The 57,523-nt window shown below is 64.3% G+C and carries 51 protein-coding genes (2 of these 51 only partly in view); 33 read left to right on the top strand and 18 right to left on the bottom strand.

From position 1 onward, the window contains the following. The 3 genes from AC07VY_RS18190 to AC07VY_RS18180 all read left to right on the top strand — a co-directional run. Positions 1-816, top strand: partial view of a GMC family oxidoreductase gene (locus tag AC07VY_RS18190; protein WP_495098676.1) — the 3' portion only. 732 nt of this gene lie to the left of the window's left edge; the window shows 816 of its 1,548 coding nt (coding positions 733-1,548); the start codon falls outside the window, past its left edge; the stop codon is at positions 814-816. 87 nt (positions 817-903) lie between these two features. Then, positions 904-2,253, top strand: coding sequence for an MATE family efflux transporter (locus AC07VY_RS18185; RefSeq protein ID WP_495076891.1), 1,350 nt, complete (start codon positions 904-906; stop codon positions 2,251-2,253). A gap of 116 nt (positions 2,254-2,369) precedes the next feature. After that, a complete protein-coding gene (locus tag AC07VY_RS18180; protein ID WP_495076892.1) occupies positions 2,370-2,960 on the top strand; it encodes a malonic semialdehyde reductase in 591 nt (196 codons plus the stop codon). Positions 2,961-2,969: 9 nt separating this feature from the next. Here the strand turns inward: AC07VY_RS18180 and AC07VY_RS18175 are convergent, their stop codons facing one another. Beyond that, positions 2,970-4,076 carry an ABC transporter substrate-binding protein gene (locus tag AC07VY_RS18175; RefSeq protein ID WP_495076893.1) on the bottom strand — a complete coding sequence of 369 codons (1,107 nt, stop codon included), beginning with the start codon at positions 4,074-4,076 and terminating at the stop codon, positions 2,970-2,972. A gap of 161 nt (positions 4,077-4,237) precedes the next feature. On the opposite strand from AC07VY_RS18175, the gene purT reads away from it, so the two are divergent. From purT to otnI, 11 genes are all read left to right on the top strand, one after another. Beyond that, the gene (purT, locus tag AC07VY_RS18170) at positions 4,238-5,440 is read left to right on the top strand and encodes a formate-dependent phosphoribosylglycinamide formyltransferase (RefSeq protein ID WP_495076894.1); all 1,203 of its coding nucleotides are present in this window, start codon (positions 4,238-4,240) and stop codon (positions 5,438-5,440) included. Further along, a complete protein-coding gene (locus tag AC07VY_RS18165; protein WP_495098675.1) occupies positions 5,437-6,528 on the top strand; it encodes a mechanosensitive ion channel family protein in 1,092 nt (363 codons plus the stop codon). The genes purT and AC07VY_RS18165 overlap by 4 nt, the downstream gene beginning before the upstream one ends. Before the next feature lie 90 nt (positions 6,529-6,618). Next, positions 6,619-7,446, top strand: coding sequence for a FadR/GntR family transcriptional regulator (locus AC07VY_RS18160; protein WP_495098674.1), 828 nt, complete (start codon positions 6,619-6,621; stop codon positions 7,444-7,446). Positions 7,447-8,316: 870 nt separating this feature from the next. Then, on the top strand, positions 8,317-8,481 hold the full coding sequence (locus AC07VY_RS18155) for a hypothetical protein (protein WP_495098673.1): 165 nt from the start codon (positions 8,317-8,319) through the stop codon (positions 8,479-8,481). A gap of 579 nt (positions 8,482-9,060) precedes the next feature. Beyond that, positions 9,061-9,474, top strand: a complete 414-nt coding sequence (locus AC07VY_RS18150) for a hypothetical protein (RefSeq protein ID WP_495098672.1) — start codon at positions 9,061-9,063, stop codon at positions 9,472-9,474. 1,159 nt (positions 9,475-10,633) lie between these two features. Beyond that, a complete protein-coding gene (locus AC07VY_RS18145) occupies positions 10,634-11,938 on the top strand; it encodes an MFS transporter (protein WP_495098671.1) in 1,305 nt (434 codons plus the stop codon). 27 nt (positions 11,939-11,965) lie between these two features. After that, positions 11,966-12,856 (top strand): L-threonate dehydrogenase, encoded by an 891-nt coding sequence (ltnD, locus tag AC07VY_RS18140; RefSeq protein WP_495098670.1) that lies wholly within the window; start codon positions 11,966-11,968, stop codon positions 12,854-12,856. Continuing rightward, positions 12,853-13,875 (top strand): D-erythronate dehydrogenase, encoded by a 1,023-nt coding sequence (gene denD / locus AC07VY_RS18135; RefSeq protein WP_495098669.1) that lies wholly within the window; start codon positions 12,853-12,855, stop codon positions 13,873-13,875. The genes ltnD and denD overlap by 4 nt, the downstream gene beginning before the upstream one ends. Further along, positions 13,872-15,137 (top strand): 3-oxo-tetronate kinase, encoded by a 1,266-nt coding sequence (otnK, locus tag AC07VY_RS18130; RefSeq protein WP_495098668.1) that lies wholly within the window; start codon positions 13,872-13,874, stop codon positions 15,135-15,137. Before denD ends, otnK begins: the two co-directional genes overlap by 4 nt. Beyond that, the gene (locus AC07VY_RS18125) at positions 15,130-15,786 is read left to right on the top strand and encodes a class II aldolase/adducin family protein (RefSeq protein ID WP_495098667.1); all 657 of its coding nucleotides are present in this window, start codon (positions 15,130-15,132) and stop codon (positions 15,784-15,786) included. Before otnK ends, AC07VY_RS18125 begins: the two co-directional genes overlap by 8 nt. A 27-nt stretch (positions 15,787-15,813) precedes the next feature. Next, positions 15,814-16,611 (top strand): 2-oxo-tetronate isomerase, encoded by a 798-nt coding sequence (gene otnI / locus AC07VY_RS18120; RefSeq protein ID WP_495098666.1) that lies wholly within the window; start codon positions 15,814-15,816, stop codon positions 16,609-16,611. An 85-nt stretch (positions 16,612-16,696) separates the two neighbouring features. Here otnI and AC07VY_RS18115 read toward each other — a convergent pair whose 3' ends face one another. After that, entirely contained in the window at positions 16,697-17,248 is a 552-nt protein-coding gene (locus tag AC07VY_RS18115) for a hypothetical protein (protein ID WP_495098665.1), read from the bottom strand. Positions 17,249-17,736: 488 nt separating this feature from the next. Here AC07VY_RS18115 and AC07VY_RS18110 point away from each other — a divergent pair, with 488 nt between their 5' ends. Continuing rightward, on the top strand, positions 17,737-18,339 hold the full coding sequence (locus tag AC07VY_RS18110; protein WP_495098664.1) for a chalcone isomerase family protein: 603 nt from the start codon (positions 17,737-17,739) through the stop codon (positions 18,337-18,339). On the opposite strand, the gene AC07VY_RS18105 is transcribed toward AC07VY_RS18110, so the two are convergent. Then, complete coding sequence (locus AC07VY_RS18105; protein WP_495098663.1) at positions 18,336-19,094, bottom strand: DeoR/GlpR family DNA-binding transcription regulator; 759 nt, start codon at positions 19,092-19,094, stop codon at positions 18,336-18,338. The genes AC07VY_RS18110 and AC07VY_RS18105 overlap by 4 nt on opposite strands. Before the next feature lie 87 nt (positions 19,095-19,181). Here AC07VY_RS18105 and nudK point away from each other — a divergent pair, with 87 nt between their 5' ends. Then, on the top strand, positions 19,182-19,796 hold the full coding sequence (gene nudK / locus AC07VY_RS18100; protein ID WP_495098662.1) for a GDP-mannose pyrophosphatase NudK: 615 nt from the start codon (positions 19,182-19,184) through the stop codon (positions 19,794-19,796). Here nudK and AC07VY_RS18095 read toward each other — a convergent pair. Further along, a complete protein-coding gene (locus AC07VY_RS18095) occupies positions 19,793-20,596 on the bottom strand; it encodes a beta/gamma crystallin-related protein (protein ID WP_495098661.1) in 804 nt (267 codons plus the stop codon). The genes nudK and AC07VY_RS18095 overlap by 4 nt on opposite strands. 327 nt (positions 20,597-20,923) lie before the next feature. Here AC07VY_RS18095 and AC07VY_RS18090 point away from each other — a divergent pair, with 327 nt between their 5' ends. Beyond that, the gene (locus tag AC07VY_RS18090; RefSeq protein ID WP_495098660.1) at positions 20,924-21,325 is read left to right on the top strand and encodes a response regulator transcription factor; all 402 of its coding nucleotides are present in this window, start codon (positions 20,924-20,926) and stop codon (positions 21,323-21,325) included. Positions 21,326-21,340: 15 nt separating this feature from the next. Here AC07VY_RS18090 and AC07VY_RS18085 read toward each other — a convergent pair whose 3' ends face one another. Further along, positions 21,341-21,973 carry a response regulator gene (locus AC07VY_RS18085; RefSeq protein WP_495098659.1) on the bottom strand — a complete coding sequence of 211 codons (633 nt, stop codon included), beginning with the start codon at positions 21,971-21,973 and terminating at the stop codon, positions 21,341-21,343. 56 nt (positions 21,974-22,029) lie between these two features. On the opposite strand from AC07VY_RS18085, the gene AC07VY_RS18080 reads away from it, so the two are divergent. From AC07VY_RS18080 to AC07VY_RS18060, 5 genes are all read left to right on the top strand, one after another. Then, entirely contained in the window at positions 22,030-23,385 is a 1,356-nt protein-coding gene (locus AC07VY_RS18080; protein ID WP_495098658.1) for a CHASE3 domain-containing protein, read from the top strand. A gap of 297 nt (positions 23,386-23,682) precedes the next feature. Then, positions 23,683-23,847, top strand: a complete 165-nt coding sequence (locus AC07VY_RS18075; RefSeq protein WP_490591492.1) for a DUF1328 domain-containing protein — start codon at positions 23,683-23,685, stop codon at positions 23,845-23,847. Positions 23,848-23,916: 69 nt separating this feature from the next. Then, entirely contained in the window at positions 23,917-24,297 is a 381-nt protein-coding gene (locus AC07VY_RS18070; protein ID WP_495098657.1) for an ElaB/YgaM/YqjD family protein, read from the top strand. Positions 24,298-24,316: 19 nt separating this feature from the next. Beyond that, positions 24,317-24,733: a hypothetical protein gene (locus tag AC07VY_RS18065; RefSeq protein WP_495098656.1), complete on the top strand. Its 417-nt coding sequence runs from the start codon at positions 24,317-24,319 to the stop codon at positions 24,731-24,733. Positions 24,734-24,852: 119 nt separating this feature from the next. Next, a complete protein-coding gene (locus tag AC07VY_RS18060) occupies positions 24,853-25,011 on the top strand; it encodes a DUF3309 family protein (protein ID WP_495098655.1) in 159 nt (52 codons plus the stop codon). Positions 25,012-25,112: 101 nt separating this feature from the next. Here AC07VY_RS18060 and AC07VY_RS18055 read toward each other — a convergent pair whose 3' ends face one another. Next, positions 25,113-25,409, bottom strand: a complete 297-nt coding sequence (locus AC07VY_RS18055; protein WP_495098654.1) for a hypothetical protein — start codon at positions 25,407-25,409, stop codon at positions 25,113-25,115. Between the two features lie 35 nt (positions 25,410-25,444). Here AC07VY_RS18055 and AC07VY_RS18050 point away from each other — a divergent pair, with 35 nt between their 5' ends. Next, complete coding sequence (locus AC07VY_RS18050) at positions 25,445-26,182, top strand: Crp/Fnr family transcriptional regulator (RefSeq protein ID WP_495098653.1); 738 nt, start codon at positions 25,445-25,447, stop codon at positions 26,180-26,182. Positions 26,183-26,184: 2 nt separating this feature from the next. Here AC07VY_RS18050 and AC07VY_RS18045 read toward each other — a convergent pair whose 3' ends face one another. Further along, positions 26,185-28,164: an AsmA family protein gene (locus tag AC07VY_RS18045; protein ID WP_495119497.1), complete on the bottom strand. Its 1,980-nt coding sequence runs from the start codon at positions 28,162-28,164 to the stop codon at positions 26,185-26,187. A gap of 411 nt (positions 28,165-28,575) precedes the next feature. Between AC07VY_RS18045 and AC07VY_RS18040 the strand changes: the two genes are divergently transcribed. From AC07VY_RS18040 to AC07VY_RS18030, 3 genes are read left to right on the top strand one after another with little or no spacing between them, the layout of a single operon-like run. Beyond that, positions 28,576-28,818 carry a hypothetical protein gene (locus AC07VY_RS18040; RefSeq protein ID WP_495098651.1) on the top strand — a complete coding sequence of 81 codons (243 nt, stop codon included), beginning with the start codon at positions 28,576-28,578 and terminating at the stop codon, positions 28,816-28,818. 4 nt (positions 28,819-28,822) lie between these two features. Continuing rightward, positions 28,823-37,243: a glycoside hydrolase family 94 protein gene (locus AC07VY_RS18035; RefSeq protein ID WP_495098650.1), complete on the top strand. Its 8,421-nt coding sequence runs from the start codon at positions 28,823-28,825 to the stop codon at positions 37,241-37,243. After that, a complete protein-coding gene (locus tag AC07VY_RS18030) occupies positions 37,230-37,826 on the top strand; it encodes a DUF1003 domain-containing protein (protein WP_495098649.1) in 597 nt (198 codons plus the stop codon). Before AC07VY_RS18035 ends, AC07VY_RS18030 begins: the two co-directional genes overlap by 14 nt. Here the strand turns inward: AC07VY_RS18030 and AC07VY_RS18025 are convergent. The 3 genes from AC07VY_RS18025 to gorA are packed head-to-tail and all read right to left on the bottom strand — an operon-like array spanning position 37,819 to position 41,974. Next, the gene (locus AC07VY_RS18025; protein WP_495098648.1) at positions 37,819-39,033 is read right to left on the bottom strand and encodes a GGDEF domain-containing protein; all 1,215 of its coding nucleotides are present in this window, start codon (positions 39,031-39,033) and stop codon (positions 37,819-37,821) included. The two genes, AC07VY_RS18030 and AC07VY_RS18025, sit on opposite strands and share 8 nt — an antisense overlap. A gap of 45 nt (positions 39,034-39,078) precedes the next feature. Then, positions 39,079-40,572, bottom strand: a complete 1,494-nt coding sequence (locus AC07VY_RS18020; protein WP_495098647.1) for an AMP nucleosidase — start codon at positions 40,570-40,572, stop codon at positions 39,079-39,081. Between the two features lie 25 nt (positions 40,573-40,597). Next, positions 40,598-41,974, bottom strand: coding sequence for a glutathione-disulfide reductase (gene gorA, locus AC07VY_RS18015; protein ID WP_495098646.1), 1,377 nt, complete (start codon positions 41,972-41,974; stop codon positions 40,598-40,600). Between the two features lie 228 nt (positions 41,975-42,202). Here gorA and AC07VY_RS18010 point away from each other — a divergent pair, with 228 nt between their 5' ends. From AC07VY_RS18010 to AC07VY_RS18000, 3 genes are read left to right on the top strand one after another with little or no spacing between them, the layout of a single operon-like run. Next, entirely contained in the window at positions 42,203-42,580 is a 378-nt protein-coding gene (locus tag AC07VY_RS18010; RefSeq protein WP_495098686.1) for an FKBP-type peptidyl-prolyl cis-trans isomerase, read from the top strand. Positions 42,581-42,607: 27 nt separating this feature from the next. Next, the gene (gene proC / locus AC07VY_RS18005; RefSeq protein ID WP_495098645.1) at positions 42,608-43,483 is read left to right on the top strand and encodes a pyrroline-5-carboxylate reductase; all 876 of its coding nucleotides are present in this window, start codon (positions 42,608-42,610) and stop codon (positions 43,481-43,483) included. Between the two features lie 16 nt (positions 43,484-43,499). Then, the gene (locus AC07VY_RS18000) at positions 43,500-43,838 is read left to right on the top strand and encodes a TfoX/Sxy family protein (protein WP_495098644.1); all 339 of its coding nucleotides are present in this window, start codon (positions 43,500-43,502) and stop codon (positions 43,836-43,838) included. A gap of 84 nt (positions 43,839-43,922) precedes the next feature. Here the strand turns inward: AC07VY_RS18000 and fdhA are convergent, their stop codons facing one another. The 6 genes from fdhA to AC07VY_RS17970 all read right to left on the bottom strand — a co-directional run bounded on the left by fdhA (position 43,923) and on the right by AC07VY_RS17970 (position 48,937). Next, on the bottom strand, positions 43,923-45,125 hold the full coding sequence (fdhA, locus tag AC07VY_RS17995) for a formaldehyde dehydrogenase, glutathione-independent (protein ID WP_495098643.1): 1,203 nt from the start codon (positions 45,123-45,125) through the stop codon (positions 43,923-43,925). Positions 45,126-45,301: 176 nt separating this feature from the next. Next, positions 45,302-45,805 (bottom strand): hypothetical protein, encoded by a 504-nt coding sequence (locus AC07VY_RS17990; protein WP_495098642.1) that lies wholly within the window; start codon positions 45,803-45,805, stop codon positions 45,302-45,304. A 63-nt stretch (positions 45,806-45,868) separates the two neighbouring features. Continuing rightward, a complete protein-coding gene (locus AC07VY_RS17985) occupies positions 45,869-46,792 on the bottom strand; it encodes a UbiA family prenyltransferase (RefSeq protein ID WP_495098641.1) in 924 nt (307 codons plus the stop codon). 66 nt (positions 46,793-46,858) lie between these two features. Beyond that, positions 46,859-47,746: a Dyp-type peroxidase gene (locus AC07VY_RS17980; protein WP_495098640.1), complete on the bottom strand. Its 888-nt coding sequence runs from the start codon at positions 47,744-47,746 to the stop codon at positions 46,859-46,861. Positions 47,747-47,763: 17 nt separating this feature from the next. Next, positions 47,764-48,717, bottom strand: coding sequence for a LysR substrate-binding domain-containing protein (locus AC07VY_RS17975; RefSeq protein WP_495098639.1), 954 nt, complete (start codon positions 48,715-48,717; stop codon positions 47,764-47,766). Positions 48,718-48,781: 64 nt separating this feature from the next. After that, positions 48,782-48,937, bottom strand: coding sequence for a hypothetical protein (locus tag AC07VY_RS17970; RefSeq protein ID WP_495098638.1), 156 nt, complete (start codon positions 48,935-48,937; stop codon positions 48,782-48,784). A 217-nt stretch (positions 48,938-49,154) separates the two neighbouring features. Between AC07VY_RS17970 and AC07VY_RS17965 the strand changes: the two genes are divergently transcribed. Beyond that, positions 49,155-50,681: a methyl-accepting chemotaxis protein gene (locus AC07VY_RS17965; protein WP_495098637.1), complete on the top strand. Its 1,527-nt coding sequence runs from the start codon at positions 49,155-49,157 to the stop codon at positions 50,679-50,681. Between the two features lie 50 nt (positions 50,682-50,731). After that, the gene (locus AC07VY_RS17960; RefSeq protein ID WP_495098636.1) at positions 50,732-51,958 is read left to right on the top strand and encodes a cyclic di-GMP phosphodiesterase; all 1,227 of its coding nucleotides are present in this window, start codon (positions 50,732-50,734) and stop codon (positions 51,956-51,958) included. Positions 51,959-51,975: 17 nt separating this feature from the next. On the opposite strand, the gene AC07VY_RS17955 is transcribed toward AC07VY_RS17960, so the two are convergent. Further along, positions 51,976-53,895, bottom strand: coding sequence for a phosphatase PAP2 family protein (locus AC07VY_RS17955; protein WP_495098635.1), 1,920 nt, complete (start codon positions 53,893-53,895; stop codon positions 51,976-51,978). 326 nt (positions 53,896-54,221) lie between these two features. Here AC07VY_RS17955 and AC07VY_RS17950 point away from each other — a divergent pair, with 326 nt between their 5' ends. Continuing rightward, positions 54,222-55,454, top strand: coding sequence for an HD-GYP domain-containing protein (locus AC07VY_RS17950; RefSeq protein ID WP_495098634.1), 1,233 nt, complete (start codon positions 54,222-54,224; stop codon positions 55,452-55,454). Here AC07VY_RS17950 and AC07VY_RS17945 read toward each other — a convergent pair. Next, a complete protein-coding gene (locus AC07VY_RS17945) occupies positions 55,446-56,483 on the bottom strand; it encodes a helix-turn-helix domain-containing protein (protein WP_495098633.1) in 1,038 nt (345 codons plus the stop codon). The two genes, AC07VY_RS17950 and AC07VY_RS17945, sit on opposite strands and share 9 nt — an antisense overlap. A 153-nt stretch (positions 56,484-56,636) precedes the next feature. Between AC07VY_RS17945 and AC07VY_RS17940 the strand changes: the two genes are divergently transcribed. After that, positions 56,637-57,523, top strand: partial view of an alpha/beta hydrolase family protein gene (locus tag AC07VY_RS17940; RefSeq protein WP_495098632.1) — the 5' portion only. Its footprint extends 154 nt past the window's final position; only the first 887 of its 1,041 coding nucleotides appear in the window; the start codon lies at positions 56,637-56,639; its stop codon lies off the right edge, out of view.

Below are 57,523 nucleotides of genomic sequence, written 5' to 3'. Positions count from 1 at the left end.
TCCGGCATAGGCCCGCACGCGCATCTGGTGGCGAACGGCATCGCCACCCGCCACGCCCTGCCCGGCGTGGGCCTGCACCTGCACGACCAGGCCACGGTGGCCCTGGTGTTCGACGCACCCCACGCCAAGGATCTGCTGGGCCTCTCCCCCACCGGCCTGCTGCGCCTGGCGCGCGCCGCTTGGCAGTGGCGCCAGGCCCGCAGCGGCCCACTGACCAGCAATTTGCTGGAGGCCGGCGGCTACGTGAAAAGCCAGCCCGAAGAAGCCATACCCGACCTGCAGCTGGGCCTGGGCTGCGCCAAGCTGCTGGACCATGGCCGCCAGATCCTGCCCGGCCTGGGCTTCACCCTGCAGGCCACGGTGCTGCGCCCGCGCAGCCGGGGCACGGTGCTGCTAGAGGGCAAAGACCCCTTCCTGGCGCCACGCCTGGACCCGCACCTGCTGGGCGAACGCGAGGACGTGGAATGCCTGCAGCGCGGCCTGGGCCTGCTGCGCCAGATCGCCGCCCAGCCGGCCATGGCGGCCCTGGGTGCGCGCGAAACTCGCCGCTCGGCCGCACAGCAGAGTGAACTGCAAACCGAATATTTCATCCGCGACCATGCCACCGCCGCGGGCTACCCGGTAGGCAGCTGTCGCATGGGCAGCGGCCCGCTGGACGTGGTGGACGCCCAGCTGCGGGTACACGGAATGCAGGGCCTGCGGGTGGTGGACGCAGCGGTCATGCCCAGCACCGTGGGCGGCCCCACGCAGGGGGCCGTGGCCATGCTGGCCGAGAAGGCCGCCAGCCTGTTGCAAGCCGATACAGGTCTGCTATGAATTTTGAAAAAATAGTCTGACGCGCTGGCCCCAAGGTCCAATAATGGTGCACCGCCGCCCGCCCAACGCTGCCACGCACCGCACTGCATGAACTTCATAGAACGCCCCCGGCTGAATGCCGTTGCCGGCCCCATCTTCGGGGAGTTTTTACTGGGTTACACCGTGGTCATCGCCGGCCTGTGGCTGGCCTCGCACACCTCGGACGGCGCGGCCGGCAGCCTGGGCCTGGCAAACCAGGTGCTGGAGTCGCTCTATGTGGTGTTCCGCGTGCTAGCCATCGGCATGGGCGTGGTCATCACGCAGCTGCTGGGCGGCAAACAGCTGGACCTGGTACGGCGCACCGCGCTGGCCGGGCTGGGTGCCTGCACCTGGGCTGGCGCGCTGGTGGTGGCCATCCTGGTGCTGGGCAACGACGCCATCCTGGACCTGCTGAACGCACCCGACGAAATCCTGCCCCTGGTCAGCCCCTATCTGCAGCTGCTGGCACCGGCCGCGCTGCTGGACGGTTACAACCTGACCATGGCCTCCATCCTGCGCGCCCACCTGCATGTGCGCGACTCGCTGAAGGTGATGGTGGTGATGCACAGCACGCACCTGGCGCTGGCCGTGCCACTGATGTTGGGCGTAGGACCCTGGGAAGGCCTGGGCCTGTACGGCTTTGCGGTGGCGCTGCTGATCAGCCGGGCGCTGGGCCTGGCGCTGCACCTGATCCTGTGGCGCAAGCGCATGGACCTGGTGCCCAGCGCCCGCCACTGGTGGGTGCTACAGCCGCGCGTGCTGGCACCGGTGCTGCGCATCGGCGTGCCGGGCGCCAGCGCCGAGCTGGGCTACCGGGTGGCCTTCATGGTGTCGCTGGCCAGTGCGGCGCGCCTGGGCGTGGCGGCCCTGGCCACCCATGCCTACACCCTGCAGCTACTGCGCTATGTGCTGCTGATCAGCCTGGCGATCGGCTGGGCCTGCGAGATCATGGTCGGTCGCCTGGTGGGTGCTGGCCAGTTCACGCAGGCGCACATGCTGGTGCGCAAGGGCCTGCGCAACGGCATCATGGCCTCGGGCGGCATGGCGGTGCTGGCGGCGCTGGCCTCGCCCTGGCTGATGCGCGTCTTCACCAAGGATGTGCATGTGATCGAGGCCGCCCACACCCTGCTGTGGATTGCCGTGGCGCTGGAGACCGGCCGTGCCTTCAACCTGATCATCACCGGCGCCCTGCGCGCCACCGGCGACGTGATCTACCCGGTGGCCGCCAGCCTGGGCTCGTTCTTCCTGGTGCTGGGCGCGGGCTCGTACATCATGGGCCGCAACTTCGGCCTGCCGGGCATCTTCATTGCCTATGCGGCAGACGAATGGGTGCGCGGCCTGCTGATGTGGTCGCGCTGGCACTGGCACGGCTGGCTGCCGCATGCACGCAGCTCGCAGCGCCGGGTCAAGAGGCGCTAACGGTCCGCTGCACGCACTACAAAATTTAGAGAAAATAGGGCGCTAGCGCAGACAAAATCAGCGCTAATCGCTACTTAATTTATAGCAACACCAAACACACCACCCGAAGGAAAACCATGCCCACACCCCTGCCCACCGCCGCGTTGGAACAAACCTTTCTGCACGCACGCACCTTCAGCAAATTCACCGACCAGCCAGTCACCGACGCCCTGTTGCACCAGCTGCACGAACTGGCCAAGTGGGGCCCTACCTCCATGAACTGCCAGCCTGCGCGCCTGGTGTTCGTGCGCAGCCCCGAAGCCAAGGCCAAGCTGAAGCTGGCTCTGGCCCCCGGCAATGCCGACAAGACCATGGCCGCCCCGGTCACGGTGATCGTGGCCATGGACAGCCGCTTCTATGACTACCTGCCTGAGCAGTTCCCAGTCATGGACGCCAAGCCCATGTTCGAAAACAACGCCGCGCTGGCCGAAGCCACGGCATTCCGCAACAGCTCGCTGCAGGGCGCCTACCTGATCGTGGCGGCCCGCCAGCTGGGCCTGGACTGCGGCCCCATGAGCGGCTTTGACGCCGGCAAGGTGAACGAGCAGTTCTTCCTCGACGGCCGCTTCAAGGCCAACTTCCTGATCAACCTGGGCTACGGCGAAGTGGGTACACCCTACCCGCGCGGCCCCCGCCTGTCGTTCGACACGGCCTGCAGCATCGTTTAAGCAACGTACCTAGCGCTTGAACTTTCCGTCCATCCCGACGATGGCCAGGTCGGCAAAGTCCAGGCCGGTGTGGTCGGTGGGGCTGTAACCCAGCTCCAGGCCGCCCAGGTCGAACTTGCTCAGGCCCTCCAGCGCGGCCTGCAAGCGTTCACGCGTGGGCTTGCCGCCGCTGCGGTTCAGTCCCTCGACCAGCACCTTGGCGGCGGCAAAGCCTTCCAGCATGGCCGGGCTGGGGTCGCCCAGGCCTTTGGCGCGCGACAGCTCGGCGCATTCCTTCACCAGCCCATAAGACAGCGACTGCGGAAACACCTGGCTGACGATGACACCGCGCGCATTCGCTCCCAGGCTGGCAATAAAACCGGCCGAGGCGTTGTTCGACAGGGTCACAAACTGCGCATTGCTGCCAGCCGCCTTCAGCGCCTGGATGGCCTCTGCAGCCGCGCCGCCCGAGGCCACCAGCAACACGGTTTGTGCCCCAGACTGCGCCACGGCTGGCGCGATCTTGGAGAAGTCGGGCTTGCTGCGGTCAAACTTGTATTCGCCGCTGGGCGCCATCTTGGCGGTCTGCAGGCCTTTTTGCGCACCGGCCAGACCGTCCAGGCCAAAGCTGTCGTCGGTATAGACCAGGGCAATCCTGGTAAAGCCGCTGCTGACCTGCTGGGCAATCGCCTTCTCGGCCTCGCGCTGGTAGGTGGCCCGCACATTGAACACGTATTTGCGCACCGGCTGGTGCAGCACCATGGCGCCAGAGGACGGCCCGACCAGGGGCACGCGGTATTTGTCCAGCAGCGGGATGACAGCCTCGGTGTGCGGCGTGCCACGGGTCAGGAACAGGGCCACCACGTTCTTTTCCTCGATCAGCACGCGGGCGTTTTCCACCGCCTGCTGGGTGTCGAACTTGTCGTCCATGGAGATCAGCTCGATCTTCTGGCCGGCCACGCCGCCCTTGGCGTTGACGCGGTCGAAATACAGCTTGGCGCCGTCAGTGGTTTCCTTCACCCCCGCGGCCACGGCGCCGGAGAAGCCAGCGGTCTGGCCTATCCATATCTGCGCCTGGGCGGTCATGCCGCTACAGGCAAACAACACGGCAAGGCCAAGAGAGTAGCGAGTCTTCATGGATAGTACGGAGGTAAGGCTGGGACCGCGATTGGGCCACAAGCCGGCCGCGCAGGAAAGCCCATAAATGGGAATCTACCGGGGCATATATGCGGTAAATTCCTCCCTTCCGGCCATCCGCGCGCCCGCGCCCTGCCCTTTCTCTCTGTACGGATTTCCCCATGACCACCTTCGGTACCCCTCTGTCCCCGTCTGCCACCAAAGTCATGCTGCTCGGCTCCGGCGAGCTTGGCAAGGAGGTGCTGATTGCCCTGCAGCGCCTGGGCGTGGAAACCATTGCGGTGGACCGCTACGAGAATGCGCCCGGCCAGCAGGTGGCCCACCACGCGCGCACCATCACCATGAGCGACCCGGCCCAGCTGAAGGCACTGATCGAAGCCGAGCGCCCACACCTGGTGGTGCCCGAGATCGAAGCCATCGCCACCCTGGCGCTGGAAGAACTGGAAGCCGCTGGCGGCGTGCGCGTGATCCCCACCGCCCGCGCCGCGCGTTTGACCATGGACCGCGAGGGCATACGCCGCCTGGCCGCCGAAACCCTGGGTCTGCCCACCAGCCCCTACGTGTTCTGCGACTCGCTGGACGAGCTGCAGGCCGCCATCGACAGCAAGATCGGCTACCCCTGCATCGTCAAGCCGGTGATGAGCAGCTCCGGCAAGGGCCAGAGCAAGATCAACGGCCCCGCCGATGTGAAGTCCGCCTGGGACTACGCCATGGCCGGTGGCCGCGTCAGCCACGGCCGCGTCATCGTTGAAGGCTTCATCGACTTCGACTACGAGATCACCCAGCTCACCGTGCGCGCCCTGGGCGCCGATGGCAAGGTGGAGACGCATTTTTGCGACCCGATTGGCCACGTCCAGGTCAGCGGCGACTACGTGGAAAGCTGGCAGCCCCACCCCATGCCGCTGCCGGCCATCCAACGCTCGCGCCAGATCGCCAAGGCCGTGACCGACAACCTGGGTGGCCAGGGCCTGTTCGGCGTGGAGCTGTTCGTCAAGGGCAATGAAGTCTGGTTCAGCGAGGTCAGCCCGCGCCCGCACGACACCGGCATGGTCACGCTGTGCACCCAGTGGCAAAACGAGTTCGAGTTGCACGCCCGCGCCATCCTGGGCCTGCCGGTGAACACCGCACTGAAGAGCCCGGGCGCCAGCGCCGTGATCTATGGCGGGGTCGATGCGAAGAACGTCGTCTTCGACGGCGTGGCCGAGGCGCTGCGCATCCCCAACACCGACATCCGCCTGTTCGGCAAGCCCGAGAGCTTTGTGAAGCGCCGCATGGGCGTGGCCCTGGTATTTGATGCCGATGTGGAACAAGCCCGCAGCCGCGCCAAACAGGCCGCTGCATTGGTCAAGCCGCGCACGGCTTGAACGCCGCCCACACGGTGAACCACCTCATCGCCTGGGCCGACGACTCGGCGTTGCGCATTTTGTTGGCGGCGGGGGTAGCCCTGGTGCTGGCTTTGGTGGTCCACATCATCGGCGCAGCCCTGGTGCGACGGCTCACGCGCAGCATGCCCATGGCGTCCACGATTGCGGCAGAGTGCCTTGCGCCTACCCGCTTCGTGCTGCCGCTGCTGGCCCTGCAGGCGGTGTGGCAGGTGGCGCCGCCCGACTTCCCGCTGATCGCCGGCGTGCGCCACGCCAACGTCTTGCTGCTGCTGGCCTGCCTGACCTGGCTGGGCCTACGCGTAGTGCGCGGCACCACCAAGGGCCTGATCGCCCTGCACCCGCTGCAGGTGGAAGACAACATCAACGCCCGCCGCGTTCACACCCAGGCCCGGGTGCTGGCCAACACCCTGGTGTTCGGCATTCTGGTCACCGGGCTGGCGTCCATCCTGATGACCTTCCCCGGTGCCCGCCAGTTCGGCGCCAGCCTGTTGGCCTCGGCAGGCGTGGTCGGCCTGGTGGTGGGTATCGCGGCGCGGCCGGTGCTGGGCAATCTGCTGGCCGGCTTGCAGATTGCGCTGGGCCAGCCGCTGCGCATAGACGACGTGCTGATCGTGCAGGGCGAGTGGGGCCGGGTGGAGGAGATCACCGGCACTTACGTGGTGCTGAAGATCTGGGACCAGCGCCGCCTGATCATCCCGCTGCAATGGTTCATTGAAAACCCGTTCCAGAACTGGTCGCGCCGCAACCCGGAGTTGATCGGCACGGTATTTCTGTGGGTGGACTATGGCATGCCCATGGAGCCGCTGCGCCACGAAGCCCAGCGCATCTGCCAGGCGTCACCCGCCTGGGACGGCCGCCACTGCAAGCTGGACGTGACCGACACCGCCGCCAACGGCGTGCAGATCCGCATGGAAGTCACCGCCGCCAATGCCGACCTGCTGTGGCGCGTGCGCTGCGACCTGCGCGAAGGCCTGGTAGCCTACCTACAGCGCGACTACCCACAGTACCTGCCGCGCAACCGCATGGCGGTGGAAGACAATCGGATGGCACCCACATCCATGCTATGAAATAAATAGCTGCTGGCGCACACAGAATCTGCGCCAGCGGCCAGAAACGTTTATATTGATGGCGCACCCGCTGTTATCCCAGACCACCCCATGGACAGCCCCTTTCCCCTAGACCAAATGCCTGCCCTGCGCGTAGGCGCCCGCCTGTCCGAACAGCTGGCCGACGCACTGGCCGTCAGCATCCGTGAAGGCCAGCTGCCCGTGGGCCAACGCCTGCCGACCGAAGGGAAGCTTGCGGAACGCTTCGGCGTCAGCCGCACCGTGGTGCGTGAGGCCCTGTCACGGCTGAAGATGCAAGGGCTGATCGAATCACGCCAGGGCTCGGGCGCGTTCGTGATGCGCCGCGAGGCCAGTACCCAGACACCGCTGGTGCTGGCCACGGACGGCTCGGTAGACGCGGTGATCCAAATGGTGGAGGTGCGCCGCGCGCTGGAGGCCGAATCCGCCGCGCTGGCTGCAGCCCGCCGCACGCCGCAGGACATCAAACAAATCAAAGCCACCATCCAGACGCTGCAGCGCGCCGTGGCCAGCGGCGGCGACGGCGTGGCCGAAGACGTGGCCTTCCACACCGCCATCGCCACCGCCGCGCGCAACCCCTTCCTGCTGGCCACGCTGGCCTACCTGAACCAGTTCCTGCTGGACGCCACGCGCGTCACCCGAGCCAACGAAGCCACCCGCGCCGACTTCGCCCAGCAGGTGCGTGACGAGCACGCGCTGATCGTGCAGGCCATAGAAGCCGGCGACCCCAGCGCCGCCCGCCTGGCCGGTGCCACCCACATGGCCAACGCCGCCCGGCGCATAGGCAGCGCCGACCCCGTGTTCTGGACCGCCCAAGGCAAAGACCTGGCCGACCGCCTGCTGGGCGAGCTGGGCGCGCCCCTGGCGGCGGCTCCACGCAAGCGCGGAACATCCACCTGAGGCGCACTGCAAATTCGCATGGGCAGCGCGAGGCCATCGGGTCGCATGGACGCCAAAAAGTTCGGCCAAGCCAAAGTGGCTTGCAACTTGGGGGTTGAAGTTCTTCTCCACTTTCATTACCGTATGAAAGCAAGCTCACCTTAGGGAAAGCCTGTCTGCAAGCCACTTTCAGGAAATTCCTATGGATGTTTTAAACCTTACAAGCCCATATCTATCGCAGGGTTTACGGCCTACACCACGCTGAAGCACCATGAATGCTGCCGTCTCTTGCCCAGTCTGCTCAGGCCCTATCGGTACCCATGTCATACGGCCGGAATTCACCTGCCACCATTGCGCGTGGGCACTGCACGCGAACGTGGGGAATGCATTCAGGCGAGGCCTTATTGCGGGCGTCATTGCAACGCTCGTTTCTCTGTGCTTGGCACTGCTGCTGCCGTTTCCGGCCACAGCGGTGGTGACTACCTGGCTCCAATGTGGCGCTTTGGTCGCACTGGCTGTGGGGGCGGGTGTCTACCGTCTTGCCTTGGTCATCACCCCCATCCGGCCCCAAGTGCGTTTTCACAACTCTGCTGACACGAGCCCGCAATGACAGAAGCCACATTTCGTTGTTCCAACTGTGGCGCCGCATTGGACAGCCCTGACTCCATTTGCCTGCGTTGCGACCCCGAGTTGCAGCCCCCAAATAGAGACCCGAACATGGGGAAGTACCGCTGCCCCAGCTGCAGTTGCCGCTTCGATTCGCCCGTATTCACGTTGTGGCCGCCCACCGCGAAGTGGTACGTGCCGCAAGGATCCCGGTTGACCTGCCCGCATTGTGGAAAGCACCTGCGGGACCGGCACGTCGTAGAGCGCACCCCGATCGAGCTGGGAGTGGCCGTTGTGATCGTGGTCGCATCCTTGTTTTTGCCCTGGCGGCCCGGCGCGCAATATGCGCTGCTGATCGTCATCGTCGCAGTCGATTTTGTGCGTGCGCGGCGCGCAAAACAGAGCGTGGCCCATGCAGAAGAGCGATATGCGGTGGCAAAAGGCTCTTAGCCAAACGCTGGCTACGTGCTGAAACGCGCCAAGGCTGGATAAACATTCACTCTCAAATTGATAGCTGGCTGTGCAGTTATTTCAAGCGCTAGCGGCCGATTTGGCTTGAAACTTTCGAAGGGTTGATGTCTTCGGCATCCCCGGCCGGGATATGCGCCCGGCGGCGCAGTAACGTTTCTTTTGCTTCGCCAAAAGAAAGTCACCAAAGAAAAGGCGAGCCGAAGTCGTCGCCCCCTTCGCTGCGCTACGGGGTACGCTGCGTTGCTCGGCCTGAGCGGGACCCCGACCAAAGCGCGCACCGCAGGTTCCCGTAGCGCCAGCGAAGGGCGCAGACAGTGGGGGCGCCTTTCTTTTGGTGACTTTTCTTTTGCGCAAAAGAAAAGGTACTCGCCCGCCGGGGCGAACTCCCGGCCAGAGATCACATTGATGCCGAGAGCTAATAGCACCATCAGAAGACACTCCAAAGTTCTTAACAAAAAACTATCGATATCACAAAAACTTCAACGTATTTTTCTCGGTTAGAGTGACTAATTTAAGCGGCAGTTATTAGATTTAAAACACGTTCACACTGGGAGCCAGATGCCTCATATAACCCAAGATTGGAAGCAAAAACAATTCATTTCTGCCACGCTTGTTGTCCTACTGCTTACTGCTTGTGTGGAGGCTCCAACCCGCACGGATACCGACGCATTCTTCATTCTGAAGGAAGGTCGCATTGCGCCTGAGAGCGCGCAGGCATTTGCTGACTGCCTACTAGATGGTTTTGACAAATCGCACTCGGTGTTCACGAGCGTCGCAAGTCGCCAACAACGTCGCAGCGACTCATTTCGCGTCGAGACGCTTGCTGGAGGAAGCATAATTTCCGTGAGTGCGGATGTATTCAACGATGGCCGAGTCGTACTAAATGAAAGTAAAGCCGCTGCACTGCTCGACACCTCTGGTCAGCGGAATGCGTTCAACAAATGCCTTGCGCAATACTCGTCAGCAACGTAGTACGTCGGAATATTGGCTAATGCCTAATTCAAACTTTGGATGGGTCTGCACAACCTGACCGGTATATCGGGTGCGGTGCATGGATCACTGACATGAACGTCCGAAAACGTCACGAATCGCGCCATAATTTGCGCTAATCGACAAGGGTTGCTTGAGCAATCCCTTGTATCTCCACCAGCGGCCATTCGGGCGATGGTTCAGCCCAACCAGGTTTATCCGCCACGTATGACGTTCGCTCTTGTTTCTTGCAGCGCTGCGCGGCAGATAAATGCACCTATTCGTTAGGGGGCCGATGCGCACACTATTCACACTCATCTTCTGCGCAGCCATCACAACAAGAGGACTCGCCCTGACGGTCTCTATCAATGCCAGCCTCCAAGGCGGCTACACGCCCGAGGTTGTAGGTACGACTAACCTCCCGGATGAAACGCTCCTGATGCTCGAACTTTCGAGCCGGGATGGCTCATACGTTGCGCAGTCGAAGGCAATAGTCACCGCTGGGGCTTTTCGAGGAGGGCCGTTCTCGGACCGGAATCGACCACTTTCGTCCGGAGCGTATCGCCTCGAAGTAACGATGCCTCTTGCGGCTGTCCAGCCGCCTCATCTCTGGCCCATCATCGGCAATCAGAACTCCAAGCTCCAGGGGCCACTCGTAAAACGGTCGCAATTCGGAGGAAACGTTGTCGAGTATCGAACTACGATCAAGATTGGCGCTGCCACCATTGACGGCCCAACTGCCGCGGCCATGCGGCAGCAGCCACAAGCTTTGCAACACACATGGTGGTTGAAGGCATGTAATGAGACATGTATACAGAAAAGGGACGAGGCAGCCAAAGGGCGCGATAAGCTTGACTTTGATCGTTGCTACTACGCTTGCGTCGCTGATGAGCCGGCAAAAAAGTAGTGCCGGCCGACGGCTCCCTAACGAGTAAGGTTGCTGCTAACACCATGATGGATCGCGGGCTTCAGGCTCATAGCCAAAACCCATAGCTTCTTGATCTTGGTGCGCACCCAGCGCCACGGCTTCCACTACGTTTCCCCCAGCCCCGGGAAACCCCCAATACCCTGCATCCCTCCCTTCACCTAAAGTTGTATGACAACATGCTTAGTAGACAAATATAATTTGCCCACTGGCTTTCTACAACCAGGAGACTGTTCCATGACTTCCGCCACCCTATCCGCCGTCCCCGAGGACGTCGAAACACGCGTCTATCGCAAAGTGTTTTGGCGCATCGTGCCCTTTTTGATGCTGTGCTACGTGGTGGCCTACCTGGACCGGGTGAACGTGGGCTTTGCCAAGCTGCAGATGGGACAGGACCTGGGTTTCAGCGAAACCGTGTTTGGCCTGGGCGCGGGCGTGTTCTTCATTGGCTACTTTTTGTTCGAGCTACCCAGCAACCTGCTGATGCACAAGATCGGCGCGCGTATCTGGATTGCCCGCATCATGATCACCTGGGGCCTGATGTCGGCGGCCTTCCTCTTCGTGAAGACGCCCTCCCAGTTCTACGTGATGCGCTTTCTGCTGGGCCTGGCCGAAGCCGGCTTTTACCCCGGCGTCATCCTGTACCTGACCTACTGGTTCCCGGCGCACCGGCGCGGCAAGATCGTGGCTGTGTTCATGTCGGCCATTCCCGTGGCGGGCATCTTTGGCAACCCGCTGTCAGGCTGGATCATGGACAGCTTCCACGATGTGTACGGCATGAACGGCTGGCAATGGATGTTCATCATCGAAGCCCTGCCCGCCCTGCTGGTGGGTGTGGCCGTCATCCTGGTGCTGGAGAACAGCATCAGCAAAGCCAAATGGCTGAACGAAGAAGAAAAGCGCTTCCTGTCCAGCGAGATCGCCGCCGACGCCAAGCACACGCTGCAAGGCCCGCACTCGGTGTCGGCCGTGTTCAAGGACAGCCGCGTATGGTGGATGTGCCTGATCTACTTCTCGTTCGTAATGGGCCAGTACGCGCTGACCTTCTGGCTGCCCACCCTGGTCAAATCCACGGGCATTACCGGCAACCTGAATATTGGCCTGCTCAGCGCCATTCCCTTCATCTGCGCCATCGTCGCCATGAACCTGTTTGGCCGCAGCGCCGACGCCAAGCGTGAACGCCGCTGGCACTTGATTATTCCGGCCCTGATGGGCGCCATCGGCTTCACAGTGGCTGCCTCGTACACGCAGAACACCGTGGTGGCGATCGCCTTCCTGTCGCTGGCAGCGGCCGGCACGCTGACCTGCGCACCGTTGTTCTGGTCGCTGCCCACGGCGTTTTTGTCGGGCACCGGCGCGGCGGCAGGCATTGCGGTGATCAACTCGGTGGGCAACCTGGCGGGCTTCGTCAGCCCCTACCTGATCGGCTACCTGAAGGACCTGACCCACAGCACCCAGATCGGCATGTATGTGCTGGCCGGCATGCTGGTGGTGGGCGCCATCGCCGTGTGGCGTACGCCGGCCCATCTGGTTAATCGATAAGTCTATTCACATCCCTCTGGAGAAATCATGCAACAAAATATTGGCGTTATTGGCCTGGGCGCCATGGGGCGCGGCATGGCCAGCTCGCTGCGCCGCGCGGGCTATAAGGTGCACGTCTGCGACGTGCGAGCCGAGGCGGCGCAGGCCTTTGCCGCCGAGGGCGGTGTGGCGTGTGCCAGTCCCGCCGAAGTCGCCGCGCACTGCGAGGTCGTGGTCAGCGTGGTGGTCAACGCCGCGCAGACCGAAGGCGTACTGTTTGGCGAGAACGGCGCGGCAGCCACCATGCGCCCCGGCAGCGCGTTTGTGATGTGCTCCACCGTGGACCCGAACTGGTCCATCGCGCTGGAAAAACGCCTGAACGCCATGGGCCTGCTGTACCTGGACGCGCCCATCTCCGGCGGCGCGGCCAAGGCGGCATCCGGCGACATGACCATGATGACCTCCGGCAGCGCTGCGGCCTACGACAAAGTGGGCGGCGCGCTGGACGCGATGGCGGCCAAGGTCTACAAGCTGGGCGATGCCGCCGGCCCCGGCAGCAAGGTGAAGATCATCAACCAGCTGCTAGCCGGCGTGCACATTGCCGCCGCCGCCGAAGCCATGGCCCTGGGCCTGCGCGAAGGCGTGGCGGCCGATGCGCTGTACGAGGTGATCACCCACAGCGCGGGCAATAGCTGGATGTTTGAAAACCGCATGGCCCATGTGCTCAAGGGCGACTACACGCCGCTGTCGGCCGTAGATATTTTTGTGAAAGACCTGGGCCTGGTGTTGGACACGGCGCGGGCCAGCAAATTCCCACTGCCGCTGTCAGCCACGGCACACCAGATGTTCATGCAGGCCTCTACCGCCGGCCATGGGCGCGAGGATGATTCGGCGGTGATCAAAATCTTCCCGGGCATCACCCTGCCCGAAGCGCCATGAAGATTCTCATCACCGGTGGCTGCGGCTTCGTGGGTGCGCGCTTGGCGCGGGCGTTGCTGGCACATGACAACTTCTCGCTGGCTGGTACCCTGCCCCGCCCCATCACCCAGCTGGTGCTGGCCGACCGCATGCCGCCGCCGGCGGACCTGGCCGCCGACCCGCGCGTGCGCTTTGTCAGTGGCGACCTGCAGGCGCAGCTGGCCAGCGGGCAAGTGCTGACCGCAGACACAGCCCTGGTCTACCACCTGGCCGCCGCCGTCAGCGGCGAGTGCGAGGCCGAGCTGGACCTGGGCCTGCACAGCAATGTGGATGCGACCCTGGCCCTGCTGCAGGCCTGCCGCCAGCTGGGCACCGCCCCGGTGTTCGTGTTCTCCAGCTCGGTGGCGGTGTTCGGCAGCACGGCTGAACAGCCCCTACCTGCCGTGGTGGAGGACCACACCCTGCCCACGCCGCAGAACAGCTACGGCATCCAGAAATTCATCGGCGAGCAGCTGGTGGCCGACTTCAGCCGGCGCGGCCTGGTGCAGGGCCGCAATGTGCGGCTGATGACCGTGGCCGTGCGCCCCGGCCAGCCGAATGCGGCGGCCTCCAGCTTCCTAAGCGGCATGCTGCGCGAACCGCTGGCCGGCCAGCGCGCCCGCGTGCCAGTGGCCGCCGATACGCCGGTGGCCCTGGCATCGCCGGGCCGCACCGTGCAGGGCCTGCTGCGCGCCGCCCAGGCCAGCGCCGCCGCATGGGGTGCGCGCACCGCCGTGAACCTGCCTGCACTGACCACCACCGTGGGCGCCATGGCGCAGGCGCTGGAAGACATGGCCGGCCCCGCCGCCACGGCCCTGCTGGACTGGGAGCCGGATGCGCGCATCGCCGCCATCGTGACCGCCTGGCCCAGCCGCGTGCACAGCGCCCGCGCCACTGCGCTGGGCCTGCTGGCCGACGCCAGCTTCAACGACATACTGCGCGAATATGTGCAGGAAAATCCGGGTGCCGTACGGCTCCCGCTTCTGGAGAAACACGCATGACCTGCCCCCTGCTCGGCTGCATCGCCGACGACTTCACCGGCGCCACCGACCTTGCCAACAACCTGGTGCGCAACGGCATGCGCACGGTGCAAACCATTGGCGTGCCGCCCGCGGGCGCAGCGCCGGTAGAAGCCGATGCCATCGTGGTGGCGCTGAAGTCGCGCACCATCGCGCCGGCCGATGCGGTGGCGCAGTCGCTGGAGGCCCTGCGCTGGCTGCAGGCCCAGGGCGTGCAACAAATCTACTTCAAATACTGCTCGACCTTCGACTCCACTGCCGAGGGCAATATTGGCCCGGTGACGGACGCCCTGTTGGACGCACTGGACAGCCGCTTCACCATCGCCTGCCCGGCCTTCCCGGAGAACCAGCGCACCATCTTCAAGGGCCATCTGTTCGTGGGCGACCAGCTGCTGTCGGACAGCGGCATGCGCAACCACCCGCTGACACCGATGACCAACGCCAACCTGGTGCAGGTGCTGCAGCAGCAAACCCAGCGCAAGGTCGGCCTGGTGGCCTATGACGTGGTGGCGCAGGGGCCGGATGCGATCCGCGCCCGCTTTGCCGCGCTGCAAGCCGAGGGTGTGCAAATCGCCGTGCTGGACGCCATCTCCAACGCCGACCTGCAGCACATCGGCCCGGCGCTGGCGAGCATGCCGCTGGTCACCGCGGGCTCGGGCATCGCGATTGGCCTGCCGCAGAACTGGCAGATCACCAATACCGCCGCCGATGGTCTGCCGCCGGCCACCGGCCTGCGCGCCATCGTCTCCGGCAGTTGCTCGGTGGCCACCAATGGCCAGGTGCTGCGCTTTCAACAGGGCGGCCGGCCCAGTTTCGCCATCGATCCGCTGGCCCTGGCGCGCGGCGACGATGTGGTGGCGCAGGCACTGGCATGGGCCAAGCCCTTGCTAGCCGACGGCCCGGTACTGGTCTACGCCACGGCCGAACCCGACGCCGTGAAAGCCGTGCAGGCCCAGCTGGGCGTGGCGGCAGCCGGTACGCTGGTGGAACACGCCCTGGCCGCCATTGCGCGCGGCCTGGTCGATGCCGGCGTGCGCCAGCTGGTGGTGGCCGGCGGCGAAACCTCGGGTGCCGTGGTGCAGGCCCTAGGCGTCACGCAGATGGCCATCGGCCCGCAAATCGCCCCCGGTGTGCCCTGGACATCGGCGCAAAGTGGTGTGCATGTACTGCATCTGGCGCTGAAGTCGGGTAACTTTGGTAGCCCGGACTTTTTCACCCAAGCTTTTGAGCAACTCCATGAATGAACTGCAGCTGCGCGAAGAGATATGCCGCGTCGGCGCCTCGCTATATGCGCGCGGCTATGTGCACGCCAGCGCCGGCAATATCAGCGTGCGCTTGCCCGACGATGCCGGCTACCTGATCACGCCTACCGACGCCTGCCTGGGTCAGCTGGACCCGGCCACGCTGGCCAGGGTGGACCCGGACGGTGTACAGCGCAGCGGCGCCCGCGCGTCCAAGACCCTGGTGTTGCACCGCGCCATCTACGCCGCCGAGCCGCAGGCGCGCTGCGTGATCCACACCCACAGCACACACCTGGTGGCGCTGACGCTGACCGGCGTCTGGCAGCCGCACGACATCCTGCCGCCCATCACCCCGTACTACGTGATGAAGGTCGGCCATGTGCCGCTGATCCCCTACCACCGGCCCGGCGACCCAGCCGTAGGCGCGCTGGTAGCCCAGCGCATTGCCGCCATGCAACAGCGCGGCACGCCGCTGCGCGCGGTGATGCTGGACCGCCTGGGCCCGAATGTGTGGCACAGCAGCCCGGCCGAAGCCAGCGCTGTGCTGGAAGAGCTGGAAGAAACCGCACGCCTGTGGCACATGAGCCGAGCCCGCCCCCTAGACGAAGACCAGATCCAGGCGCTGCGCGAGCAGTTTGGCGCCGCCTGGTAGTTCGCGTAGATATTTGAAAGAAACCCAATGCCCCAATTTGCCGCCAACCTCAGCATGCTCTACCAGGAGCACGGTTTTCTGGACCGCTTCGGCGCCGCCGCTGCGGACGGCTTCAAAGCCGTGGAATACCTGTTCCCCTACGCCTTCACGGCCAGCGATATCGCTGCACAGCTCCAGCAGCACGGCTTGCAACAGGTGCTGTTCAACGCCCCGCCGGGCGACTGGGACGCGGGCGAGCGCGGCATTGCCTGCCTGCCGGGCCGCGAGGCCGAGTTCCGCCAGGGCTTTGCACAGGCCATGGACTACGCCCGCACCCTGGCCTGCCCGCGCATCCACGTGATGGCCGGCTTGCTGCCCGAAGGCCACACGCGTGACAGCCTGCGCCCGGTATACCAGGCCAACCTAGCCTGGGCCGCAGCGCAGGCCGCTACGGCCGGGCTGGACGTGCTGATCGAACCCATCAACACCCGCGACATGCCGGGCTTCTACCTGAACCACCAGGCCCAGGCACATGCCATCGTGGCCTCGGTGGGCGCGCCCAACCTGAAGGTGCAGATGGACCTGTACCACTGCCAGATCATGGAAGGCGACCTGGCTATGAAGCTGCGCCAGTACCTGCCGACCGGCCAGGTCGGCCACATCCAGATCGCCGGCGTGCCCGAGCGGCATGAACCGGACGTGGGCGAAATCAACCACGACTACCTTTTCGCCCTGCTGGACCAGCTGGGTTATGCGGGCCATGTGGGCTGCGAGTACCGGGCGCAGCGGGGGGCGGTGCCGGGCGGTACAACGGCCGGGCTGGGCTGGCTGCAGCGCCACAAGTAAATGCGCCGATTGCTATCACATCAATAGCATCCTGCGCACACTATATAAGCGCTAGAGGCCTAAAAGCCCCTAGCGTTACAGGCGATCAATTCTTGCCGAACTTGGCCTTGGCGGCGCTGATGCAGCTGGTCTTGGCATCGCCGGCCAGCACATCGCACTTCTGTGCCGCGACGTCGTAATCGGCATCATGCTTTTCAGCCGTTGCATCGGCCTTGGCGTCGCCTACCTTCTCGTTGGTACGCGCATCCGCCTTGGCCTTGACTTCGATGGCCTTGGCTTCCTTCACGCAGACCGATTTGTCGTTGCCGGCCTTGTCGTCGCACTTCTCCTTGGCGACGGCATAGTCGGTTTCGGCCTTGGTTTCCAGCGCGCTGGTACGGTCAGACAGCTTGCCGGTGTAGCTGTACTTCATATCCGCCAGGGCCACCTTGTACTTGGCCTTGGCTTCTTCCTGGCAGATGTCCTTGGCATTGCCCGCCAGCGAATCGCATGCAGCCTTGGCGGTCTTGTACTCGGCGCCCACGCGGGCCTTGCCGCTGGCGTATTCGTCCTTGCTGATGTTCGCCGCCTGGGCCAGAGGCAAGGCCAGCAGAGCGGCAACGGCGAGTGAAGCTTTGAGATTGAAAAGTGAATGCATGGAAGTCCTCCGTGAACAGGCAAAAGTGCTACGGTCAGTGTGACTCCCTACCGGTCATGCATACAGCGGACTGGGTGTCGAATGCATGTAGTAGATGTCCTACCGCGCGCTACGTGCTGGCCTCGTGGGCACCCCATTACTACGTTATTCATAGCTGCATGCGTAGATTGCGCCTGCGCTAGTGGGCTGCAGGGCTGTGTAGTTTTTTTGCCTGCCGTACGCACACGGCGGCGGGTGGTAGCCCAGGCGCAGCCTGCGGCGTACGCCCAATAGGCCACGGGGCACAACAGCAAACCCGCAGCTATTTATTTGATAGCTGCCTGCGTAGACTTTATATGCGCCAGAGGCCTAAAAAGCCCCAAACCATATAGCCGGCATGTAAAGCAAACGCGGTACAGTGCGGGGCTGAAAATCTATTCAGAGTTCTTTTTTTGGGGATTGCAAAAGACTCTGAACAGGCTCTAAAAAGCTTTGCAGGAGACCGACCGATGAACCGCTTGATCCGCGCCGCCATACTGGCTGCCCCGCTGCTGTGCCAACCGCTGTGGGCTGCCACGGCCAACGCGCCCAGCACCCCATTTGCGGCCGAGGCCCAAGTGCTGGGCACGCCGCTACTGCTCAACGGCGCAGGCACCCGCTACCGTGCGGTGTTCAAGGTCTATGACATGGCTTTGTACACGCCGCACAAGGTGTCCAGCGCCGAAGAGCTGCGGGCTCTGCCCGGTCCCAAGCTGCTGAGCTTCACTGCCTTGCGCGAACTCTCCGGCACCGACCTGGGCCTGGCGTTCATCAAAGGCCTGTCGGCCAATTCGCCCAAGGAGCTGGTGCTCAAACACACCACCTCGGCGAACCGATTGATCGAAATCTTCTCCGGTCGCAGCAAGCTGGCGGTGGGCGACAGCTTTGCGATGCAGTTCATTCCCGGCCAAGGTACGTTGTTCTTCATCGCCGGCCAGCCCCAGGGCACGCCGGTGGGTGACGCCGAATTCTTCGGCATGGTGCTGAACATCTGGGTCGGCGACAGCCCGGCCGACTATGGCCTGAAAGCCGCGCTGCTGGGCCAGGACGCCACAACGAAAAAGGGCTACTAGACCGCGCGCACCAAGGCCAGGCCCAGCGCCGTCAGCGCCGCCACATCCTGCTCGGTCGTGCCGGGCTCGACCACCAGGCCGGTGGCTGCCTTGCAAGCGGCAATCACATACGGAGAGGCCGCATGCAGCTTCTCGGCCGAGGCCAGCACCCAGGTTTCGGCCGCCTGGGCCATCAGCGCGCGCTTCACATGGGCCTCTTCCATGTCGCCGGTGCTCAGGCCGGCGGTGGCGCTGATGCCGGTCACGCCCATGAAATACAGGTCGGCCCGCACCTGGCGAATCGCCTCGATGGCTGCCGCGCCCACCGCCACCACCGAGTGCTTGAACAGGTGGCCGCCAATCAGTTGCACGTCCACCAGCGGGTGCTCCACCAGGGCCAGGGCGATGGTCGGGCTGTGCGTGACCACCGTAGCGCGCAGGGTGGGCGGCAGGCGCTGCGCCAGTTGTTGGCAGGTGGTGCCACCGTCGATGAACACCACCTGGCCGGGCTGAACCATGGCCGCCGCCGCCTTGGCGATGGCCTGCTTGCCCGGCATCTGCAGCTGGCTGCGCGCGGCGAAATTGCCCACTGCGGGCGATGCCGGCAAGGCGCCGCCGTGCACGCGCTGCAGCAGGCCTTGGGCTGCCAGGGCCCGCAGGTCGCGGCGGATGGTGTCTTCCGACAGGCCCAGGCTGGCGCTGAGGTCGGCGGCGACGATGCGGCCGTCGCGGCGCAGGGTGTCCAGGATCAGTTGTTTGCGTTGCTGGGTCAGCATGTATGGTTAATCTGCACGAAGTTGCTTGTTTTGCACGATTCTGCACGATTTGCTAGACTGTTGGCAAATCTACCGCCTGGAGCCCGCATGCAAGCCTTGGAAAACCTGCCAAACCTGCCGAACTTGCGCGTTGTCGAAGAAAAAGTCCTGTCGCACGACTGGTATCTGCTGAAAAAGACCAGCTTCGAGCTGCGCCGGCGTGACGGCAGCTGGCAACGCCAGAGCCGCGAGACCTATGACCGGGGCAACGGCGCCACCATCCTGCTATACAACCCGGCCCAGGGCACGGTGGTGCTGACGCGGCAGTTCCGCTTCCCTACCTATGTGAATGGCAATGCCGATGGCATGCTGATCGAGACCTGCGCCGGCCTGCTGGACCAGGACGACCCCGCCACCTGCATACGCCGCGAGACGGAGGAGGAAACCGGCTTCCGCATCCAGCAGGTGCGCAAGGTGTTCGAAGCCTATATGAGCCCCGGCTCGGTCACGGAAAAGGTGTTTTTCTTCGTCGGCGAATACAGCGCGGCAGACAAGGTGTCCGACGGCGGAGGGGAACACCACGAAGGCGAAGACATCCAGGTGCTGGAGCTGCCCCTGGCGGAGGCCGTGCAGATGGTGGCCGATGGCCGCATCTGCGACGGCAAGACCATCCTGCTGCTGCAGTACGCGCAGCTGCAGGGTTTGGTGAATGGCCCGATTTAAGCGCGCGGCTCGCCCTGGCGGTTCACCGTGATGGTGGGGCCAGGCTGGGTCGTCATCTGCACGCGGTGCTCCTGGCCCCGGAAGTTGTAGCTCACGTCCCAGTAGGCGGGGCGTGCCGAGGCCGGCACGCTGCTGCAGCGCTGCACATCTTGCGTCTGCGGGGCGCCATAGCCACCACCCACGCCATACCCTACCGCCGCACCGGCCACGGCGCCGCCGGCGGTGGCAATGTCCTTGCCCCGGCCGCCGCCCACCTGGTGGCCCAACACCCCGCCGATCAGTGCGCCCACCAAGGCGCCGGGGATATTCGCCCCGCCGCCCTGGTCCACCTGCTGACGCTCGGTCCAGCAGCGCTGCTGTGGTGTGCCCATGATGGCGCGCACCGAAGTCACAGGAACCTGGAATAGGCGCTCGTTGTCTCGGCGGCGGTTGTCGTAAGCGGGCTGGGGTACGGGGGCGTAACGGTAGTCACCGGTGCGCTCATTGCCGCGCAGGGGCCGCTCGGAGGAGATGCGGTCGTTCAGGCCCATGGCCGCCAGCGAAGGGTATTGGCCGGGCAACAAAACCACGCAGCGGCCGCCATAACCCGCGTCCTCGCACACTTCGCGGCGCTCGCCCAGCACCACCACCGACGAGGCCCGGTCATTGAAACCCAGGCTGCGAAAGTCGTCCACCGGCTGTTCCACAGTAAAGGCCCGACCCTGGAAGCCCTCATGTTCGTAAAAAGTCACCTGGGCGGCGACATGGCCGGCCACCACAAGGGTAGCTAGGGTAAAACCGGTTTTGAAGAATGTGTGCATGCTTGCCTCTTTAGATGGAAGATGTGCGGATGGGAATCCGCCACTCCTCCAGTTTCCTGCAAGCCAGATGGCCGAACCAGCAGACGGCAGCTTGGCCGGAGGTAGTAGAAATCCTACAAACAGATAACAGCTCTGACCGCTGCGTAGGAAAGGTCTTACAAGTAGCTGCGCGTATGCCCGATGGTGGCACCAACTGGGCAAAAGGCATACTTCAGCCACACTTTTTGCATACCATCGACTGTGAGCTGTGGACACCACTTCGCCACCTATGCGCTCTTACAGAGCCACGGCGCAGATTCTGGAGCCAAAGAAAGTAATGCCATCGCCATGCCACCGCTCAAAACCTATATCGTCGAAGACAGCCCTGTCATACGGGAAAGCCTGATCGCCACGCTGGAGGAGCTCGTCCCCGTGCAGGTCATAGGCACGGCAGAAGACGAAAGCACGGCGGTACAGTGGCTGAGCGATGCCAGCCACGAGGTCGACCTGGTGATCGTGGATATTTTTCTGAAATCAGGCTCGGGCCTGGGGGTGTTGCGGGCCTTGCATACACCCAGGCTACACCACAAGCTGGTAGTACTGAGCAACTACGCCACGCAGGACATGCGGCGCAAATGCCTGGACCTGGGTGCCGACCGGGTGTTTGACAAATCCAACGATATTGACGCGCTGATCACCTACTGCGACCACCTAGCCAGTGGTGGCACTGTCCCTGGCGTGCTGGCATGAACCCGCGCAAGCGGCTTACTGGATCAGGCCGTTCTTTAGAGCGTAGTAGGTCAGGTCGCTGTTCGACTCCAGCTGCATCTTTTCCATCACCCGGGTACGGTAGGTGCTGACAGTCTTCACGCTGAGTGACATGCTGACAGCCATATTACCAATGGTTTCACCCTTGGCCAGGCGCAAAAACACCTGCAACTCACGCTCGGACAATTGCTCATGCAAGGGCTTGTCGGCGTCGCCACCCAGGCCGTCGGCCAGGCGCTCGGCAACCGCGGCGGTAATGTACTTGCGGCCACGGTGCACGGTGCGTATGGCCTTCACGATCTCTTCGGGGTCGCAGTCCTTGTTCAGGTATCCGCTGGCGCCCTGGCGCAACAGGGTGGTGGCGTAATGGGCTTCGGCAAAACCACTGAGTATGAGCACCGGCAGATCCGGCTCGCGGGCCTTGATGGCGACCAGGGCGTCCACACCGCTGTGGTCGGGCATGGAAATATCCATCACGATCACATCGACATCTCCCCTGCGAACAATGTCCAGCGCCTCGCGGCCATTGGTCGCCTCAGCTACAACGGCGAAGTCGATCTGGTCCGCGAAAAACTGGCGCAGTCCAGCACGCACCATGGCGTGGTCATCAACAATAGCAATTCGGATCATGGTATGGGGCAGTACTTTCTGCTGCATGATCCCACATTTTCGACAAAAGGATGGAGATGAGATTCCTCACAGTGGTCAAACGCAACCGCATCGTGTTTGCGCTGGCTTGCTCCGTGGCCCTGTCCATGGTGTTGATCAGTGAGGGTTCCTACTTCCAGTCAGTGGACCGCCTGGACACGCTGACAACCATGTCGCTGGCACGGACAAACATCCAGATCCTGTCCCAAAGCCTGGTGGATGCAGAAACCGGGCAACGCGGCTACCTGTTGACAGGGCGCAAGGAGTACCTGGCGCCTTACAACAGCGCACTAAAGAAAATCAAAACCTCGTTTGATTTTCTGGACCAGTATTACCGCGACAACGCCACGCCCGAGGCGCTGATGGCCCAGCTGCATGCGGTCTCGGAAACCAAGCTGTCCGAGCTGTCGCTGACCATGCATCTGTATGAGACCGACAAGCTGGAATCGGTCAAAGAGGTGATGCTGAGCGGTATTGGCAAAGAGCAGATGGACGCATTCCGCCTGCTCTGCGCAAAGCTGCAAGACTACGAGCTGAACAACATCACGCAAAGCCGTAAAAGCATCTACACCACGCTGATGTTCAACCGTCTGGGGGTGGCCGCGCTGACGCTGCTCAGCCTGGGGGCCCTGTTCATGTACCTGCGCCAGATCTTCCTATTCAGCCGACAGCAGCAAGAGTTGCGGCGCATGGTGCAGGTAGAGCGCGACCGGCTGGAGGTCGAAGTGGTGCAGCGCACAGCGCAACTCACCGAGCTGACCCACCACTTGCAAAGTGCCCGTGAAGACGAGCGCAACCGGCTGGCGCGCAATCTGCATGACGATCTGGGCTCGCTGCTGACCTCGGCCAAGCTGGATGCAGCCCGTATCAAGTCGCGCATCAGCGTCACCTCGCCAGAAGCACTGGACCTGCTGGCCCACCTGGTATCCACCATCAACAGCTGCATCTCACTGGGTCGGCGCATCATCGAAGACCTGCGCCCGTCTGCCCTGAGCAACTTGGGCCTGGTGGCCACTCTGGACATTCTGACCAAGGAGTTTGCCGAGCACTCCGACGTGGCGGTGCACTGCACGCTGGATGCTGTGCAACTGACCAAGTCCGCCGAGCTGGTGGTCTACCGTCTGGTGCAGGAGGCCATCACCAACATCACCAAATACGCCAACGCCAAGAACATCTGGATCTCCCTCACCGCCCGGCAAGGCCGGGTAGAGATTTCGGTACGCGACGATGGCGTGGGCTTCGACACCAGCATCAAACCCATCTCCGCCTACGGACTGATGGGCATGCGCTTCCGGGTGGAGGCCGAAGGCGGCGTGCTGACGCTGAGCTCCGCCCCGGGCCTGGGCACGCGCATCCACGTCACGCTGCCCGAGTCGAAAGTCCTGGCGACTTAGAACCCGCTCAAGGCACAACAGCTTTCAGTCCAGGAACCCGTGGAACCGGCTTTGCCCGGCCTCCAGGTTCGCCCTCTGCAAGAGGAATGCAAAAACGCGCAGCGTGCGGCCTGGGGGTGAGCCCTCACCCTGTCAGCAACGTCCTACGCGGGCAACCGCCCTCTCCCGACATGGCTGCGGCAACGCCGCCTATGGGCCGTAAACGCCCCCAGGTTCACACTCAAGGCATCGCAACGTGACAGGCTGCGACAACCTTGAAACCCGGGGCTTTAACACCCCATTGCCAGGAACCAAGCCATGTTGCATTACGCCGTTGTCTTCTTTGTTATTGCCTTGATTGCAGCCCTGTTCGGCTTCACCGGCATCGCTGCCAGTGCCGTGGGCATTGCCAAGATTTTGTTCGTCGTCTTTGCCGTCATGGCAGTCGCCAGCTTCTTGTTCAGCCTGATCAAGTCGGGCTAAGCGCTCATACGTCGCACACAGTCGTCCAAGACAACCACAACGTTTTATCCACTCTGCAAAGGAAAACCCATGTTTAACAACAAACTCTCCGACCACGCCAGCACCCTGGCCGACGAAGCGGCAATGTCTGCAGAAAAAGCCATCCAATCCACTCGACGCGCTGCCAACCGCGCCCTGGATGGCGTAGCCGACACCGTGGACGACCTGCACGGCCATAGCACCCAAGCATTCGACCGTGCTGCGGCCAAGGCCAGCGCCCTGCTGCAATCCAGCTCGGCAGCATTGCATGACAGCTCGGAGAAATTGCGCGTCCAAGCACGTCGAGCCACCGACCACACCATCGACTACATCAGGGAGCAGCCGGTCAAGTCGGTTGCCATCGCAGTAGCCGCAGGTGCCCTGCTGACCGTCTTTGCCGGTCTGGCGCGCCGCTCCAGTCAGCGCAACTAAGCACATGCCGGAGCACACCATGCGCACCACCAACTCCCGCCCCATCCTTAGCAGCTACATCTACTTTGGCGCAGCCACACTGATGGCGGTGACGGCGGCCACCGCGCAGGTGAGCATAGATGCTTCGGGAGACTACAAACAGGAGGTCTTGGCTTGCAACAACGGGAAAACCCAGCAAGACAAGGCAACCTGCCTGACCGAGGCACGCAGTGCCCATGCGGTCCCGAAGCAAAGCCTGAGCACCGCCGCGCAGGCCGATCTTCAAGCCAATGCCTTGCAGCGCTGCGAAGCCCTGAATGGTGCCGATAAGGCTGCCTGTCGGGCTCGCATCGAAGGCCAGGGAACGGCCTCTGGCAGCGTAGCCGGCGGCGGCATTCTGCGTGAAATGCACGAGGTGGAAATCATGGCACCCGCATCTTCTACCGGCAAGCCCTGAGTATCAGCCTCACCAAGCCCACCATCCTGGCGTAGCAACGCCACAAATCCGGATGACGGGGAAGCCAGGCTCTGCGCTAGGTTTGTACCGACCCCACTTGTTTTTACCAGGAGATGACCATGGGCCTAGGCACCATTTTATTGATCGTTGTGATTCTGATGCTGGTTGGCGTTTTGCCCACTTGGCCGCATAGTTCAGGCTGGGGCTATGGTCCCAGCGGTGGGCTGGGCTTGGTGCTGATCGTGCTGATCGTGCTGCTGCTAACCGGTCGGCTGTAGCGTCTTGCGAAACAGCGGCAACGAATGATCAGCGACTGTATTTGCAGCTGCTAGTGTTCGTTCAGTAGCGCAGAAGAAGCCGCGTTTCCCGTGGCCAATGGCTACGAGGAACGGCCTGTACGCGTACCCGGCAAGGTGTGCTGCAGCAGTTTCAACGCTTCCACACACTCATACACACACGCACGCACCGACGCATCGACACGCTCCGAGGCGACCGCGGTACATAGCTGCTCCAGTACGGCACAAAACAAGACATCCCAGTCCTCTGCGGACACAACCGCTTCTGGCGCAAGCTGGGGCGCGTTATCTGGTGAGTAAGATACTTGCATGTAAGCGGAATAGAAGACCAAAACTGCAATGTAGGTGTGCTGCTGCGCAAGCAATATGTCATAAGACATAACCGCGCGCCAAACATGCCGACCACGAGACCCCCATGAGTGAAACCCGTTGCAGCGCCTGCCCTTTGCGGCAGCTTCCCTTGTTCATTGCCCATAGCGGGGATGAGCTAGACCTGGTGCAGTCCCTGAAGCGGCGCGAGGTTCAGCTGGCCGCGGGTGAAACGCTGATCCATGAAGGCCAGACCGATGCACCGCTATACACCTTGCTGACGGGTTGGGCCTTTCGCTTCAAAACCTTGAGTGATGGGCGGCGCCAGATCCTGTCCTTTCTGCTGGCCGGTGACTTTGTGGGCGTGCAGCAGAAGATGGGCGACGCATCGGCCCACGGCGTGCAGACACTGACCGACACCTCACTATGCGTGTTCCAGCGCGATGCGCTCTGGGAACTACACCGACGCTCGCCCACCATGGGCTTCAACATCACCTGGCTAACGGCCCACGAAGAATCGCTGGTGGACGACACCCTGCTGTCGGTCGGGCGGCGCAGCGCCGAAGAGCGCATCGCCATGCTGCTGATACTGCTGTTCAAGCGGGCCGCCGCCTTGCAGCCCGATGGTGGCGCGAGCGGCGTGCTATTCCCCCTGACGCAGCAGCATGTGGCCGACGGACTCGGCCTGTCGCTGGTACACACCAACAAGACCCTGCGCAAGCTGGAAAAACGCGGCCTGCACCGCATCGACAACGGGCGCCTGTACCTGCGCGACGTCAAGGCCTTGACCCGGCTAGCCGATCTATATGGCGACGGCAAGCCGCCCCCCAGGCCACTGGTGTAACCCTATTTCACCGGCTTCTTCGCCAGTGCCGCAGCGCGCTGGCGCAAGCCCTGGCAACCGGCGGCCCCCTGCTGGGCCTTGTCACTGTCACCCAGGTCCATCAAGGGGATCAGGGCCGCAAATGGGTTGATCAGTCCCAGCAGCACGGCCCCGGCGGCCTTCAGGCCCAAGGGGCCTTTTTCCAGCGACACATCGGGCTGGCTGAAGCTGCCACTTACCCGGATGGGCGTGCGCAGGGCCAGGGGGCTGAAATCCTTGGGGCTGACCACCAGGCGCAGATCCATGGTCTCGCTGGCCAGGGAGAGTGAGCCCTCCGTCCACACGGTGGAATTGTCTGTATCCACCACCATCACCTTGGGGCGGAACACGCCGCCCGCGGCGGCCAAGTCCGCCACCGCACAAGACACGGGCAGTGCATCGTCCCCCTTGATCCAGACCCCCAGGCTGCGCGCCAGGTCCAGCCCCAGCAACTCCACTCCCAGGTGCGACACCGCGCCATTGCGCAAGTCCATGCGCAACTGCCCCTGCAAGCTGGCCAAAATCTCGGCGGTAGAGCGTCCCTTGCCTTGCAATTGGGCCTGGCCCTGCAGCTGGCCGCTGATGTAGGGGGGCTGCCCCTTGTCGCGCGTCTGGCGCAGCCAGTGGTCCAGCTGCACGCCGCTCCAATGCAGATCGGTCTTCCAAAGAGCCTCATCCGCCCGCCCGTCCAATGAAAGATCCCCCTGCACCTGGCCCTGGGCGGTACGCGCCACCATGTTCTGCAAAGTCAGCAAGCCGGCCTGAAGCTGCAAATGACCACTCAGCGGCTGCAGTGGCTGCAGCAGGCGGGAATTCAGGTCCACCTGTTGAATGTCGATCAGCACATTTGCATCCATGACCCGCATAGCCGCTAGGTCGAACGGACGGTTCGGCAACACACGGCCCTTGGCGCGTGTTGCCGGTACGGACACACTGGCATCCTCGCTGGCTGCCATGGTGGCCGGCGTGGTCCCGACCACCGGTCCCAGGTCGGCCAACTGCAGACGTTTACCACCCAGGCGGCCGGCCAGCAGCGGCACAGGGCGGGCAGTCTCATAAGTAAAAGCGCCATTCAGGCTGCTGGAGCCTACGGTGGCATCGCTCACCACCACACTCCAGGTTGGCCCCTTGCGGGCGATGGCGCCGGTGGTACGGAACGCCGATGTGGTCGGCAGCGTCACGCCCAACGGGTCGCCCACGGCGGCCAGCGAAGGGCCCTGGACGTTGAAGCTTCCCTGGAAGTCGCGAGGTTGCAGCGCATCGGCTGCTCGGCCCTTGAAATGGATCTTGGCACGACCCACGCTGAGGTCCAGCACCAAGCTGACCGGCAACGTGGGCGCAGCGCCCAGCTCGGACGGCAACACCCCAGAGGACTGTACTTCCAACTTCAGGGGCAAATTGCGGTAGCGGCCGTTGCCCTGCAGTTGCAGCACGCTGGCCGCCGGTCCATCCGCTTGCGCAGCCTGGCCAGGGGCCAGAGAAAGCTGGGCAGTCAACGCCAGCCCCAAGGGCACATCGTTGACTCGCACAGCGCCCTGGTCTACCTGCAGATGGCCGAACAAGGGCAGCTGAGCCGGCGATTTGGACGGCTCAGCTGCGGGATGGTCCGGTCCGAATTGCCAGCTGGCCCGGCCATCGACCAGGCGCTCCAGATCACTGTCCAACGTGCGCGCCTGCAAGCTGTGGATACGCAGAGGCTGGCCCTGGTAGGCACGCCACAGGTCCAGGTAGCGCAGCTCCAGGGCCACATCCTGCGCCAACAGCATATGCGGCTTCTTGCTCCAGTCGGGCGCGGCCACCTCCAGCAAGGGGGTCTGCAGCCGCAGCCCTCCCACGAATCGGATCTGAAAGCCCTGGGGAGCAAGCACCACGCGCCGCTGCATGGAGTCCCCCAGCATCCGCTGCAGTGGCGCCGCAAGAAACGGCCAACCCCACCATTCGCCCAGCGCAACGCCCGCCAACAATGCGCAAACGACCGCAGCAGACCATAGCCGCCAAGGAAAAAACGCCTTACGCGAAACCGCAGGACGCGCCGAAGGTTCAGAAGGAGCGCTAGTGGGCATGCGTGTAACAACCTTTTCCATGAAACAAAAACAGAGATGCGTGAAGAAAATTCGGCTGCACCACCAGTGTATCGGTGGTACCGAACACGGCAGCATCGCACTGGCCTCCACACAGGCAACATGGACATACACCGCGTGTTGTCTTACAAGACACAGCCTGCTCTCCGACATACAGCCGCCCTCAAGCGGCCTACATTGAGGTTGCCGCTTGGTTACACGTGGCCCGCACCGCGGGCCCGCCAAGGCGTTCCCCCTGAAGCACATGCGCCACACGTGCCCCGAAGGGCCGAGCGCTTGGCATAAGGAACGCCCATGAGCTGCCAGACCATTCTTACCTCGCGCTGGAGCACATCTTCTTTTGGTGCCACAGCAGATACCTCCCCCATGGAACTCGCCGCCCTGGGCGAGCACCTGGACCATTGCCGAGCGGCACCTGGCGGCCTGTCTGTGCTGCAGTACTGCGCGGAGAGACTCCACGGCTTCGTAGCCGCACGTTTTGTGACGACCCTGTTCATCGTGACACTGCTGATGGGTGGCTGTTTGCTGGCCTTGTAACGCCATGTCTATCGCAGAGCTGCAGCAACTGGTACCCGATGCACCATCGGGGGTGTGCCAGATGCTGGACAAGGCGCGTGGGCCGGTGCTGGCTCCCATCCGCTCGGAAATCTTCGGTCTGCAGCGCTTCGCGCAACACGGCCACAGCCTGGGTGCCACCCACCGCGCCAGCCGACCCAGCCTGCGGGCCGGCAATTTCTTCCCCCGCCTGCGCGACAACATCCACACGCTGCAGGAAGCCCACCGCTACATCGGCGCACAGGCCGCCACGGGGTATGACATCAGTCCCGCTGCCGAGTGGCTGCTGGACAACTTTCACCTGATCGAGGCCCAGCTAGAAGAAATCCGCACGGGTCTGCCGCGCAGCTACTTCCGCACGCTGCCCATTCTGGAAGATGAGCCGCTGGCGGGCCTGCCGCGGATCTACGGCGTGGCCTGGGCCTTCGTTGCCCACACCGATGGGGCATTCAATGAAGCCCTGCTGCAGCAGTACCTCACTGCCTACCAGGAGAGCCGCGAACTGTATCTGGCCGAAATCTGGGCCCTGCCCACCACCTTGCGTGTGGTGCTGGTGGAAAACCTGCGCCGTCTGGCCGAGCGCGTTGCCACCAACAAGGCAGCACGTGAAGTGGCCAATCTGTGCTGCGACAAGCTCGAGCGCTACACCCCGCAGACCCTGGACAGCTTGCTGCACTTGCTGAACCAACGGGGTGTTGGCCGCGTATTTCTGGCCCAGATGGCACTGCGCATACAGGAGCGCCAAGGCAGTGACGACGGGGCGTGCACCAGTTGGCTGGAGCATGCACTGCCGGATGCCGCAGCGGCCCACACCCAGCACAATGCCGATCAGGCCGCCGACAACCTGAGTGTCAGCAACGCCGTCAAGTCATTGCGTGCGATTGGCGATGCCGACTGGCCGGACATCATCGCCCAGGCCAGCGTGCTGATGCAAATCATGCTGACTTCTGCCGCCTTCGAAGCCGAGCACACCAGCACGCGCGACCAGACACTGCACGGCATCGAGCGCCTGGCACGGCGCAGCGGCCGCAGTGAAGCTGCCGTGGCCCAAACCCTGCTGGGCCTGATGCGCAAGTCAGCCGACCCGCACGCCACCAGCACGGTCGCCAGCTACTGGATGCGTGGTGCTGGCCGCCCCACACTGTCCCAAGCTCTGGGCCTGGGCCTGCAGGAGCAGGCATCGGAACTCTGGCGCAAGCTGCGGCAGCGCTCGGCCTTGCCGGTATATCTGCTGTCGCTGCTGCTAGGCAGTGCCGGCGTCGTAGCCTGGCTGCTGCAACGGCCGCATGTAGCCGCGCTCAGCACCCACAACATTGGTGGCTGGATGTGGCTGGCAGCCGCATTGATGGTCTGGCCTGCGTCCGAGGCCATCGTGGCGGTCATCAACCGCCTGGTCAGCGAGTCCGCGCACCCCAGGCCGCTACCGCGCATGGGCCTGGTGGACGGAATTCCAGCAGAGCACCGCGTGTTGGTGGTCATCCCGGCACTGCTGTCCGATGCCGCCTCCGTGATGGCCCTGGTACGCAGGCTGCATTTGCACCATATCGCCAACCCGGAAGCCCAGGCGCAGTTCGCATTGTTAAGCGACTACGCCGATGCAGACGCCGAACACCTGCCGTCCGACAACGCATTGGTACAACTGGCAATAGAGCAGCTGGCCATGCTCAACCTGCGCTACCCCGTCACAGCGGGAGAGGCACCCCGCTTCATTCTTCTGCACCGGGAACGCAGCTTCAGTGAAACCGAGCAACGCTGGATAGGCTGGGAACGCAAGCGCGGCAAGCTGGAGTTGCTGGTGGAAGCCATGGCCACTGGCGAGCGCCAGGCCTTCATCGAATGGGGCGAGGCGTCGCGCATTGCAGCCGATACACCCTACATCCTCACGCTGGACAGCGACACCCAACTCCCCCCGGGCCGCCTGCGCGACCTGGTCGGCGTGGCCGCCCACCCCTACAACCAGCCGCAGCTGGATGCCACCGGCCGGCGTGTCGTCAATGGCTATGGCATCTTGCAGCCGCGGGTGTCCACGCCGCTGCCCGCCACCAAGGACTTCACGCTCTACCACTGGCTGTTTGCCGGGCAATGCGGCATCGACCCCTACAGCGCGGCCTCGTCCGAGATCTACCAGGATGTTTTTGCCGAAGGCACGTTCACCGGCAAAGGCCTGCTGGTGGTGCGCGCCCTGCATGCCGTGCTGGCCCGTCGCCTGCCCGAGGGCGCCGTGCTCAGCCACGACCTGCTCGAAGGCTCGATGGTGCGCTGCGCAACCGTCAGCGATATCACGCTGATCGAAGACGCCCCCTTCCACGCCGATGTGGCCGCCTCCCGCGTGCACCGCTGGATGCGGGGCGACTGGCAACTGCTGCCGTTTCTGCTGCGGCCACGGCAGTTCCACCTGCGCCCCATCCACCTGTGGAAGATGTTCGACAACCTGCGCCGTTCACTGGTGGCTCCCATGTCGCTGGGCCTGCTGCTACTGGCCCTGGCCACCGGCAGCATACCGCCCGGGTGGACGCTGGCACTGGTCATCGCTGCGTTTGCTGCTGGCCCGCTGATGGGAGCCATTGCCGGGCTATCGCCCAGCCGTGACGACCTGGCCAAACAACACTTTTACCGCCATGCCGGCGCGGACCTGGCGCGCGCCTGCTGGGGTGGGCTGTGGCATCTGGCCCAACTGCTGGCGCAAGCCATGCTGAATCTGGACGCCATCGCACGGGCGCTGTACCGCATGGTCTTCAGCCGCCGCCATTTACTGCAATGGACCACGGCCGCCACCGCACAGTCACTGGCCAGTACCGATCTGCCGGGCTTGCTGCGCACCCACTGGCGCGTCCCCGCATTGGCCGCGTTGCTGGCCGGTGCACTGTTAGCCATTGGCACGCCTTATCCGGTGTTGAGCCTGTGCCTGTGCGCACTCTGGGCGGCCTCCCCAATATGGACCTGGTGGGCCAGCACGCCACACCCGCCGCGCCGCGATGCGGTGCTGCCCACCAAAGACCGTGCCATTCTGGAAAGCACCGCGCGCGCCACCTGGCGCTTCTTCGAGCGCTGTGTCGGGCCGGAGGACAACTTCCTGCCACCGGACAATCTGCAAGTACTACCCCACGACATGGTGGCCCACCGCACCTCGCCCACCAACATCGGCCTGTACCTGCTCAGCGTGGCCTGCGCACGCCAGTTCGGCTGGATCGGCACCCAGGACCTGCTAGAGCGCATGGAGGCCACGCTGGCCACCCTGCAACGCCTGCCACGCCATCGCGGCCACTTCCTGAACTGGTACGACACGCAAAGCTGCGCGGCCCTGCTGCCAACCTATATCTCCACCGTGGACAGCGGCAACCTGAGCGGCCATCTGCTGGCAGTCGCCCAAGCCTGCCAGGAACTGGCAACCGCCCCCTACGACGCCAGTGCGGCTCAGGCCGCCCTGCAGCAATTGCGCCAGCGCCTGATGCCCTTGCTGACCGCACGCACCAGCCTGTCACCGGCGCTGCGCCAACAGCTGCAATGGCAGTTGGCCGACCACCGGGTAGCACGCATGTCGGCCGCACGGGACACACAGGCCGAAGCCAGCAGCCACCCTGCAGCCCATCGTCTGCAGGCGCTGGCACTGGCATTCGAGGCGCTGGCCTGGGCGCCGGACTACCGCTTTCTGTACCACCGCAGGCGGCATTTGCTGCACATTGGCTACCGGGTGGCCGAGCAGCAGCTGGACGCCGGCTTCTACGATCTACTGGCGTCCGAATCCCGGTTGACCAGCCTGTTGGCCATTGCCAAGGGCGATGTGCCGGTGCGCCACTGGGCCTCGCTAGGCCGGCCGTTCTTCGCCGTGGGCACAGACACCTGTCTGCGTTCCTGGTCCGGCTCCATGTTCGAGTACCTAATGCCCACCCTGGTGCTGAACGAGCCCCCAGGCAGTGTGCTGCAAGAGGCCTGCCACGGCGCGCTGCACGAGCAAATCGCCTTCGCCAAGAGCCGCAAAGTGCCCTGGGGCATCTCCGAGTCGGCCTATGCCGGACGCGACTACACCCTGGCCTACCAGTACGCGCCGCAGGGCGTGCCACGCTTGGCGCTGCGCCGCACGCCACCCGACGAGCTGGTCATCGCACCCTATGCCAGCGCCTTGGCTGCACAGATTTCACCCCACCGATCTGCTATTAATTTAAAAGCACTCGACGCAATCAAGGCGAGCGGCCGCTATGGTTTTATCGAGGCACTTGACTACACGCCAGAACGGCAGTCTGACAATGCAGTGTTCGCCCCCGTGGCAACCTTCATGGCCCACCACCAGGGCATGACGATCGTGGCCCTGGCCAATGTACTGCTGGACGGTCCGGCGCAACGCTGGGGCATGGCGAATGTGCATATCGAAGCCGTTGCGTCTCTGCTGCACGAGAGCCCGCCGCGCGAAGTAGCACTGCTGCATACCCCGCCCGCACGCCCTGCCGCAACGGACTTGCAGAATCGCCACCCCAACCTGCTGCGCGAACTCATACCCGGTGCCACGGCACTGGAGCCCACCCACTTGCTATCCAACGGGCACTACCATGTGGCGCTGCGAGCGAATGGTGCTGGCTGGAGCCGCTGGCGCACCACCGGCATCACCCGCTGGCGCGACGACGCGCTGCGTGACGCCTTTGGCCATTTCTTCTACCTGCGCTGGAGCGGGCAAGCCCAGCCGGTGTCCATCACCCAGCATCCAGCGCCCGACCCGGCAGCGCACTACCAAAGCACCTTCCACGCAGACCGGGTCTGCTTCGACGCCAGCTGGCCCGGGCTGCAGACCCACACCACGGTATGGGTCAGCCCCGAGGACGACATCGAATTCCGCCAGGTGGAAGTGCGCAACCTGGGCGAACGTCCGCTGGAGATCGAGCTGCTGTCGGCCTTCGAAGTCACCTTGAGTGATGCACGCGCAGACGAAGCCCACCCCGCATTCGCCAACCTGTTCGTACAGGCGCAATGGGAAGACGAAGACCAGGCGCTGCTGTTCCAGCGCACACCACGCCTGCCCACGGAGCAGGCGCTGCAGGCGGCCCACTTTCTGGTCGATACCGATCCCCAGGTAATAGGCATACGCATCCAGACCGACCGGCAGCAGTGGCGGGGCCGTAACCAGGACGCTAGCCAACCCCGTGCAGCCATGGACGCGCGACCCACGGCCTCCGGCCCGCTGCACACCGGGCTGGACCCGGTCAGCGCGCTGGCTGTGCGCCTGCGTATCACCCCGCAGGGCAAGGCGCGCATCACCTTTGCCACCGCCGCCTCGGACTCAGGAGCCACCCTGGGGGCGGTGATAGACAAATACCGCCAGCACAGCAATGTGCAACGGGCTTCGCTGATGTCGGACACCCTGACCGGCATCCGCCTGCGCATGCTGGGTCTGTCGCCTGACAACCTGGCCGCGATCCAGACCATGACCACCCCGCTGCTGCTCAACCTGACACGCATGGGGCGCAGCACCACCCGGGCACCTAGCCTGGGCGTATGCGACAAGCGCCTGCTGTGGCGCCTGGACATTTCGGGCGACCGGCCGATCCTGCTGGTCACCGCCGGCGCCGCAGAAGGCCTGGGCCTGCTACGGGCACTGGCCCAGGCCTTGCGGGTCTGGTCCTGGGGCGGCCTGGGATGTGACCTGGTGGTGGTGAATACCGAGCCCGCGTCCTACCAGATGGAGCTGCACCGCGAGATCGGCATGCTGCGTGACCGCCACCTGGCCGACAGCAGCGCAGAATCCACCCCCACTGGTTTTTACCTGCTGCGTTCGGAAGAACTCTCGGCCGACGAACTCAACACCTTGCATGCGCTGGCCCGCCTGCATTTGCGCGCCGATGGCCGCCCCCTGGTACACCATGTGCAGGCCTGGGCGGCACTGCATGAGACTGCGCTGGAGGACAGGCAAAACACCGCCACCGTGGCCATTCCGGTCGCCGCCAGCCCGGGCACCACGCCGGCAGCCCCCACAGGTCGCTTCGATGCGGACTCTGGAGATTTTCACTTCGATGTCAGCCCCCAAAAGCGTCCGATAAGACCCTGGACCAATCTGCTGGCCAACCCGGCATTTGGCTGCCAACTGACCGAAGCCGGAGGCGGCACCACCTGGGCACGCAATAGCCGTATGAACCAGCTCACTGCCTGGTCCAACGACCCGGTGGCCGATCCGCCCGCAGAATGGTTTCTGTTGCAAGACTGCAAGACCCAGGAAATCTGGAATGTGGCCTCGCACGGTTGCGGCGGAGCCGATGTCGGTTACCAGATCTCCCACGGGCAAGGCCACAGCAGCATCCGACACCGCCACGGCGATATCGATGTAACCACCAGCTGGTGCGTGGACATCCACAGCTCGGTCAAGCAGATACGGTTGCATATCCGCAACCGGGGCCTGCGCACCGCCCAACTGCGTGTGATAGGCGTGGCGGAATGGATGATGGGTGCCAACCGCAGCGACCGCAGCAGTACCCACACGCTGCACGCGCATATTCCTTTGGCCGATCAACAGCTGAGTGTGACGGCCCTGCTGTGCACCCAGGCCGAGCGTTCTGCCGGCTTTGGCAACGGAACCGCCTTCCTGGCCCTGGCTGGTACCGTTGGAGATGCGGACGACTGGACTTGCGACCGGCGCGAATGCTTCGATGCCCGGGGCCGCCTGGTCATACCGGACCATTTCAACCAACGCAGCGGTGGCGGGCTGGACCCCTGCGCCGCCATGGCCAGCATGCTCGAGCTGCCTGCGGGCGAGGCCGACGAACGGGTATTCCTGCTGGGCTATGCGGACAGCCCGGAAGCCGCGCAGCAGCTGGCCACCAGTGCTGCGGGCCTGCCGGCACAGCAACGCCTGGCAGAAGCCAAGCAGCACTGGGACCGCCTGCTGGGAACCACCACGGTAAGCACACCCGACCCGCTGTTCGACGCCATGGTGAACCGCTGGCTGCTGTACCAGACCGTGGCCTGTCGCATGTGGGCCAAGGCCGCCTTCTACCAGGCCGGTGGCGCCACCGGGTTCCGCGACCAGCTGCAGGACGCCATGGCCCTGGCCTGGGCCGCACCCAAGATGCTGCGTGCGCAGATCATCGAGTGCGCGGCGCGCCAGTTCCCGCAGGGGGACGTGCAGCATTGGTGGCACAACCCGGGCGGTGCAGGCGTGCGCACCCATTTCTCGGACGACCTGCTGTGGCTGCCCCATGCCTGCCTGCACTACCTGCGGGCCACGGGCGACACCAGCCTGCTGGAACACAGCCTGCCCTTCCTGGAAGGCGCGGCCATCCCCGAAGGCGCGGAAGATGCCTACTACACCCCCACCATCGGCAAGGACAGCGCCACGGTGTACGAGCATGCAGCGCGCACCATCGACCGCAGTCTGGCCGTGGGCGTCCACGGTTTGCCACTGATGGGCAGTGGCGACTGGAACGACGGCATGAACCGCGTCGGCATTGCGGGCCAGGGCGAATCGGTATGGCTGGGCTGGTTTCTGTGCCAAGTGGTCGCAGGCTTCGCACCGATTGCCGCCCAACGCGGAGACAGCGCCAGAGCCCAACGCTGGACACAGGCTGCCGAGGGCTGGAAAACGGCGCTCAGCGGCCCCGCCTGGGACGGACGCTGGTTCAAACGCGCCTTTTTCGACAATGGCGAACCCCTGGGCTCCGACGCCAATCCCGAAGCGAAGATCGACCTGATTGCCCAGGCCTGGGCGGTACTATCCGGCGCCGCCGCACCCGCTCTGCAACGCATGGCCCTGGCTGCGGTGGAAGAGCATCTGGTGGACCCGGCAGCAGGGCTCGTCCGCCTGCTGGACCCGCCCCTGGCCCATGCGGTGCCAAGCGCCGGCTACATCCAGGCCTACCCGCCGGGTGTGCGTGAAAACGGCGGACAGTACTCCCACGCTGGCGCGTGGGCGGTGATGGCCCAGGCAGCCTATGCCACGCAACAAGCCCAGGGCAAGGCCGCCGATGGAGACACCGCTTACCGCTATTTCTGCTATCTGAACCCGGCACACCGGGCAAGCAAGCCGGCACAAAATGCCGTCTATGGCATCGAGCCCTATGTGATGGCCGGTGACGTCTACACCCATGCGCCCTATGTGGGGCGTGGCGGCTGGAGCTGGTACACCGGGTCAGCCGCCTGGATGCACCGCGCCGCAATCGAGTCGATTTTCGGCCTGCAGCAAGGGGCCCATAGCCTGTGCTTCCAGCCCTGCCTGCCCACGCACTGGCCCCGGGCCGAACTGCTGCTGCGCCGGGAAACGCTGGAGATGCGCTTCATCCTGGTCCGCGCACCAGTGGATACCGCGCTGGCCAGCGTGGGGCGTGCGGATGCGCGTTTGCTGCTACCCGGTGAGGCACTGCCATGGAGCACCCTGGCAGGAGCCCCTTGCTTTGTCATTCCCCTGGAGGCACCCCATGAAAACACCTGACTCTACCTCCCCCAAGCGACCCCGCCAGCCCAGCCAGGCCAAGGACCTGCAAGCCGAAAAGGTTGCACGCCACATCGCTGAACACAAGCACATCGCCCGCAACACGGCCATCGACCTGGACGAAGACGCCTCTCTAGGCGCAAGAGCGGCCGATGCAGTGGCCCGCTTTGGCGGGTCCTGGGCCTTCATTGGCCTATTTGGGGCCGTGCTGGTGGTGTGGGTTGTGATGAATACCTTGCTGTTGACCCACTACAACGCGGTATTCGACCCCTATCCGTTCATCTTGTTGAACCTGGTGCTGTCCATGCTGGCTTCTATACAGGCACCGATCATCCTGATGTCGCAAAACCGGCAAGCCGTGAAGGACCGTCTGCATGCCGAGCACGACTACGAGGTGAATCTGAAGGCTGAACTGGAAATCATGCTGCTGCATGAAAAGATAGACCTGTTGCGCCAAGGCCAGTGGGGTGAGCTGTTGGCCATCCAGAAGCAGCAACTGGAGCTGCTGACGCACCTGATCGAGAAGAACCCCGAAGCTGCCGCCGCCCTGGCCCCGCCACCAAGCGCCCCTCGGTCTAAATAACCGTTTGTCCTAGCCCGCCCTCGGACTGCAGCACACGACCTCGACCCTGGCGCTTGGCCTCGTAGAGCGCGGCATCGGCGCGGGCCAGCAGACCGGTCAACGTGCCATCGCCCTCCTTCAGCACGGCCACGCCGCCGCTGAAGTCCAGGGGAAAGCCCAACTCCTGCTCGGCCCGCAGGACCAGCACGCTGCGCAGACGCTGCTCAAAGCCGATGCTGGCAGATTTATGGGTATTGGCCAGCACGATGCAAAACTCTTCACCACCCAGCCGGCCCACCAAATCACCGGTGCGCCGGCTTTCACGCAACAGGCGTGCAAACAGCTTCAAAGCCAGGTCGCCCACCTCATGGCCATGGGTGTCGTTGATGCGCTTGAAATGGTCTATGTCCAGCATCATCAGGGTCAGTGGCTGCTGGTAGCGCTGGGCGTTGGCGAACATGCTTTCAGCGCGCTCCTGCCAGCCACGGCGGTTTAGCAGGCCGGTCAGGCCGTCGGTCATGGCCAGACTACGCAAACGGGCCTTGGCCTCATCTCGCCAGGCCGCCAACAGGGCCAGAGTAGCCACCAAGGACACCACATTCACGGCCAGTGCCAGCAGCAGGTTGAACAACTGCAGCACCTGCTCAGCCAGGAACTCACCCGCCGCCGCGCGCGCCAGCAACAGCATAGCCATGCCCATCAGGCAGGCACACAGCAGCCAACGCCAATCCCGCCCCGCAGCGCGCAAAGGGAACAGGGTGGCACGCGCCACCACCAGCAGCATGGCCGCCAAGCCTACGTGCGACCAGCCCATTTGGAAACGCGGGTTGTCCCAGCCCAAGGCATAACCCACAGGTACGGCCAGCACCAGCACCAGCATGCAGCGGGTGGCCCAACGGTAGCTCAGCCAGTCTTGTGGGCCACGCCGGCGCGGCCGCCTGCGGGTCGGGCTGAGCCGTGCGCGGTGCCCCAGCCAGCCGCCCAGCGCCCGGTGCAGCAGCCACTGTCCGCAGCCGAACACGGCAATCGCCAAGGTGCCCCATACGGTCTGCCAGCTGTATGACGCGGCAATCGCCAACACCCCGCCCAGCATATGCGTCGCAACCGCCATCTGCGCGCAGCGCGTGGGCGGCGTGGTATGCCGGCCCATCAAGGCCAGCAAGGCCAGGGACAGCACAAACAGGTTGACGGTGGCCAGCACCAGCAGAGTGGGTATGTCTAACTGCATCGCGTTACGAATAGAGTGGTATGTAGCCGGACCACTGCAGCGCGCCTACTGGAACGCCACCTCGGCGAAGCTGCGCAGCTTGCGGCTGTGCAACTGCTCCAGCCCCTGGGCGCGCAGCAGCTCGATGGCGCGGATGCCGATGCGCAAATGCTGGTCCACGCGCTCGCGGTAGAAGTGGTTGGCCATGCCGGGTAGCTTGATCTCGCCGTGCAAAGGCTTGTCGCTGACGCAGAGCAAGGTGCCGTAGGGCACACGAAAGCGGAAGCCATTGGCGGCGATGGTGGCGCTTTCCATGTCCAGCGCCACGGCGCGGCTCTGGCTGAAGCGGCGCTGCGGCTGGTTGTTCGGCAGCAGCTCCCAGTTGCGGTTGTCGGTGCTGGCCACGGTGCCGGTGCGCATGATGTTCTTCAGCGCCACGCCTTGCACCTGGGTGACGTCGGCCACGGCCTGTTCCAGCGCCTGCTGGATTTCGGCCAGCGCCGGGATCGGCACCCACAGCGGCAGCTCTTCGTCCAGCACATGGTCTTCGCGCACATAGCCGTGGGCCAGCACGTAGTCGCCCAGCTGCTGGCTGTTGCGCAAGCCGGCGCAGTGGCCGACCATGATCCAGGCATGGGGACGCAGCACGGCGATGTGGTCGGTAATGTTCTTGGCATTCGCCGGGCCGACGCCGATGTTCACCATGGTGATGCCCGCGTTGTCCGAGCGCACCAGGTGGTAGGCCGGCATCTGCGGCAGGCGCGGCGGCGCGGCGCCCAGTGCATCCACGGCCTCGGCCGCCAGGCCCACGCGGCGCGTGATCACGTTGCCGGGCTCGACAAAGGCGCAATACTCGCTGTTCGGGTCGGCCATGGCCGCATGGCCCATGCGCACGAATTCGTCAATGTAGAACTGGTAGTTGGTGAACAGCACGAAGTTCTGGAAATGCTCGGGCCCGGTACCGGTGTAGTGGCGCAGGCGGTGCAGCGAATAATCCACGCGCGGCGCGGTGAACAGCGATAGCGGCAGCGGGTCGCCAGCCTTGGGCTCGTAGGTGCCGTTGGCAATGCCGTCGTCCATGGCGGCCAGGTCGGGCAGGTCAAACACATCGCGCATCAGCATGCGGCGTGCAGCGTCCATATGACCTTCCACATGGTCATGCTCGGCAAACGAGAAATGCACCGGAATTGGCAAGGCACTGGTACCGATCTCCAGCTCGACGCGGTGGTTTTGCAGCAGCAGGCGGAACTGCTCCAGGTAATAGCTGCGGTACAGGTCGGGGCGCGTCAACGTGGTCTCGAAGCGGCCCGGGCCGGCCACGAAGCCGTAGCTCAGATGGGCGCTTTCCAGCACATGGGCGCGCGCCACGGTCTCGGTGTGCAGACGCACAAACGGGTAGCAGGCCCGCACATGGCCGGGCAGTGTCTCGCCCGCCACAAAGCGCTGCATGGCCTGGCGCAGATGGTCGATCTGCTGGTCATAAATCCGCTGGACCTGCGCCAATGCAGCATCCGGGTCGGTGAAACGGGTCGGGGCGATGAAAGGGGGCAGATAGGGCATGGGGCTATTGTGCAACGCAACAAGGTCAAGAAGAAAGGGCGATAACAGGCTCACGCATGGTGACGAACTCTTCGGCGGCAGTGGGATGGATGCCGATGGTGCTGTCGAACACAGCCTTGGTCGCACCGGCCTTCATGGCCACGGCAAAGCCCTGCACCACTTCGCCTGCGTCCGCGCCCACCATGTGCAAGCCCACCACGCGGTCGGTCGCATCGTCCACCACTAGCTTCATCAGTGTGCGCTCGGTGCCGCCACTCAGCGTGTGTTTGAGCGCCTTGAACTCGCTGCGGTAGATACTGACCCGGCCAAACTTTTGGCGCGCGTCGGCCTCCGTCAGGCCCACGGTGCCGATGTTGGGGTGGGTAAACACGGCGGTAGGAATCAAGTCGTAGTCCATCTGCCGCGCAGCCTTGCCGGCCTTGGGGCCGAGCAAATGGTCTACCAGTGCCATGGCCTCGCCCAGCGCCACCGGCGTGAGCTGCACGCGCGCCGTCACGTCGCCCAGCGCGTAGATCGACGGCACCGAGGTCTGGTAGTGCGCATCCACCAGCACTGCACCGTCAGGTGCCTGCGCCACGCCCACAACCTCCAGGCCCATGTTCTGCACATTCGGCACCCGGCCTATGGCGTACAGCACCTGGTCCACCGTCAGCGTGTCGCCATTCCCCAGGCGCACTTCCAGACCTGCGGCGGTGCGCAGAATGCTGGCCACCTCTGTCCCCAGGCGCAGATCCACACCGGCCTTGCGCACCTCCTGCGCCAGGAATGCACGCACATCGTCATCAAAACCGCGTAGCGGCTGCTGTCCCCGGTACACCTGGGTCACCTGTGCACCCAGGCCGTTGAAGATGGAGGCAAACTCACAGGCGATGTAGCCCCCGCCCACCACCAGCAGGCGCTGCGGGAACGGGTCCAGGTCGAACATCGCGTCGGACACCACGGCGTGCTCGGCGCCCGGCACCGAGGGCACGGTGGGTGTGCCGCCAGTCGCCAGCAAGATGTTCTGGGCGATGTAGCGCTGGTCGCCGACCTGCACGGTATGCGCGTCCATCAGCGTGGCCCAGCCGGTCAACAGCGTCACGCCCGCACCCACCAGCAGCTGGCGGTACACGCCATTCAGGCGGCTGATTTCTGCGGCGCGCCGGGTCTTCAGCAGACCCCAATCGAAACTTGGCCGCTCTACCTGCCAGCCAAAGCCGGCAGCCTCTTCAAAGGACTCTGCATAGTGGGCCGCATAGCTGTAGAGTTTTTTGGGAATGCAGCCCACGTTGACGCAGGTACCGCCCAAGGCCCCGGCCTCCACCAACGCCACCCGCGCACCGCGCTGGGCCGCCATGCGCGCGGCCCGTACCCCGCCGCTGCCACCGCCCACCACCAATAGATCAAATGCGAATGCAGACATTCCAGAGACTCCTGTTGCTGCGGTGTGTAAAGCCGCATTTTGCTATAAAAAAAATAGCTTCCGAAACAAGCGCTTACTACGCCATTACCTTTTTTAATGAAACATGGCGACCCGGCCGCGCATAAATCGCAATAATGGCAGCCTCTACGCTCTACCCAAAGGTTATCTGTGAAATTCCCCCTGTGTACCGCCGCCTTCTGCCTGCTGGTCAGCAGCACTTTCAGCGCCATGGCAACAGACGCCGCCGATGCTGCCAAAGAGCCCGGCGCCGTCGTCACATCCAGTGGCCTGGTGTTCCGCTCGCTCAAGGACGGCACCGGCGCCAGCCCCACGGCCAGTGACAAAGTCAAGGTCCATTACCGTGGCACCTTCCTGGACGGCAAGGAATTCGACAGCTCCTATAAACGCGGCGAACCCATCGAATTCCCGCTCAATGGCGTCATCAAATGCTGGACCGAAGGCGTGCAGCGCATCAAGGTCGGCGGCAAGGCCAAACTGACCTGCCCGGCCAGCATCGCCTACGGTGAACGTGGCGCCGGCGGCGTCATTCCGCCCAACGCCACACTGCAATTTGAAGTCGAGCTGCTGGCCATCAACGGCAAGTAAATTTCTCTCTGGATTTTTGGACCCACCATGGCACCCTCCCTGGCCACGCAAGACACAACCTCCACCTCCGACCCCCGTGGCAGCACCGCTGCGCATGAGCACATCGCCTTCATTGGCGGCGGCAACATGGCCAGCGCCATCATCGGCGGGCTGATCAAAAAAGGCGTGCCGGCGAACCACATCGTGGTCGTCGAGCCCTGGGAGGAAGCCCGCAACAAACTGCTGGCCGACTTCGCCGTGGTGGCCCATGAAATGCCCGGCCCCGCACTGGCCAGCGCCCGCACCGTGGTCTGGGCCGTCAAACCCCAGGTGTTCAAGGACGCTGCCCTGCAAGCCCGCTTCCACACCAAGCAGGCCCTGCACCTCAGCGTGGCCGCCGGCATCCGCAGCAGCAGCATCGCCCGCTGGCTGGACAGCGAGCGCATCGTGCGCGCCATGCCGAATACCCCCGCGCTGATCGGCAAGGGCATGACCGCCCTGTTCGCCCGCGACGCCGTGACCGACAGCGACCGCCATGTCATCGAAAAAGTGCTGGCCGCCACCGGTGAAAGCCTGTGGGTGGGCGACGAGACCCAGCTGGACGCGGTCACCGCCCTGTCTGGCTCCGGCCCGGCCTATGTGTTCTATTTCATCGAAGCCATGATCCAGGCTGGCGCCGACATGGGTCTGAGCCGCGCCCAGGCCCACAAGCTGGCCGTGGGCACCTTCTATGGCGCGTCGGCCCTGGCCCATGCGTCCAACGAGCCGCCCGAAATCCTGCGCCAGCGCGTCACCTCCAAGGGCGGCACCACTTTTGCTGCCACCACCTCCATGGACCAGAGCGAGGTGAAAGCGCACTTCATCCGCGCCATGCAGGCCGCGCAACACCGCGCCCACGAGTTGGGTGACGAGTTCGGCGAGTAAACCAGCCCACCGCACCATGGCCACGCAGCAAAGCACGATCGACTTCCTGCTGGACCAGCTGACCACTGCGGGCCCCGTCACGGCCCGCAAGATGTTCGGTGAGTACTGCATCTACCTGGCCGGCAAACCGGTGGGCTTTGTCTGCGACGACCAGCTCTTCCTCAAGCCCACCCCCGAGGGCCGTGGCCTGATTCCCGCGCCCACCGAAGGCTTCCCCTACCCTGGCGCCAAGCCCTACCTGCTGATCACGCCCGACACCTGGGACGAACGCGAATGGCTGTGCCAACTGGTGCGCACCACCGCCGATGCGCTGCCCGAACCCAAGCCAGCCAAGCCGCGTAAGCCCAAGGCCTGAAACCGATTGCTACATAAAAAATAGCTGCTAGCGCAGGTAGTACCTGCGCTAGCAGCCTATTTCACCCCAACCTCACAAACCGATTCAAGCCGCCATGCGCAGCTGCTGGTGCGGGTCGATCACAAACTTCTTGGGCGCACCGGCGTCGAACTCGGCATAGCCCTTGGGTGCGTCGTCCAGCGAGATGACCTGCACGCCGACGATGTCGGCGATGTGGATGCGGTCCCACAGGATGGCTTGCATCAGCGCGCGGTTGTACTTCATCACCGGAGTCTGGCCGGTATGGAAGCTGTGCGACTTGGCCCAGCCCAGGCCGAAGCGCAGGCTCAGGGCGCCGCTCTTGGCGGCCTTGTCGACACCGCCCGGATCGTCCGTCACGTACAGGCCGGGGATGCCGATCTTGCCGGCCGCGCGGGTGATCTCCATCAGCGAATTCAGCACGGTGGCGGGCGCTTCGCCTTGCGATCCGGCGTGGCCGTGGCCGCGGGCTTCGAAGCCGACGGCATCCACAGCGCTGTCCACCTCGGGCGTACCCAGGATGGCGGCGATCTGGTCGGCCAGGCTCACGTCCTGCGACAGATCGACGGTTTCAAAACCGACCTTGCGCGCATGCACCAGGCGGGCCGGGTTCACGTCACCAACGATCACCACAGCAGCACCCAGCAGACGTGCAGATGCGGCAGCAGCCAGGCCGACCGGGCCGGCACCGGCCACATAGACCGTGCTGCCCGGGCCCACGCCGGCGGTCACCGCTCCGTGGTAACCGGTAGGCAGGATGTCGGACAGACAGGTCAGGTCCCGGATCTTGGCCAAGGCGCGATCACGGTCGGGGAACTTCAGCAGGTTGAAGTCGGCGTAGGGCACCATGACGTACTCGGCCTGGCCGCCGATCCAGCCACCCATGTCCACATAGCCGTAAGCACCACCAGCACGCGAGGGGTTCACGCTGAGGCAGACGCCGGTGTGCTGCTCCTTGCAGGTGCGGCAGCGGCCGCAGGCCACGTTGAAGGGCACGGACACCAGGTCGCCCTTCTTGAGGGTCTCCACGTCGCGTCCCACTTCCAGCACCTCGCCGGTGATTTCATGGCCCAGCACCAGGCCGGACATGGCAGTGGTGCGGCCGCGCACCATATGCTGGTCGGAACCGCAGATATTGGTGGACAGCACTTTCAAAATCACCCCGTGCTCGGCCTTCTGGCCCAACGGGTTGATGAGCTTGGGGAAGGGTATGGATTGCACCTCGACCTGGTTTTGCCCCAGGTACACAACACCTCGGTTATCTGACATAGCGTTTGTCTCCTTTGTTCTTCATACACACGTGAATATGGATACGCCATCTGCCCTGCGGACAGACGCGTGCCCCATCGTAGTGCGGAGGAATGGTGGCTCTGGCCAAATTGCGACACCAATCGGCCAGTTAGGTCCATGCGCCGGTAAGTTTTCGTAAGAACGTGTTCACGTTCTTAGCGCGAGGCCTTACCAGCTGGGCCCGCGGCGGATGGCATCGATCCGGCCTTCCAGCTTCTGCAGGCTGGCCGCGCCCGTGGACTTGCCCGACAGCACCTCGTGCGTGGCGCTCCAGAACGCGGCCGAGACTTCGTTGTACTTGGCCGGCAGGTCCTTACGTAGAACATCACGCCGGCATCGGTCAGCCAAGGCAGGGCCAGCAGCTTGCCGTTGACCGTGTTGTTGGCCACCATGGAGGGGAAGTAGTTCTTTTCCACGCCGTTGGTATAGGGCCCGAGGTCAAGCAATTGGTCTTTCAGAATGCCGGGCCAAACCACATCGATCTGCAGCGCATCGAGCTTGTCAGCCTTGGCCGCAAACATCTGGCGAAACAGACCCAGGATGTCGCTGGACGACTGGGGAATGCTCAGCAGCTGCAACGTGTTGCCGGTCTTGGCGCCCCAATCGGCGGCCATTTTTTTGCAGTACTGGAAGTCCTGCTCGCTCGAATTGCAGGTCACGGCCCACGCGCTGCCCGAACCCAAGCCCAAACCACAACCCAAAACGAAACCGAAAAAGAAGGCTCAGCCGAAAGCGTAGCTGCCGCCGGCCACGCCGACAAACACCGCAAACCCGACCCAGTGGTTCAGGCGGAAGGCCTTGAAGCAGCCATCGCGCTGGCGGCTGCGGATCAGGGTCCAGTGCCATAGCGCCTGCAGCGCCGCCACCCCGATTGCTACGTAAAAGATAGCGCCTTGCACATACGGTTCAAGCGCCAGCAGCCAAATCAGCAAGTAAATTGCGTAGAAGGCCATGACGCCCGCCACGTCGAAGCGGCCCAGGGTGATGGCCGACGTCTTCATGCCGATCTTCAGGTCGTCGTCGCGGTCGACCATCGCGTATTCGGTGTCGTAGGCCAGCACCCAGAACAGGTTGCCCAGCAACAAGACCCAGGCCAGAGGTGGCACGCTCTGCCACCAGGCCGCCAGGCTGAAGCCGGCCCAGCCGGCGGCGCTGAACACCTGCCAGGCCGGCCCACCCCGCACGGCAGAAAACGCCATCGGGATACCGAAGCTAAAGGCCACGCCCAGGACGGCCTGCGGCATGGACACATAGCGCTTGGCATACGGATAGACCAGGGCCACGGCCAGCGCGGCAAACGACCAGACCACGGTGACCGCATTGGTGGTCAGCACCAGCGTAAACGCGGCGATGGCCAGCAGCGCGCCAAAGCGCAGCGCAGCCCCCACCGACAGCGCGCCGCTGGTCACCGGCCGCTGGGCCGTGCGCTTGACATGCTTGTCGAACTCGCGGTCGGCCACGTCGTTCACGCAGCAGCCGGCACTGCGCATCAGGATGGTGCCCAGGGTGAACACCGCCAGCAGATGCCAGCCCGGGAAGCCCCCCGCCGCCACCCACAGCGCGCTGAGGGTGGGCCAGAGCAAGAGCAGCCAGCCAGCCGGGCGATCCCAGCGGATCAGTTGCAGGTAAAGACGCACAGATTTCATAGCCAAACAGGCTGCCAGCGCAGGTAGAACCTGCGCTGGCAGCTACGATTTATGTAGTAAACAGACTTACAGGCCGAGTTGCCGCAGGTCCAGCTTGCCCTGCAGCACCGGCGGACACCACAGGTAGGCGCCGGAGACCGGCTTGGAGTAGCTGAAGGTGGCATCGACCACGCCGTCCTCCTGCCCGGCCATACGGCGCATCTGGGCTTCGAACGCATCCAGGGTGGCGCCGAAGGCCACGAAGAACAGGCCGCACTGGTGGCCCACAGCCCAGGGCATGGAGCGGCGCAGCACAAAGGCTTCGGGGCTGAAGCTTTCTTGCGCCGTACGCTTCACGTGGGCCGAAATCGGCGCGTCGTCCAGCTCCTCGTTGTCGGACATGCGCCGGCCCATGGCCTTGTTTTGCCCGTCCGTGCCGAGTGCGTCGAAGGCGTCCAGGTTGTGCACCCATTGCTGCACGGCGACAAAGCTGGAGCCGTCCTCTTGCAGTGCGGCGGCCACAGCCTCGGCGCCCTCGGGGTTTTCGGTGCCGTCTTCAAAGCCGGTCAGGTCGCGGCCATGCTCGGCCGCCGGGTCGCCGTGGCGAAAGCCGTCGAGCACGCGGTCCAGGTGGAAGGCCGGGGCCAGGGCTTTTTCGATGGCGCGGGCCTGCAGCACCAGCTCGCCTTGCGCTGCGCCACGCAGCCAGCACCACAACGCCACGGGCGTGCTGGGCACCTGCACGCCGTGGCCAGACATGTCGGGCATGGGCCGCAGGCCGGGTACCTCAGCCCCCAGGGCCTGCACCAGCGTGACACCCAGGCCGGCGACAACGCGGCGGCCATCGACCTGGTCCACCAGGCGCTGCAGCGCGGCACGCAGGGTGTCTGCACTGGTTTGGGCCGGGATGGAGAAAAACAGGTAACGCCCATGGGCGGGTACGGCTTGCAAGATGCCGGCTTGTGCAAATTCCACAGAATGCTCCACAAAGATCAGGATAAGCGTTTCACGCCCGGCAGTTCGCAGGCATAGATGGCGTTGCGCAGGGCGGCAATCGCCTCGTAACGGGTGAAGCTGCGCCGCCAGGCCAGCACCACACGGCGCATGGGCGGCTCGCCGTCGAACGGCAGGTAGCGCACATAGGGGTCCTCGTCGCGGCCACGGCGCGGCTTGGCGGCCAGGGCGGCCTTGGGCACGCTCAGACGCGGCACCAGGGTGATGCCCATGCCAGCGGCCACCATGTGCTTGATGGTCTCCAGCGACGAGCCCTCGAAGCTCTTGCGTATGCCCTCGGCGCCGCTGGAAAAGCGAGCGAACTCGGGGCACACCTCCAGCACGTGGTCGCGGAAGCAATGGCCGTTTCCCAGCAGCAGCATGGTCTCGGCCTTGAGCTGGTCGGAGGTGACGCCGGGCAGCAGCGCCAGCGGGTGGCTGGTGGGCACGGCGACCATGAAGGGCTCGTCGTACAGCGACGCCACGGCTAGGCCGGTGTCGGGGAAAGGCTCGGCCATGATGGCGCAGTCAATCTCGCCCATGCGCAGCATTTCCAGCAGCTTGACGGTGAAGTTTTCCTGCAGCATCAACGGCATTTGCGGCGTGCGGCTGATGACCTGCCGGACCAGGTCGGGCAGCAGATACGGGGCAATGGTGTAGATGATGCCCAGGCGCAGCGCGCCGCCCAGTGGGTCTTTGCCGCGCTGGGCGATTTCCTTGATGTTGGCGGCCTGCTCCAGCACGCTTTGCGCCTGGCGCACGATCTCTTCACCGAGCGGGGTGATGGTGACCTCGTTGGCGCTGCGCTCAAAGAGCTTCACGTCCAGTTCTTCTTCCAGCTTCTTGATCGCCACCGACAGCGTAGGCTGCGACACGAAGCAGGCATCGGCCGCCTTGCCAAAGTGCTTCTCGCGGGCCACGGCCACGATGTATTTGAGTTCGGTGAGGGTCATGGGCTGTATTGTCTACCGGTCCAAGGCTCTGTGCACCCCCTTTGCCAGGGCGATACAGGCGAAGCTAATCAGGAATCACGGCGTCAATCACCGCGCCAGTGGCTTTCACGCCGGTCTTGACGATGACGGCGCCGGTGGTCACCACGGCGTCGGCCACAGCCACCACGGCGCAGCCACTGCACGCCATCGCCATGGCCACCACCCACATCCATCGCCGCATACACGCCCCACTTATTGAAAAAACAGGCCGCATCATAAAACCTGTACCCTCACGCCCGATTTAGACTGTGTACCATTTCGTACACAGGTACTGAAATCGGCCCGAAGCCCGAAAAAATACGTTCAAAATAGGCCCCCGCATACCCACTGGGTGGGGTCACGATTTCATCTGGCGACCGGCAACAGACTGCCAATAACATGTATTTGGAGGCGTATCGATGAGACTTATTCCGAACACGATCAGCGGACGGTTGGCCTGCGGTTTTGCCGCGCTATTGGTCTTTATGGCCCTGAACATCGGAGTGGCCTGGGTGCAAATGAACCGCTTGGGTGCCACCTCGGACCACCTCATCGACAACCTGGCAGCCCGCGAGCGCGAGGCCCGGCAATGGCAAACACTGCTGGGGCGCAACGCCTTGACGGCCAACGGCGTGCTCGTCACCAGCGACCCGGAAAAGCTCAAGCCCCTGGTGGAGGAGCTCAATAGCGGCACGGCCCGCATCACGGCACTGTACGCCGCCTATGCCAAGCGCGACGACGCGCAGGCCCCCATCAGCAAAGCGCATACAAACTTTACTGCTGCCACCAAGGACTTCATGGACGCGGTGGCCTCGGGCTCCAGCGACTTCATGCGCTCTGAGTTCTACGACAAGTTCGCCCCTGCCGTACGCACCTACCAGGACCTGCTGGAAACGTTGGCACAACACCAGCAGGAACAGATGGACCAGGGCCGCGCCGCCGCCGAGGTGGAACGCGCCAACGGCATCCGCGCCATGCTGCTGCTGGGCATACTGGCCTGCGCCGTGGGCGGTGTGGTGGCCTGGCGCCTGTCCAGCGGCATCCGCCGCGCGCTGATGGAAGCCGTGCGCATGGCCCATGCCGTAGCCCAGGGTGACCTGACGGCACGCAGCACGGTCAAGGTCCAGGGTGAGCTGGAGCAGTTGTTTGGCGCCCAGGAAAGCATGTGCGAGCGCCTGCGTACCACGCTGTCCAGCATCCAGACCTCGGCCGAGGCCGTGCAACTGGGCTCGGGCGAAATCGCCTCCGCCAACAATGACCTCAGCGTGCGCACCGAGCAACAGGCCGGCACCCTGCAAAAGACCGCCTCCACCATGGAGCAGATGACTTCGGCCGTGCACAACAACGCCCACAACGCCACCCAGGCCAGCCAGCTGGCCAAGAGCGCCAGTGCCAACGCCGTGCAGCGCAGCGCGCAAATGAATGAGCTGGTAGCCAGCATGCAGCAAATGGCCTCCAGCAGCAGCAAGATCGCCGAGATCACCGCCGTGATCGACAGCATCGCCTTCCAGACCAATATCCTGGCGCTGAACGCGGCCGTGGAAGCCGCACGCGCCGGCGAGAACGGCCGCGGTTTTGCCGTGGTGGCCAACGAAGTGCGCACCCTGGCGCAGCGTAGTGCCACCGCTGCACAAGAGATTCGCGGCCTGATCGCCAACAGCGTGCAGAACGTGAATGCCGGCGTGACCCTGGCCACCGCCGCCGGCGGCTCCATCGGTGACCTGGTGCAAAGCGTGCAGGCTGTGGCCGGTCTGCTGCAGGAGGTTGCGGACTCCACCGAACGGCAAAGCCAGGAGCTGTCGCACATCAACCATTCGGTCGCCGAGCTGGACCATATGACGCAGCAGAACGCGGCCATGGTGGAAGAAAGCGCCGCAGCCGCCAGCAGCCTGAAGGAGCAGGCCGACCATCTGAAAGACGCCGTGGCGGTGTTCCGCTTCGGTTAGGCATTTACTAGAGCGTGTCGACGTTCTAAGCAAGCTCCCCCAGGCGGCCCATGCTGAAGCGCATACCCGTCCAGCAGCTGCGCCTGGGTATGCACATCGACGGTTTTTGCGCGCCGTGGATGGACCACCCTTTCTGGCGCAACCATTTCGTGCTGGCGGACCCGGCCGATATCGCACGCATCCACGCCAGCAAGGTCGCAGAGGTATGGATAGACCCCAGCAAGGGCCTGGATGTGGAGGCCGGTCCGGCCCCCGCAGCCGCCACTCCACGCCCCCCAGCCGCGCCCATCGCGCAGGAGCCCGCAACACCACCGCAGCGCGACACCGCCCCCACCGCCACCGCGGTGGAATATGCACGCGCCGCGCAGATCTGCAGCAAGGCCAAACAGGTGGTGGCCGCCATCTTCCAGGAGGCCCGGATGGGCCATGCGGTGGATACCGAACTGGCACAGGCGCTGGTGCAAGACATCACCGATTCGGTGTTGCGCAACCCAGACGCCATGGTCAGCCTGGCCCGGTTGAAGACCGCCGACGACTACACCTATATGCATTCGGTAGCGGTCTGCGCGCTGATGGTGGCGCTGTCGGGCCAGCTGGAGCTGGACGAGTCGCAGACCCGCTCCATGGGCCTGGCCGGCCTGCTGCACGACATGGGCAAGGCCGTGATGCCCACCGACGTACTCAACAAGCCCAGCAAGCTGACCGACGCCGAATACGCCACCATCCAGGCCCACCCCAAGGAGGGCTACCGGATCCTGATGGATTGCCTGGCCGCCGACCCGATGGCGCTGGACGTGGTGCTGCACCACCATGAAAAAATGGATGGCACGGGCTACCCGGATGGTCTGAAAGGCGAAGCCATCAGCCTATCGGCCCGCATGGGCGCCATCTGCGATGTCTATGACGCCGTGACTTCGACCCGCCCTTACAACAAGGGCTGGGACCCGTCTCTGGCGCTGCAGCGCATGGCCGAATGGACCAAGGGCCACTTGGACCCGCGCATCTTCCAGGCCTTTGTGAAACGCATGGGCATCTACCCGGTGGGCGCGCTGGTGCGGCTCAGCTCGGGGCGCATAGGCGTGGTGACCGAGCAAAGCCCGGGCACTCTGCTGAAGCCGGTGGTGAAGGTGTTCTTCTCCACCAAGTCAGACATGCGCATACGCCCCGAACTGGTGAACCTGGCCGCAGCGGGCTGCACCGAGAAAATCGCCGCCCGCGAAGACCCCGACTACTGGCGCTTCCCGGACCAGGAGTCACTCTGGTCCGGGTTCATCTAGCGGCCTCCGCAGCAATCTCAGGAGTTGATGCGTAGCTGCAAACCGTTGACGCTGTAGACCGGCGTGACGCTATGGCCATCCACCGTGATACTGGCGAAACGGCCATGCAAGGCGGCACCGCTGCTGGACAGCACGGTCACCAGGTCACCCACCACAGGCTGGTAGCCAAAACTGACCGCCAGGTTGCCACCCAGGGTGATGTCGCTGGCCACGGCCAGCGTGCCCTGGCTAGCCGTGGCCAACACCAGCTGCAAAGTACCACCGGTCTGGGTGAAGCGCTTGCCCAATGCCAAAGGGCTGGCCGCCGTGACGCGCAACACGCCACCGCTCTGGTACACATCGCCGCTGCCCAGGGCCTTGGCGGAGCTAGCCACCAGGGTGCCGGCGTTCAGCACAGTGCCGCCGCTGTAGCTGTTGTTGCCACTCAGGCCCAGCGTGCCGCTGCCGAGCTTGGTCAGCAGGCCCGCGCCGCTGATGTCGTTGCGCCAGGTGTCGGCCGCGTTGAAGCCGCCCAGGCTGGCGTCCATGGTGACGCTGACGTCGCCATTGAAGGCACCAAAGCCGTCGGCTGCAGCCACCAGGTTCAGGCGGCCATAGCCTTCGGCATCGTCCATCGCAGGGTAGCCCGCGCTGAGGGCCGTGGTCTTGAGCACCACGCGGCGCTGGTCGGCGCTGAGGTAGGGCAAACGCGTTTCCAGCAGCACTTCCGCACCCTTGGGCACGTTCGCCACGGCGGTAGTGGCAGCAATTGGGGAGAAGCCAAAGGTCAGGCGCGTCAGGGCGGCGGCCTTGGTGGCGGCGCTGTCGGCAAAGCGGTCGTTGCTGCCGGAGTGGGCATAGCTGTAGAAGCTGGTCAGGTCGCTGGTGCCGGCTGCGGACATCAGCACGCTGTGGGCCTGGTCATACGCCGCCTTGCGGGTACTGGCGCTCGCAGCGTACAAGTTGCCAACCGCCGAGGCCTGGCCCAGGATGCGACCACCGATCACGTCCAGCGGCGAATGCATACCCGCCAGGATGCGGTTATTGCCCAGCTCCAGCGCACGGGCCACCATCTCCTGGAATCGCTCGGGCATCACATAGGCCATGGCCAGCGCATCACGTACGCCTTCGGCCGTGTGGCCGCTGGGGTAGCCGCCATCGGTAGCGGCTGGGGAGCCCTTGGCCGGCACCAGTGCGGGCACCACCACCACGCTGCTGCTCCAGCGCCAGGGGCGCGCGTATTTGTAGAAGCGCTTGGCCGGCTCGGTGGATGCGTTCGTGCCCATCAGGCCGACAAAGTCCACCACGCTGCCGAAGCTGGTGTTGCTGGAGCCGCCCACGCCGGTGTTGTTGCCACCATCGGTGTACAGCACGGTGGTGGCGTCGGCCGGCACGCTGGTGATGGTGGTGGTTTGCTGCGCGGCTGTGCGCCAGGCGGCGGTGAGCGGGCCCAGGCCATCGGTCACGCTATAGCCCTTGCCACGACGGTCATCAAAATAGGCGGCGGAGGCCTGGTCGGCGGTACGCGCGGTGGTCACGTCAATGGCGTACTGCACGTTGGCGTTCAATACGGTGGCGTTCTTCACCGTGCCGTCCATGCCAGTGCCGGTATAGGCAGTGATGGCGGGGCAGCTGCCAGTGGCTGCCACGGTCACGCCAGCATCCACCAGCAGCGTGGCCGGGGTCCACAGATCCAAAAAGCCGCTGAGCACGCGCACGCCCGCATTGGTATCCAGCGTGGCATGGCAGCCGTCGCCACGCACATTGGTGGCGGCATAGTCCACAAACGGCAGCACCGTGGTCTCGTTGGCCACCGCTGCGGTGTCCACCGTGCCCAAGCCGGTGGGCGCGGCTGGCGTGGTCCACGGCGTATCGCCGCCGCCGCAACCGGCCAACAAAAAGCCCACGGCCATGGCGGCGCACAAGGTACGGGGCAGGAATCGGAAAGGGGTCTGCATGGGGAAGGGTCCAAAGCGTCAAAAAGCGCCGGCGGCCCGAGAGGCCCGGCATCGGAAAGCAGCTGCAAAGGCATGCCAGCCCAGGACAATAAAAGCGCTTCGTGACGCAGGCATGACGCATGCCCGCCCCAGCAGTACCATCAAAAAATATAGCAACTTACGCAGGCATTACCTGCGCAAACCGCGATTTTCTCCACAAAGCACAGGAACTTCAGCGCGGCTTGAACACGGCAAATCGCCCATCCTGCGCCATACTTGCCGGCGCAGGCGTGTACCGGGAGGCGCCTGCGGGTCCGCCGCCCTTTTGTTACGTGCTACCAAGAACCATGCTCAAACGAATCCACGTTCAACACCTTATCCTGGGGATGCACATCGATGGTTTTTGTGCCCCCTGGATGGAGCACCCGTTCTGGCGCAACCACTTCGTGCTGAGCGACCCCAAGGACCTGGAGCGCGTGCGCAACAGCAATGTGCAGGAAGTCTGGATAGACACCAGCAAAGGCCTGGACGTAGCCCCCGAGTCCGAAACCGCGGAGGCCCGCATAGCGCCCTCCCCCACCCTGCCCACCCCCTTGCCGGCGCCGGTACGTGACACCCGCCCCACGCCCGCCGCCGTGGAATATGTCCGCGCCGCCGAGATCTGCAACAAGTCCCGCCAGGCCATGGTGGACATCTTCCAGGACGCCCAATTGGGCAAAAAGGTGGACTCCACCCTGGCCCGACAGGTGGTACAGGAGATATCCGACTCCATCGCCCGCAATTCGGACGCCATGGTCAGCCTGACCCGGCTGAAAACGGCCGACAACTACACCTATATGCATTCGGTCGCCGTGTGCGCCTTGATGGTGGCATTGGCGCTGCAGCTGCAGCTGAACGATGAGCAAACCCGCTGCGCGGGCATGGGCGGCCTGCTGCATGACCTGGGCAAGGCCGCCATGCCGTTGGATGTGCTGAACAAACCCGGCAAGCTGACCGACGCCGAGTTCGCCGTCATCAAAGCCCACCCGGTAGAGGGCCACAAAATGCTGCTGAACGACCCCAGCGTGGACGCCATGGTGTTGGATATCGTGCTGCACCACCACGAAAAGGCTGACGGCAGCGGCTACCCCGATGGACTGAAAGGCGACGAAATCAGCCTGCTGGCCAGGATGGGCGCCATCTGCGACGTCTACGACGCCATCACCTCCGACCGGCCCTACAAAAAGGGCTGGGACCCATCCGAGGCGCTACGCAAGATGGCCAGCTGGACCAACGGCCATTTGGACGGCCGGATGTTCCAGGCCTTTGTGAAAAGCCGGGGTATCTACCCCACGGGCTCGCTGGTACGGCTCACCTCCGGGCGCATCGGCGTGGTCACCGCGCAAAGCGAAGGCGCGCTGCTCAAGCCGGTGGTGAAGGTGTTTTTCTCCACCAGATCCAACCTGCGTTTGCCGCCCTTTTTAATCGACCTGACCGCGCCCGATTGCAAGGAAAAAATCATCGCCCGCGAAGACCCGCAGCAATGGCAGTTCCCGGACCTGAACCCGCTGTGGTCGGGCTTTGAACCCGCGTCACTCTGAGAGCTTGCCCTTCTGCGCCTGCCGCCACAGCTGCGGCGTGGTGCCCGTCACACGGCGAAATTCACGCTGAAAGTTCGACTTGGTCTGGAAGCCGCTGGCCAGCATGGCGTCGGTCACGGTCTGCTCGGTAGTCAAGAGCAAGCGGCAGACATGCTGGACCCGAAAGTCGTTGACGTACTGGGACACGTTCTTGCCCTCCACCTGGTTGATGGCCGCTGAAATCTGGCGCGCAGGGATGCCGCTTTTGCGCGCCAGGCGCAGCAGGTTCAGGTCGGGCTGCAGGTACAGCGGCTGTTGCTGCAGCAGCGCATTGAGCGCATCGCGGATGCGGGGACCATCCGCCAGCTGTTCGGCCGCTGGCGCTGGCGTGTCTGCCACGGGCTCGGGCTTGTTCTCAGCATCTGGCAGGCTGTCTGCTGCCACCGAGGCGGCGTAGCCGCACAGCAAGAGCATCAGCAACTGGCCCGCCCCCACCAGGGCTGCGCTGTAGCTGCCGGCGTTGTGCCGTATGTCCCAGGCAATGAACACATCGGCCAGCGCCGACATCAGCAACAGCACGGCCGTAGCCCACAGCGCACGGTGCGCCAGCAAGGCTTCGTCCAGCCGGGCCAGGCCCAGCGCATCCGGCCCACGCCGCGCCAGCCGTAACAAGACCAGGCCGTAAGCCAGATAGGCAAGCACCACGGCGGCGTCCACCCCATCAGGCCAGACCGCAAACAACAGCACGACCAGCACCGCAGGCAAGCCGTGCAACCACTGCCAGCGGGGGGCCGGGACTGCGGCCAAACTCTGGTAACAACACCAGGCCCATGCCGCCAGCGCCACGGCCAGAGTCGCCTGCAGCGGCAGCAGCGTCTTCACGCCATAGCCCCAGCGCAGGCCTATCAGCACGGACAGCAAGGCATAGCCGCCCAGCAACAAACGAAAGCGCCGGTTCGCCAGCACCACGGTGCCCTGGCGCCAGGTCATCTGCGCCAGCAAATACACCAGCACCAAGGCCACAACAAACGGAAGAGGAACAAAAAACATGGATGGAATCGGTAAATCAGTCAATCGAAAGGCCTGGATCGCGTTCCAGGTCGGCCTCTATCCGCTTGCAGGGCGCCAAAACGGGGGGCAAACGCCATTCTTGGTCGGCTGCCGGCAAGCCGCCGGCGCGCCCACTCTACCTGAGGAAACACCATGACTCTGATCTTCTCCCGCTGGCGGTATCTGCTGCTCTGCCTGGTCTGCATCGCGCCCTGCGTCTGGTCGCAAGACGCCCCCGGCCTGCAACGCTTGTACCTACCAGCCCCGGCCCGTGAACGCCCGCTGGAAGTGCTGCTGTGGTACCCCGCAGCACCGGGCGGCCAGACCCTGCTGGTGGGCGAAAACCGCTTGTTCAAAGGCACACCGGCGCGCCAGGATGCACCCGTGGCGCCAGGCCGCTACTCGCTATTGCTGCTGTCGCACGGCTCCGGAGGGAATGCGGCCAGTATGGGCTGGCTGGCCGGGCCGCTGGCCCAGCAAGGCTACATCGTGGCCGCGACCAACCACCCCGGCACCACGACGGGAAACTCCACTCCGGAAGCCACCATGCGCATCTGGGAGAGGCCGGCCGACATCTCGGCCGTGCTCACAGCCCTGCTGGCCCAGCCGGACTGGCAGGCTCGCATCCAGCCAAACCGGGTAGCCGTGCTGGGCTTCTCACTGGGTGGCCACACCGCACTGGCGCTGGCCGGCGCCCGGGTGAATCTGGATCGCTATGCCCGCTACTGCGAGGACCCGGCCGCCATGACTGTGCGCCTGGGCGAATGCCGCTGGCTGGCCGGCAGCCCGGTGGGCCTGCGACAGCTGGACGCCACGCGCTTCGGCCAGTCCTTCAAAGACCCGCGCATCCAGCAGGCCATTACCATCGACCCCGGTCTGGCCCAGGCCTTTGAAGTGGACAGCCTACGCAGCATCACGGTACCGGTGCACATCATCAACCTGGGCCGACCCGGCACCCATCCCCGGGCCGTTGCGGCGGCACCCCTGGCGCAGGCCATTCCCGGGTCGAGCTACGCCACGGTGCCTGACGCCATCCACTT

The organism is Rhodoferax sp. GW821-FHT02C08 (assembly GCF_059421805.1).
Note: the sequence above shows the minus strand (reverse complement) of the source record. Positions and strands in the feature narration are given on the sequence as shown.

Coding starts and splice junctions, on each gene's coding strand:
- fdhA (WP_495098643.1), bottom strand. CDS start 45,125: ATGTCAGATAACCGAGGTGTTGTGTACCTGGGGCAAAACCAGGTCGAG.
- AC07VY_RS17945 (WP_495098633.1), bottom strand. CDS start 56,483: ATGTTTTTTGTTCCTCTTCCGTTTGTTGTGGCCTTGGTGCTGGTGTAT.
- AC07VY_RS18160 (WP_495098674.1), top strand. CDS start 6,619: ATGGACAGCCCCTTTCCCCTAGACCAAATGCCTGCCCTGCGCGTAGGC.
- AC07VY_RS18075 (WP_490591492.1), top strand. CDS start 23,683: ATGTTGCATTACGCCGTTGTCTTCTTTGTTATTGCCTTGATTGCAGCC.
- AC07VY_RS17960 (WP_495098636.1), top strand. CDS start 50,732: ATGCTGAAGCGCATACCCGTCCAGCAGCTGCGCCTGGGTATGCACATC.
- AC07VY_RS18065 (WP_495098656.1), top strand. CDS start 24,317: ATGCGCACCACCAACTCCCGCCCCATCCTTAGCAGCTACATCTACTTT.
- AC07VY_RS17955 (WP_495098635.1), bottom strand. CDS start 53,895: ATGCAGACCCCTTTCCGATTCCTGCCCCGTACCTTGTGCGCCGCCATG.
- denD (WP_495098669.1), top strand. CDS start 12,853: ATGAAGATTCTCATCACCGGTGGCTGCGGCTTCGTGGGTGCGCGCTTG.
- AC07VY_RS18050 (WP_495098653.1), top strand. CDS start 25,445: ATGAGTGAAACCCGTTGCAGCGCCTGCCCTTTGCGGCAGCTTCCCTTG.
- proC (WP_495098645.1), top strand. CDS start 42,608: ATGGCACCCTCCCTGGCCACGCAAGACACAACCTCCACCTCCGACCCC.
- AC07VY_RS18110 (WP_495098664.1), top strand. CDS start 17,737: ATGAACCGCTTGATCCGCGCCGCCATACTGGCTGCCCCGCTGCTGTGC.
- AC07VY_RS18175 (WP_495076893.1), bottom strand. CDS start 4,076: ATGAAGACTCGCTACTCTCTTGGCCTTGCCGTGTTGTTTGCCTGTAGC.
- AC07VY_RS18090 (WP_495098660.1), top strand. CDS start 20,924: ATGCCACCGCTCAAAACCTATATCGTCGAAGACAGCCCTGTCATACGG.
- AC07VY_RS17975 (WP_495098639.1), bottom strand. CDS start 48,717: ATGACCCTCACCGAACTCAAATACATCGTGGCCGTGGCCCGCGAGAAG.
- AC07VY_RS17970 (WP_495098638.1), bottom strand. CDS start 48,937: ATGCGGCGATGGATGTGGGTGGTGGCCATGGCGATGGCGTGCAGTGGC.
- nudK (WP_495098662.1), top strand. CDS start 19,182: ATGCAAGCCTTGGAAAACCTGCCAAACCTGCCGAACTTGCGCGTTGTC.
- AC07VY_RS18185 (WP_495076891.1), top strand. CDS start 904: ATGAACTTCATAGAACGCCCCCGGCTGAATGCCGTTGCCGGCCCCATC.
- AC07VY_RS18020 (WP_495098647.1), bottom strand. CDS start 40,572: ATGCCCTATCTGCCCCCTTTCATCGCCCCGACCCGTTTCACCGACCCG.
- AC07VY_RS18115 (WP_495098665.1), bottom strand. CDS start 17,248: ATGCATTCACTTTTCAATCTCAAAGCTTCACTCGCCGTTGCCGCTCTG.
- AC07VY_RS18040 (WP_495098651.1), top strand. CDS start 28,576: ATGAGCTGCCAGACCATTCTTACCTCGCGCTGGAGCACATCTTCTTTT.
- purT (WP_495076894.1), top strand. CDS start 4,238: ATGACCACCTTCGGTACCCCTCTGTCCCCGTCTGCCACCAAAGTCATG.
- AC07VY_RS18000 (WP_495098644.1), top strand. CDS start 43,500: ATGGCCACGCAGCAAAGCACGATCGACTTCCTGCTGGACCAGCTGACC.
- AC07VY_RS18105 (WP_495098663.1), bottom strand. CDS start 19,094: ATGCTGACCCAGCAACGCAAACAACTGATCCTGGACACCCTGCGCCGC.
- gorA (WP_495098646.1), bottom strand. CDS start 41,974: ATGTCTGCATTCGCATTTGATCTATTGGTGGTGGGCGGTGGCAGCGGC.
- AC07VY_RS18150 (WP_495098672.1), top strand. CDS start 9,061: ATGCCTCATATAACCCAAGATTGGAAGCAAAAACAATTCATTTCTGCC.
- ltnD (WP_495098670.1), top strand. CDS start 11,966: ATGCAACAAAATATTGGCGTTATTGGCCTGGGCGCCATGGGGCGCGGC.
- AC07VY_RS18030 (WP_495098649.1), top strand. CDS start 37,230: ATGAAAACACCTGACTCTACCTCCCCCAAGCGACCCCGCCAGCCCAGC.
- AC07VY_RS18035 (WP_495098650.1), top strand. CDS start 28,823: ATGTCTATCGCAGAGCTGCAGCAACTGGTACCCGATGCACCATCGGGG.
- AC07VY_RS18095 (WP_495098661.1), bottom strand. CDS start 20,596: ATGCACACATTCTTCAAAACCGGTTTTACCCTAGCTACCCTTGTGGTG.
- AC07VY_RS18085 (WP_495098659.1), bottom strand. CDS start 21,973: ATGATCCGAATTGCTATTGTTGATGACCACGCCATGGTGCGTGCTGGA.
- AC07VY_RS17985 (WP_495098641.1), bottom strand. CDS start 46,792: ATGAAATCTGTGCGTCTTTACCTGCAACTGATCCGCTGGGATCGCCCG.
- AC07VY_RS18025 (WP_495098648.1), bottom strand. CDS start 39,033: ATGCAGTTAGACATACCCACTCTGCTGGTGCTGGCCACCGTCAACCTG.
- AC07VY_RS18010 (WP_495098686.1), top strand. CDS start 42,203: ATGGCAACAGACGCCGCCGATGCTGCCAAAGAGCCCGGCGCCGTCGTC.
- AC07VY_RS17965 (WP_495098637.1), top strand. CDS start 49,155: ATGAGACTTATTCCGAACACGATCAGCGGACGGTTGGCCTGCGGTTTT.
- otnK (WP_495098668.1), top strand. CDS start 13,872: ATGACCTGCCCCCTGCTCGGCTGCATCGCCGACGACTTCACCGGCGCC.
- AC07VY_RS18060 (WP_495098655.1), top strand. CDS start 24,853: ATGGGCCTAGGCACCATTTTATTGATCGTTGTGATTCTGATGCTGGTT.
- AC07VY_RS18145 (WP_495098671.1), top strand. CDS start 10,634: ATGACTTCCGCCACCCTATCCGCCGTCCCCGAGGACGTCGAAACACGC.
- AC07VY_RS17950 (WP_495098634.1), top strand. CDS start 54,222: ATGCTCAAACGAATCCACGTTCAACACCTTATCCTGGGGATGCACATC.
- otnI (WP_495098666.1), top strand. CDS start 15,814: ATGCCCCAATTTGCCGCCAACCTCAGCATGCTCTACCAGGAGCACGGT.
- AC07VY_RS18070 (WP_495098657.1), top strand. CDS start 23,917: ATGTTTAACAACAAACTCTCCGACCACGCCAGCACCCTGGCCGACGAA.
- AC07VY_RS18080 (WP_495098658.1), top strand. CDS start 22,030: ATGAGATTCCTCACAGTGGTCAAACGCAACCGCATCGTGTTTGCGCTG.
- AC07VY_RS18180 (WP_495076892.1), top strand. CDS start 2,370: ATGCCCACACCCCTGCCCACCGCCGCGTTGGAACAAACCTTTCTGCAC.
- AC07VY_RS18125 (WP_495098667.1), top strand. CDS start 15,130: ATGAATGAACTGCAGCTGCGCGAAGAGATATGCCGCGTCGGCGCCTCG.
- AC07VY_RS18055 (WP_495098654.1), bottom strand. CDS start 25,409: ATGTCTTATGACATATTGCTTGCGCAGCAGCACACCTACATTGCAGTT.